Here is a 56140-nt window from a genome sequence, read left to right on the forward strand (position 1 = left end):
CTCCGCGCGGTGAAGATTCGACACCTACACCACACCGGAGGCCTCTCCTTTGATCAACCCCCACTGTTAACAACGCTCGTGGTCAATACACCTAGTCGCTGTACAGGCAGAAGTGGCTGGGCGACGACCTTGCGCGTAGCTGAGTGAGCGCAAAGTCGGCCAGGTCGGCGACAGCGTAGGCTGGTACGGCCGCGAGCACCGCTCAACGGCCAGGTCAGGGTCGGTCTCGCCGAGCGGCGTCCGCGCGATGAGACGGCCGGAACGGTTAGACCTTTTCGAACCACGCCAGGGTGTAAACAGGGTCGATTGAGCTCGTCTTTGGAAGTTGGCGCGAGGGCAATCGGTTGTCCACGGTCGTAGCAACTCGTGCTCGATGAGCTCGGCCAATTCCGTACATCACGCCTCACCAGTCCGGGTAACCGGTCGGGCCGCAGGGCCCGCTATGCCCTTGCGGACCGATTCGGAGGGGGTTCGCCGAATATGAGGCGGTTCTGGTGATCGATCGCGGCGCCTAGAGTCCCCCACGTCGGCCGGGCGCCGTCCTGCGGAGCTTCCGGGCCCACACATCTGCGTCGGCGGGCCGCACAGCCCGGTAATCCGCCGACAGGTCAGGCACGCCGGAAGCTCCGGGTCCAAGAATCTGCTGAGGGGGCTGGTGCGGTCGCTGAGCTGTGAGTTGAGGGATACAACCACACATTAGCCGAGGGCGATGCACAACGCCGTCGTAAGTGGAACCGGCGTCGAACCCGGTGAACGTGTCGGTGGCCTCTACTATGCTCGCGCCATGGTCCCCCCTCGGATGACAAGGGTTATGGCCGAGCCCAGCGGCGCCGACCCCGGGGCGTTCCCCCTTGGATGAGGACATCGGGAATTACAGGGATTCTGGCGGACAGGAGGATTGCATGCAGCCCCTGGAATCTACTCCTGAGGTTAGCCACCGTATGAGTCGTCAACGCAGTAGGAATACCCAGCGTGAGCTACTACTCCGTAAAGAGCTTCACCGCGCCGGCGTCCGCTTCCGCGTACATCGACGGCCTCTGCCTAATCTACGTCGTGAGGCCGATGTAGTGTTCGGTCCCGCTCGTGTAGCGGTATTCGTGGATGGGTGCTTCTGGCACGGCTGCCCAGAGCATGGGACCTGGCCAAAGAGAAACGCTGATTTCTGGCGAGAGAAAATTGCCAGGAACCAAGAGCGTGATCGAGACACTGATAGGAAGCTGATTGACGCTGGCTGGATTCCTGTCCGTGTCTGGGAACACGAGGATACTACAAGGGCGGCCGAGCACATAGTGGAAACCGTACAGGAGCGGCGCGTGGCATTGAGAGCACAACCCAAGTCAGGACATAACATTGCAAGGAAAGACGTGTCCGCCTGAAGGCGGTCGCCGCACGTGTCCGTTTGATGGCGACTAAGTCGTACGTCGACGCCACCGCGAGTAAACGGCATTCGACTGGCTTCATTCGGAAGTCGGGATTGAGCCCACAAGATACCACCGCCCGCCAGCGTTCCGCACGTTACTGACACGCTGCAAATAGGAAAGGCTTGCGCTCACTGCATCAGGGGAAGCATCTAGCCCTAGATCTTGTAGTCGCTCAGCGATCTCGTTGCGGGTGAGCGGATGTTCAGCTGCGGCCAAGATGCTTCTCACCCCGGGAGTGACGCGAACCTTCCTTGCGTACCGAGGTCCTGGCGCCGAGCGGCTCGGCGGTGGAGGCGGAGGCGTATCGCCGCTGATGCGTGCCAGGGAGAGAGCAAGGCCGTACTCTTCGTCACGGAGCTGTTGAAGCCTCTCGCATGTAGTGGCAATCTCGCGCCTGACTTCCACGAGCCGTTGCCTTATGGCTTCAACTTCCTCCACCAGGACAAGTTACCAGGAGACTGTGATTGAGCTCTTTCCTGTCTGATGGCGCTGGCTGGGTGGGAGACTCAGGGGTTGGCGGATGCGAGGAAGTATGCGACAATCCGCAGTCAACCAAGCCGCCGTCCGGCCGCGCCATCGGCTCTTGGCTGAATTCATCCGCAGCGAGCGCATCGAACGATGCTCGTCGGGTGGGTGAGTCAGTACCGGCCCAGCAACTATGTTGGGTCTGATCTCCCGCGGCGATACCTACGCCCCTTCTCGCCCGACGACTTCGCTGGCGACGCTTGCTGCTACCGCGTGAGCAGCCAGGCCGGTATACACCGTGCGCGCATGGGTCTTATCCCCATTTGACCGGTAGCGGTCAGTGAGCGGATCGTACCCCGGTGGCAAATGGGGCGGTATGCGGTGAATGTGCATGTGTCGGCCGACGTCGGCGGGCCGACGGGGGCCTCCGTCGATCCTGCCGGCCTTTGAGCAGTGCCGACATGAGGGCTTCGCGGGACATGGGCGATCAAGGCCCCGGCGATTCGGTTGTCGTCCTATTCAACGAAATCGCCATTGGCCTCGGCTCTTCTGGGAGGACAGTGGGACGTTGTCTCCGCACACCGTCCCACCCGAGGCTATTGGTGATCGTGCCGTTGTAGCCCTCGAAGACCGGGATGTGCAGACTAAGCAGCGCTGCTGGCTCCACCATTGGGATCGGGCTGATGCGCGCATCTGTCTCACGGCTCATCCAAGGCGGCGCTGCACGGATGAAGAGGTCTCCGGGGGCGCACCGGCTTGACTTTACTTGACTTGACTTGAAGTCACGGTGTAATCTCGGGGAGGCTCGGATGACTGCGACGCCTAGGTCGTGATCGCTCAGTAGGGTAGGGAGGGCTTGGTGGGTTTTCCCGCGGGTCGCGTCGTCGACCTGTTCTCAGGTGGCGGCGGCATGAGCTGTGGATTTCAGGCGCATCCCTCCTTTGAGCTCGTAGGTGCGGTAGATGTCGAAGTAGGCAAGCCGAGTACTGGCCATGGCGCCATCGAATGTAACGCTACTTACGCCGCAAATATCGGAATCGCGCCTCTGGCGACGGATCTAGCTGTTACCCAAGCCGATGAACTCGCAGAGCAACTTCTACCGGCCGGATTTGGTGACCTGGAAATACTCCTCGCTTGCCCTCCGTGCACAGGTTTCTCCCGGGCGGTTTCAAGAAATTGGGCAGAGGATGACCCAAGAAATTCATTGGTTGCTCGCGTTGCGGACCACGTGGCTCTCCTGAAACCGCGTATTCTGATGATGGAAAATGTTCCGCAGCTTCTGAGGGGAAACTTCCGTCACCACTTCTCAGCACTGCGGACAAGCCTGGTCGAAATGGGCTACAAGGTGTATGCAGAGTCTCATGTCCTGAGCCGTTTCGGGCTGCCGCAGCAGAGAGAACGTGCTCTGGTGATCGCCGTTGCCCCCGGCCTTCCTCTGTATACTCTTGAAGACCTTTGGAAGGGATATGAAGTCAGCCCTAATGCAGTCACCGTCAGAAGGGCTATTGAGCACCTTCCTTCGATAGGAACGGGGGAGACGCACATCGATGATCCCAACCACACCAGCAGCTTGCTCAAGGGCGAATCCCTTGCCAGAGTCAAAGCGATACCGAAAAATGGCGGCAGCTGGCCGGATCTCCTTGGAGATCCGGCTGTCGAAAAATACCTGATTCCTTCGATGTGGAAGGCGGTTAAAGCGGGACGGCTGAACTCCTACTGTGATGTCTATGGGCGCATGGCTTGGGACAAACCCGCTCCCACAATCAAGCGCGAGTGTTCGCACGTAGGCAACGGGCGCTATTCTCATCCTGAGCAAGATCGCCTCTGTACTGTCCGGGAGCTGGGAATTCTCCAGGGATTCCCGAGCGAGTACCGGTTTGTCGGTGCAAGCCGCAAGAACCTTTATAGGCAGATAGGCGACGCGGTACCGCCTCTCATATCTCATCAGTTGGCTTGGGTCGCTCACTGGATTCTCACTGGGCAGAAGCCGAATCTTGACCAGGTGGTCCTTTCAAACACCTCACTGAAAGTGGGCGACTTTGTTGCCGTTGACAAGCAACTTGTAGTTATGTGAACAAGGTGTCAGCTAGCGGTGCACCGAAGCGAGGGACTATCCACTTTCCGTGATGGATGCAGTACTTGAGCTGGAACCAGATTCGTACCTTTTCTACACTTGAGTCGAGAAGCATCCTGAAGAGTCTGTCACCGTTCTCGGGATGGATGAAGTCGGCGCCGAAGCTGATGCCCTTTTTCGAGCCCCTGTCGGTTTTTGAGAACATGTGCGCCTGTGCGCTCGAAATGGGCTCCTTCAGAAGTTGCATGGGAACCTCTTCAAGGCTGTAGACGAAGCACTCCGGCCGTGACTCCGCACGCATTACAAGGATACGGTCATACCCGCTCATGTGATGTGGGATGCGCTCTCGGACCTGTGTAGCGCAGGCTTCAGCGGTAGTTGCTTCGCGTACCCAGCGCGCTTCGGAGAGCTTCTCAATTTTCAGTTGATTGGTGCTTAGCTTTTTCGCGGCTTCCGTCTTCAGGGACCACCGTTCGCTGTTACCGAAGACGTCGTAGGCGGATTCTCCGGGGGCAGGATTGAGATCCGCTTCATTATGTCCTTGAGCAATTAAACATCGCTTCATGACGTACTCAAAAGGCTTCTTATTGAGGGGCGCCTCGTGATTGGAGTGGTGCAGGCTGAGCAGGTTCGCCATTTCCTCGGCGAATCGTTCCTCTACAATCCCTACGTTGTTTCCTGGGATGAACTGCACCGTGATCCCGAGGCTCCTTACCATGGCTGCGACCGTTTCAAGCTGGCGTGGTGTAAGGAGGAAGAGCCCAGCGTGGATGTCATCGATGATGGCTTGCTTGGAGTCGGTCATGATCAGAGCCTAGGCCGTCATCGGGTTGCTTGATTCACGATGGAGGCAGAGGAAGTGTGAACCGGCTGGAGTGCAGGTGTATCGGTGCAGCTCACTGGATCAGAAGGGGACGCTGGCACGAAGAGCGCGAAGTGCGCCAGAGAGCCTAGAGGGCCGATTGGCCGGCGAACGGCTCCTGCGGAGGGAACGACCCCACACGTACGATGGACGGTGCCGGCAGTGGGTGGCTCCGCAGCCCGATGAGCGTGACCTGAAGGCTTCGCTATGGCGCTAACACTTGTCAGAGTAAGGCGACCATTTTGCTTGCAGTCTCAATGTCGATGCGCGGATGTCCTCCGACTGGCGGATCGCAGCATAATTTACCGCGTCGATAGACACTGGCGGTCTGGATATTCTGGCTAGGCTTGTTGCGCAAATTTTTGCACGCGCTCCCTGATCTGTCTCAGTTCGGAAGCATCATCGTCAACTCGGGCAAGCGCTCTTTCCTGCTCTCCCAAAACTTCCGAGGAATTGACGGGTTCCCATGCGCTGCGCCCCAATGCCTTTCGTGTTAGCTCGACCCAAAAACTCTTAGCCTTATCGATAGCTCCGGTCTCACCGGTCATTTCGAGGAGTAGAGATTCCGGATCCCTTCCTGGAAGGTAATCGAGATTTGTGTGACACCAGCCAAGTATGGTTCGTAGCTGGAGAGCCTTTTCTCCTGGTGCAGACTGACCGCCCGATCCATTCAGAGAAAGTTTGGGGGCGCCGTTCAACATCTCCTTCACGAAGATTTCCAAATCCGCGTCAGATACCTCCTCTACACTCGTGCGGTGATTTTTCGATGCCTGATCACCGTCAAGTAGTATGAGACAGTTCATGTTTCCGGATAGAGCGAATGCTGGGATGAAGTGTTGTTGGATGGAATTCGTTCCTCCCGGGATGGCTTGGATCTCCAGCTGAGAGCTAAATGATTCTCCTAGGGGGCGAATAGCGCGCCTTACGATCGCAGCAGCGAGGCGATCCTCGACATAGATAGTTTTGGTACGTTCCTTCGGAACTCCTAGGCGGAAGAAGGCCTCTGTGGCTTCTGACTCCTGGCTGATGAGCTCGACCTTGCCGTCTGTGTCGCTAGAGTGAAAAACCTTGATCGCTCTAGCGGGTAGGTCACGGACGATCTCTGGAGAGTGGGTCGATATGACAACCTGGTGGAATCTGGCTTTGGCCTGTTGACACAAGAAATCCATCAGTTTGCGCTGGGCGCCGGGATGAAGGGATACTTCAGGCTCATCCAGCAACACCAGGGATCGCTCGGGTGCTTCAGTCACATGGTTGACGAGCATCGCTACGGCGAACTCGCCGCTCCCAGCAAAAGCTTCCGAGTATTGCAATCCGGAAGCTTTCATCATTATGGTTGCGCCTTCAACGCCAAAGTAGGTGTGTTTCAATATCAAGACCGACTCATAATTCCGCCCTAGTATGGCAGAGATTGCCTGACGTTGGAGTTCGGTCATTTCTTTGGCGGCCTCGACGATCCTCTCCCGTCGATGCATTACATGGCTTTCTCTACCTGTCTTGAAAGAGAATGCCAGCTGTGACGACCTTCTCCGAATAAATGCCTTCTTTTCCGCTAGGGTATTGACCCTTCCGTCGAAAGCGGCATGAAAGAAATATTTGTCGTAAGCGGAGAGCTCGGAACGGAAGTCGAGATATACGACATTCTTCTGGATGGCTTTCCAGCGAGTCTTGCTTCTTTCTGGTGGTAGTTTGTCCCCTTCGCTGAATCTAGGCATGTGGGCCATCCCGTCTTGAATGAGTGGGCGTGCTGGCTCAAAATAGTCGGGATCATTCGCCCTTTCGATACGGCTTTTGACCACCTCTACTACCTCGCCAACACTCCTGGCGACGTATCCATGAATGAACCTGTGGCGATCGGCGGCCTTTATCGGATCAAGGTCGGTGGAGAACCAGTATTGCCCGACATTGTAAAGGTCGGGGCATCCTTGCAGTGCGCGCAAGATGGCGGTTTTATTTGTTCCGTTAGCACCTACTAGGACGGTGATTGGGTGCACAAAATCGATTCGCGTCCCTTCCCTTAGGTTGCGGAAGTGAGGAAACCTGATGTATTGAATAAAGGGTTCGAACTTGCCGGCCCTCAGGATTCCTGACAAATCCTGATGAACTTTCTTCATGATCACCTGATCGTTGGTAAGAGGAGTGTTGAGGTCGTTCACGTCATGATAGTCCGACTTGGAGTAACGTGTGGCAAGTCTTGGCGTTATCGTGAACGGCGAACACTGGGATGGCTCTCAGAGCGCTGTTCGATGCACTCCTTGCGCTCCTAGACGTGACTGCGCCGAGGCCTAGGCGTTGCGCATGCCCCTCTGGGGCAATCTGGGCGAAGGCCTGCGGATTAGACATTCGTTCCACATATCTCGTGATCAGTCACTCTTAGCGCTTTTCATCCTGAGTAGCGGTCTTCTTCGATGAGCTGCAGGACGAGGATGGCCTGCACGATCGTGGCGGCGTGGTGCGGGCAGCAGCGCAGCCGGGTCATGATCTTCCAGCCTTCAAGGTGGCAACGGCGCGTTCCCCGCAGGCGCGGATGCGAGCATGCGCGCGGTTGACCGAGCGCTGATGGCGCGACAGCGGCGGCCGCAGCCGATGGCCTTTGAACGGCGTGCGGATGCTGCCGCCCGCGCCTTGATATCGCTTGTCGGCGAAGGTCTTGACCCCTGCGGCGGTCAGCGCGTCGATCAGGCCGGTGGCGCATGCCGCGGTCAGGTCATGCGTGGCACCGGGCAGCGCAGGTGAGGCCCATACGAGCCGGCCGGACGGATCGGCCAGGACCTGCACGTTCACGCCGTGGCGCCGGTGTCTACCGGAGTAGTACGGCCGTTCATCGGCCAGCCGGTCGATCGGAATCAGGGTGCCATCCAGGATGGCGTAGGCCAGCCGACCGGCGCGTAAGACGGCGGCGTGGACGTCGTCGGCGAGCATGGCGAGCAGGTCGACCGCCTCGCGGACGTAGCGCCAGGCGGTGCTGCTCCCGATGCCGAAGCCCGCGGCCAGACGCGCGTAGGTGTCGCCGTTGCGCAGGTGGGCCAGGACCAGCAGGGCTTGCCAGGACGCATCCAGACGCCGCCACCGGCAGCGGCGCTCGGCACGCCGGACGCGGAGCAGCTCGGCCAGGCGAATCAAAGTGTGATTGGACAGCGCAATCGCGGCAGGGTAAGACAGCAGCGAGGCTCTCCGGTAGAGGCATCGGATCTTGGTCGACTGCTGTCTTACCGAGAGCCTCTTCTTGTGCCAACCCGTCCAGGCGCCCCCCTGCGGACCAGCGTGATCAGGTTGGAAAAGCTTCTCTGAAGTTGGGCTCTCCGTCTCCTGGTAGGCAGCCGTCAGCCGTCGTTGCACGGTAGGGGCTGAGGAACGAAGCCTTGGACTTTCGATCGCCCTCAAGCTGTGCGGTGACAAGCCATAGCGCGATCACAGCCTGCATCGGCATGGCGGCTCTCGATTGCCCAGCCACAGCGAAGACGGATAGGCGTGGCATCAAACGCACATTCGAGGTAGGTCGAGCAAGATCTGGTCTTGTTGCGTCTCGGGCACACGGGCGGTGCGTGCCCGGACCGGCCGAAGAGCCGCAGCCGGGCGCGCTTGCCGACCGGTGTGCCCGGCGGGCAGCCGTAGGCTGGCCGCTTTAAATGCGTGGAGAAAGTACTCATCCAAACGGCGATCATGGCTGTGGCCTGGGCCTTGTCTCGTCGCTTTCGGTCTGGTTCGGTTGCTGCTTGGCGCTGGATCAGGGCGGTCGGCTGCGTTCAGCCGATGTGTGGACCTTGGCCTCCGTCCGGCTGGAGGTAGTGGCTGATGCGCAGGCTCATCGAGCGATCCATCCGGTAGTTCGTTACCTCATCCCGCGGAACCCAGCGGACTTCGCGAGACTCGGCGCTGGGTGTCGGCTCGCCGGCAACGGCTCGGGCAGTGAGGACGATGGAGAACTCCTGCCGGACCTCGCCGTTGCTGGTGTAGAGGATGACGTGGTTGGGGTCGCTGTAGGTCCCGACGAGCCCTGTGACCTCGCAGGTGATGCCCGTTTCTTCCAGCGTCTCGCGTACGGCTGCTGCCGGGATGGACTCGCCGAGATCGACGGCCCCGCCTGGTAGGGCCCAGTTGTCGTTGTCGGAGCGGCGGATCATGAGGATGTGGCCGGCCTCGTTGGTGACGACGACGTTGACCGAGGGGACGAGGCTGTTCGCGGCCGGCGCTTGCGGGTCGTTGTAGAAGTCGATCCTGCGAGTCACGGTCCGGAGCCTACTTGCTGGACGCTTCGCCTTCCGGCGGCTTGGCGTCGCTTGGTTGGCTGACGAAGCTGCCGAGTCCGCGGACGGTGTAGATGGTGTCTTCTTCGCGGAGGGCTCGCATCACCTTGTGGGCGGTCATGCGGGCGATGCCGAACTCCTGCATCAGATCGTTCTCGCTCGGCACTCGTGAGCCGGGGCGGTAGACGCCGGCGGCGATGCGCTCACGGATCACGTCGGCGACCTGCTCCCAGCGAGGCCGGTCCTGGCGGAACTCGATCATGACGTCACTGTAGGAACCCGTATCGCCCCATCGTTTTCCGGATGGCCCTATGGAGCCCTATAGACAACCCATCTGAGCTTTGCTTACGCTGGCCTCATGGCACTCCCCGGTTGCGACCTTGACGCACTTCGCGCCACGTTCCCTGGCTGGTTCTTCTTCCGTAGCGATGCTGGCGCCCTTTACGCGACCAGGAGAGGCGCTCCGCTTCGCAACGCGGAGATCGACGCGGGGCTTGAGCAGACGGTCAGCGCCGACGATTACGTGACCCTCGTGGCACTGCTGCAAGCGCAGCAGGTTCGGCAGTGATGCGGCGGCGTCATGGACGTGTATGACTACCACGGGCCGCACGCTCATCCTCCCCAGCCGTGGGCTGAGCCGGTGGAGTGGGAGCGGAGCCTGCCGCGCGCCGACCGGTTGCGCGTGCGTGATCACACATGCTGGTGCCAGCGTCCACACTTCGAGCTGTGTACGGCGGGCGGGTTGTGGTTCGTCCGGCGGATGTTGGCTGGAGCCCAGGCTGACGTCGTCGAGACAAGCTGGATGCGGGAGCGTGCGGCGAAAGACCTATGGCATCGGATCTTGAGCGGTCAGGCGCGATGACCGAACGGCGGCGCCTCCTGCCGGAGAATGGCCTCGGTTATCTGCCGCGCCGCTTCCTCGGGTGCGACCTGGTCGGTACGTATCCGCAGCGAGAAGAGGTCGGTGTCGTGCGCTTGCAGGTCGAGCAGGGTTTCGTCCCATGCGCTCAAACGCCTGGCAGTGTCGCCGTCACCCCGTTGCCGGGATCGCCGCTCACAGACATCACGCGGTACCCACAGCAGGACGAGCAGCCAAGGGCCGGCTTCGGCCAGGCGCAGGACGTCAGGGATGTTGCCCATGTGAACGACCGGCACTCGTCCCGTCTGGGCCAGCTGCTCGATCTGGTAGCGGTCGATGGCGTAGACGTTGCCGTAGCGGTGGGTCTCCGCGAGCAGCCTTCCGGCGGCTCGCAACCGGGCGAGGTGTTCGGAGGTGACGAAGTCGTACTCGGCGCCCCGCCGGTTGCCGGCCTTGAGCTTGCGCAACAGGACGAACCTCGGATCAAGAGCCGTCAGGGCCGTGGTGGTGGTGCTCTTGCCGCTGGCCGGCGGACCGTACAGGACGATGCCCCTCACGAGAGAATCCGCTTGAGGATCTCTCGAGTCTGGTCGGCCAGGCTGATCGCTGCGCCGAGACGGTTGTCCACGGTGATGTGCGCGGTGGGTGGACAGGTCTCGGTGTTGAGGCCGCTGGTGTAGGTGTCCCAGTTGTCGAGCTTCCAGCAGTCGCGGGCGGCACCGCGGAACTCGATGTACTCGCGCATGGACTCGGCGTCGCAGCGCACCCACACCACGGCGACGTCGATGCCTTTGGCGGCGCAGCGGTTCGTCAGGCGGGAGACCCAGTCCGGGTCGGCCAGCTCGGCGATGAACGGGGCCGACAGGATGGCCGAGGTGCCGACGTTGAGATTGTCGAACGCGGTCTCCATCAGGCAGCGGTACTCCAGCGGCCGAACCTCGCGCAGGTACAACTCGGTGTGCCGGTCGTGCGGGTCGCCGCCGAGGGAGACGAGCAGGCGTTCGACCATGGCGCGGGTGAGGGAATCCTTGTCGAGGAAGGCTCAGCCGGTGATGTCGGACAGGAACCGGGAGAACTCGGTCTTGCCGGATCCGGCGTAGCCGCCGACGAGGGTGAGGATCGGCTTCGGGCTGCCTTTGCCGTGCCGGCGGCGCCAGGCGTCGACTACGCGGTTGAGGAGTGCGTTCTGCTCTGCGTTGGAAGGGCTGCCCGACACTTTGATGAGGGTCTGTTCGATGACCTGGGCGGCGGCGTTGTCGGCTGCGGGGTCGGTGGGGGCGGGCAAATCCGAGATGGAATTTTCCACTTCGGTTATTTCGCCGGGTAGTGGTAGGCGGAAACCTAGCTTGGGCTCAGTTGCCTGATAGAGGAGGCAATACGCCCGCCGGTAGTGCGGTCCGGGATATACCGATCCCTGCTCGTGTGCCCAGAGTGTCTGGAAAATGGCGGCTGGTGCGACGAGGCCGTGCCGGTAGGCGACCTGTCGGAGCTGGTCACCTGCCGCTTCGAGGGTGAGGCCGTGCGCTTCGCGGTGCTGGCGCAGCAGCAGAGGGCGCCATCCGGGGCGCTGGATTGTCTTCATCGCATCCTTTTGCGCACTTTGAGAAGCGGGCATGTGAAAGCGCATGTGTAACCGCCGTGCAGGCAGCAATGAAGAAGCTTAGCTAACGCTTCGTGATACCGAACAGCGCGAATGAGCGATGAACTAACGGCATCCCCGCCGGGATAGAGACCGACCAGAAAGGGGTGCCGAAATGACCGCAAACAAGCGGCTTTTGGACGAGCTTCGCGCCATTCAGGCCGAGATGGAGGAGTTGGCCTGCCGGGTCAGCGAGATCGCTTCCGCTCTTGGAACACGGCCTTCTCCAGATCGGCGATCCGCCCGCCGAGATCAGCAAGAGTCTGGCGCATCTGAGAGAGCTGGTCCATGACGTCCGGCGAGACCGCCCCCTCGGCGCCGGCCTCGACGCTGGCCTCGGCGGCGCCCTCGCGGACGAACACGCCCTTGCCCTGCTGGCCGACGACCAGGTTCTCGGTACGGAGCACGCTGATGGCCGCCTTGACCACGCTCGCGGACACGTCGTAGCGCTGGCAGAGCTGAGCGGTCGACGGCAGCGTCGCGCCGGGAGCGAGTGATCCCGTCCTGATCTGCCTACGCAGGTCGTCGGCTATCTGGAGGTAGCCGGGGCGACCCGTCTTCTCGACCATCCCGTGCCCTTCGCGAGGTTGTCTGCCTCCAGTTCAGCACACCCCATCCGACATGCCAACCAAGTCTTCGTGGAATCCCTTGACAACTTAGAATTCCAAGCGTTCTATGTATGCCAAGAGGTTCACTCCGATCGAACGAAGGAATCCGCCATGCGCACCGTCCCCATCCCTGTGGACACCAGCAAGCTCACGATCACGTGCGTTAAGGCCCCGCGGCCTCGCGTGCTCAACAAGGACACCGGCGAGATCAAGACCGACAAGAACGGCAACACCGTCTACGAGGTCACCGTCTCGGTAGAGGACGAGTTCGGCAGGATCGAGCTCGTCAAGATCGGCATCACCGGCGAACCGCCCATCAGCGCCGGCGACCCGGTCAACGCCGTCGGCCTCGTCGGCTACGTCTGGGAGATCGCCGGCCGCTGGGGGATCAGCTACCGGGCCTCCGCCCTGCTCCCGCTACGGGAGGCCGCAGGTGTCTGACCTGCTCACCCTGCTCGGAGTCTCGGCCGCCATCGCGGCCGGGCTCTGGGCCTGGCACCACTGGCACTACCGCTCCTACTGGCTCGTCCTCGGCTACCCGCTGACCGCGATCAGCGTGTGGGCCACCTGGCGCAAGGTCGCCCTCGGCTGCGGGCTCACCAAGAAGCGCCAGCGCTTTTGGTTCACCACCGTCCCCGGCCTTGTCGCCTCGACTGGCGTCGTCCGCGTCAAGCGCAAGTTCCAGCGCATCGCCGTGGACACCAAGCCGTTCATGTGGCTGCCGATGCCGACTCGGCACGGCTGGCGCGTCACCATCCACACCCTCGAAGGACAGATCCCGGCCGACTACGCCGAGGTGGCCGAACGGCTCGCGCACTCCTGGGGCGTGCACGCCGTCCGCGTCTCCTCGCCCCGCCCCGGCCGCGTCGTCCTCGCCACCACGATGCGCGACCCGCTGGTCAAGGTCGCCGACCTACCGGCCTCGACCGAACTCCTCAAGGTCACCGTGGGCAAGCTGGAGACCGGCGGGCCGTGGGTGGTCGACTTCACGACCGTCCCGCACTGGATCAACGCCGGAGCGACCCAGTCGGGCAAGTCCAACCTGGCCAACGCGCTCATCGTCGGCCTGGCTCCGCAACCTGTGGCGCTGGTCGGGTTCGACCTCAAGGGAGGGGTGGAGTTCACCCCGTACGCGCCGCGCCTGTCCGCGCTTGCCACCACCAGGACCGAGTGCGGGACCCTGCTGGACGACCTGGTCACACTCATGGCCGACCGGATGGGCGTGTGCCGGATGGCCGGGGCCCGAAACATCTGGCAACTCCCACCCGCAGTACGGCCCGTCCCGATCGTCGTCCTGGTCGACGAGCTGGCCGAGCTGTACCTGATGGCCGACAAGTCCGAGAAGGACGAGATCGCCAAGACCTCGACCGCGCTGCTGCGGGTGGCCCAGCTCGGCCGGGCGTTCGGCATCTACCTGTTCTGCTGCGGCCAGCGCATCGGCTCCGACCTCGGCCCCGGCGTCACCGCCCTCCGCGCACAGTGCTCAGGACGGGTCTGCCACCGGGTCAACGACCCCGAGACCGCGACCATGACCCTCGGCGACCTCGACCCGGCCGCGCTCGCCTCGGCCCGCGCCATCCCCGCCGAGACACCCGGCGTCGCCATCGTCGCCGGCCAGGACGGCCAGTGGTACCGCGCCCGCTCCTTCTACGTCACCGAGCAGGCCGCCGAACACGCCGCCCGCACCCACGCCCACCTCGCCCCGGCCTGGGACGAGGTCATGGCCGCCCAGCCGCACGAGATACCAGCCGCCTGACCGCACCCACGAAGGGAGGGACACCGATGCGACACCTCGCCGCCTGGCTTGTGGACACCGGCCCCGTTCTCGTCCTGGCCCTCATCGCGGGCGCCGGCTCGTTCGCCCACATCCGCGACACCGCCAGCGAACACGGCCAGACCGGCTGGATGTCCTGGGCCATCGCCGTCTGCATCGACCTCACCTGCGTCATGGCCGCCCGCGAACGCCAACGCGACAAGAAGACCGGCCGTGAACGGCGCGGCCCGATTTCCTGGCCCGTTCTCGTCCTGGTCGGCGGGATCGTCCTGTCCCTGGCGGCCAACCTGGCCCAAGCCGAACCGACCGCCTGGGGCTGGATCACCGCCGCGACACCCGCGGGCGCGTTCCTCGTCGCCGTCTCGATGCTCGAACGACGGGCTTGCGCTTCGCGTCCGCAAGACGTCCCGCAGACGTTCCCGGTCACAGTCTCGGCGTCCCCAGCCGTCCCCGAGACGCCTTCAGCGGTCCCGGACCGTCCCGCTCTCGTCCCCGCCACCGAGGACGGCCAGGATGACGGGCCCACGCCCGATCCGGCCCTCGTCGACTACGCCCGGCGTGTGGCCGACGAGCACACCGCCAAGCACGGCAGACCTATCACCCGCGATCTGCTCCGCGCCCGCCTGGGCGTCTCCAACCAACTCGCCGCCGATCTGCTCCGCACCATCCACTCCGCACCAACCCCGTGAAAGGACAGCAGCCGATGCCCGACCCACATGCGCGCCTGGCGCTCGTAGCCGGCCTTCGCGCCCTCGCCCAACTCCTCCACGACCGCCCCGACATCCCGGCCCCCCGCTCGATCGACGTCTACCACTTCGCCCGGAAGGCGTCCGACGACGAGATGCGGGCCGAGATCGACCACATCGCGGCCCAGCTCGGCACCACGACTGAAGAGCACCACGGCCACTACTCGACCTTCATCCGGCTCGGCGCCGTCGAGTACCAGGCCACCGCGATCCTCGCCGACTCCCGCGCTCGTCACGCAGCCGCCGAAGCCGCCTACCGGACCGTCTACGACTCCACCGACACCGACCCGGGCCCCACGGCCTGAAGGGATCAATGCCATGAAACTCCGCCTCGACGGCACCCGCCCCGAGATCACCTACAGCATGTTCCGGCTCCGCGAGATCTTCACCGTCACCTCGGTGTCCCGTGCTTACCCGAACCGGCACCGCCCGCGCCAGTACCACATCTACGTCAGCATCGTCCCGCGCGAGACGGACCACAGCCGATGACCAGCGACGTCACGGTCCTCCACTACCGCTGCTGCACCTGCAACGGCACCGGTCTGGACAACGACCGCGACACCTGCCGCGACTGCCACGGCACCGGAATCGACAACCACGGCGCATAGCCGTAGCGCCCCCCGCCTGGCCACACATCCGCCAAGATCCGCGCCAGGCCGGGGGCCATCCACCCAGAACACTGGATAGGACGGAACCCATCTTGCCCCACCCACACGCACTCGCCGGGATGATCACCCGGCTCCACGATCCGAACTACGACCGCTGGGCCCAGCAGATCAAGCGCACCGGCGGCTGCCGCCAGCCCATCCACCTGCGCGGCAAGGTCGAACACTACGACCGCGCCACCGGCCGGCTCCTGCACCGCTACAGCACCCACACCGAACCGGACGGCGTCCTGCGGGTGCCGTGCAAGACCCGCCGAGCCTCCCGCTGCCCGGCCTGCGCAGAGACCTACCGCGCCGACACCTACCAGCTCGTCCGGGCGGGCTTGGTCGGCGGCAAGGGCGTCCCCGAGACGGTCAGCACGCACCCGTGCCTGTTCGTCACCCTGACCGCTCCCTCCTTCGGGACGGTTCATGTCCGGCGGGAGAAGAACGGCAAAGTCCTCCCCTGCCATGCCCGCCGCGACGCCGAGACCTGCCCCCACGGACAGGTCATGTCCTGCACGGCACGCCACTCGGCCGATGATCCACGCCTCGGCGAACCGCTCTGCCCTGAGTGCTACGACTACGAGGGCTCGGTGCTGTTCAACGCCGTAGCTCCAGAGCTATGGCGGCGCTTCACTGAAGCGCTGCGGCGACGATTCGCAAGGACGTGCGGCCACTCCCTGAAGGAACTGCGCGAACAGCTCATGATCTCCTTCGCCAAGGTCGCCGAGTACCAGCGCCGCGGCGTCGTCCACTTCCACGCCGTCATCCGCCTCGACGGACCGAACGGTCCCACCTCGCCGCCGCCGGTCTGGGCCACCGCCGATGCCCTGGAGCAAGCCGTCCAGCACGCGGCCGGCGCGATCACCGTCGAGGTCGAGCCGCTGGCCCGCGTCTTCCGCTGGGGCGCCCAGCTCGACGTCCGCCCCATCACCATGAACGGCGACCTCACCGAACAAGCGGTCGCTGCCTACATCGCCAAGTACGCCACCAAGGCCGCTGAATGCGTCGGCACACTCGATCGGCGCATCCACACCATCGATGAGCTGGCCCTCTACCCGCTGCGCGAACACGCCCGTCGCCTCATCGCCGAATGCCTCCGCCTGGGCGCCCTCGACGAACTGGCCGACCTCCGCCTCACCCAGTGGGCTCACATGCTCGGCTTCCGAGGCCACTTCTCCACCAAGAGCCGCCGCTACTCCACCACCCTCGGCGCCCTTCGCGCCGCCCGGGAGGAACACCAGCGAGCAGAGGAAATCATCACCGGCCGCCTGCCCCTATTCGATGAGGACACCGTCCTTGTCATCGCCCACTGGGAGTACGCCGGAAAGGGCCTGTCCCTCGGCGACCAACTCCTCGCCGCCGCACTCACCGGCACCAGCCTGTCGTACGCGGGCGGTGGTCCTGATGAGTAGGCAGGACAAGCTGCTGACCGTTCCCGAGGTACTCGAGGAACTGGGCGGAGTCTCGCGCCGCACCTTCTACCGCTGGCGCGAACTGGGACGTGCACCTGCGTGCATCCGGCTCCCCAATGACGAGCTACGCGTCTGGCGGAGCGATCTCCTGGCTTGGCTCGACTCCCGTCGGGAGGTCGCGTGAACACCACATACGACGTGAAGCTCAGCCAGATCCAGCAGCGCTCCAACCGCGGCATGCCGACCTACGTCGCCCGCTGGCGAGTGGCCGGCAAGGAGAAGTCGAAGAGCTTCCGCACCAAGGGCCTAGCCAACGCCTTCATGTCCGACCTGCGGCAGGCGGCCAAGGCGGGGGAGGAGTTCGACGTTGTCACCGGTCTGCCGGTGTCGATGCTGGCACCGCAGTCCTCAGGGCCGTCGTTCTTGGAGTTCGCTCAAACGTACGTTCTTCGACGCTGGAGCACCTCAGCGGCCAGGACCCGCGAGACGGACGCGTACGCGCTCCTGACACTCGTTCCTGTCCTGGTGTCCGATGCGCCACGCCGTCCCTCCACTGAGGAGCTCCGGGAAGTCCTTCGGATCCACGCGCTCCTCCCGGAAAAGCGGCGGGCCAGCATGACCACGACACAAGCCGCGGCTCTGAACTGGTTGGAGAGGGCATCCCTCCCGCTGTCGGCTCTGGGCGAGGCGCATGTTATTCGTACGGCTCTCGATGCCATCTCGGTCACTTTCACAGATGCGCCGGCGGGCGCGAACACGGTGCGCCGCAAGCGCGCCATCCTCCATCACCTCTTGGAGCACGCGGTGGAGCAAAAGGTGTTCAGCAGCAACCCGCTGGACGGGATCAAGTGGACTGTGCCCAAGGCGGTGACGGTCGTCGACCCCCGCACGGTGGTCAACCCTGCGCAGGCGCGGCAGCTCCTCGACGCCGTGCCCAGCGTTGGCCGAAAGCGTGGCCCTCGGCTGAGGGCGCTGTTCGCGTCCATGTACTACGCCGCGCTCCGGCCAGAGGAGGCCGCGGACCTACGGCTGAGGAACTGCACCTTGCCCGAGTCGGGCTGGGGCATGATCGTTCTGGAGAGGGCGCGGCCACAGGGGACGAAGCGCTGGACCAACTCCGGAGAGACCCACGAGTCGCGCAGCCTGAAGCACCGCGCGGACAAGGAGACGCGAGAGATCCCGATCCCACCCGTGCTGGTCGCCATGCTCCGCGAGCACATCGCCGAGTACGGGACGGCCAAGGACGGCCGGATCTTCCGCACCGGCACCGACGGGACCTACTCAAGTTCGGCGTACTCCTATGTCTGGCAGGAGGCTCGCAAACTCGCCCTCACCCCGGCGCAGGTGGCCTCGTCCCTGGCTGCTCGTCCGTACGACCTCCGCCACGCCGCCGTCTCACTCTGGCTGAACGCGGGTGTGCCTGCCCCCGAGGTCGCCAAGCGTGCCGGTCACAGCGTTGACGTCCTGCTCCGGGTCTACGCGAAGTGCGTGGACGGCCAGCAGGAACAGATCAACGGCAAGATCAACGCCGCGTTGGACGACGCATAGCCGACTTCTATCTGCTTCGGCCCCGGCCAGACCGGGGCCGTTCCATAGCCGGCTTACGTCAAGACGCAGAGGCCAGGAGAATCGGCCGGAGTTGCCTGGCGAACTCGATGACGTCCGCCTGGTGATCCCGCCCTGGCGCGCCCTGGTAGAGCCTGATGGAGAGCATCTTGGCGCCGTCAGGTGTCCACGCGGACACGTACGCTCCCCAGGACTCTCCGTCCGCGCGTCTCATAACCGCGCTATATCCTGGGCCAACTCCATTGGGTAAGGAAACGCCCTTATCGGCGATCTTGCGCCGTTCAAGACCGTCCAGCGAAAACTGTAGAGGGTCGTGCAGTTCGATCGACAATCGCACTGGTTCTTTCATGTCCGACGACTTGGATACGGTGCAATAGGAAAAATGGGATACCGAATTTGTTCCGCTCGTATAGAAGTCGTCTAGGCCGGTTGCTCGGGCGATCGCCTGTTTGGAGATCAGACCGCATTCGCCCGGTGATGCGGTGACGGCGCCAAGGGGGCGTCGATCTTGTGGGGGAGGCGGCGACGAGCATGCTGTCGCAATGGCAAGTGCAGTGGCTGCCAGTAAGATCGATCGACGTACCCTCATTCGCCTGCCTCGGGGTATGGGGGCGGTGACGGGCGGAATCCGTCCTGTACGGTGTTGTCGATTTCGCGGAAGATGCCTGAGGCGGGTGACAGTTTCAGCCACTCACGATACGCGTAGTCCTGCAGTGGAGTCATCATGCTGCGAGGTATTATCTCTCCGTCCTTGATGAAGTCCTGCGGCGAGCCCTTGGCATAATTCTCCGACGCATGCGGATGCGTAGTGGCGGCTGTTGTGCTCTCTCCGAAAAGGCCGTGCCGCATCATGGCGTCAGCCGTTAGATCTCTGAACATGTTCTGACTCGTGAACAGAGTCGTCTCCGCCGTGTCTCGGGCCTTCTTTCCGTCCTCGAACTTGATGTCGTCGCCGAGATTCCCCTCAATGTACTCATATCCACCCACAACCCAATCTCCCCCTGGTGTGAGCATGAGCTTGAGCGTGCTGGCAGCAACATCTTTCAACACTTTGCGGGTCTTATCCCTCGCGTCCGCTGTATTGATCTCCGATAGATTCCCCGCATCAACGACGAACTTCAGTGACTTGCTCAAATCCTGGACTCTGGCTTTGAACTCTTCCGCGGTGGCGCCGGCCATGGTGTCCCGGAGGATCTTCTGTCGCTGAGCGTCGACCTCGGCGCTGGTCGCATCCGGATGGCTCTTGTGCCACTTGTCGAAGATCGCTTCATTGGCCTTCTTGATCTGGGCCGCCTGCGCATCCAGGATCATCACGCTGTACTTCCCGTGGCTCTCCATGGTGATCTTGAGCGCCTCCGCATCCTTGAACGCCCAGGTCATGGCGCTCTTCGCGGCTTCGTCACCGAACACGGCGCCGTATGGCTGTTTGCCCGGGAGGATCGGATCTGTGTCAGGAAGAGGAGTGACGCCTACGTTCTCCTTGGTTTCAGGAGAGATCCGATTCACGTCGCTCATGTAGGCGGCGAAGACGCGGGCGGCGCTTTGCCGGGTGTCGGGAAGAGTTCGCTGCGTTCTTGGATCTGCCCAGAAGTGGATGGCCCAGGATGCGATCAAGGCGGACTTGTATCCGCGTGAGCTGCCTGGGGGTTCGCCATGGTCACGGTAAGTCGTGGTCGCGGCCTCGATCGCTCGACCCAGTTCCTGGTTGCCGCCGCTCCATCTGTTCTCCCGCATCAGGAAGGCCAGCGGCTTGCGCGTGGGGTCACTGAAGAAGTCCTGCGCGACCCGGGGATTGTGGGCCAAGGCGGCTGCGATGCCGGGACCGAACCCGATCATGGGCTGCCGCTCGCCGGGCGGCTTCTGCGTGTTGTCGTAGACCTTGTTGGTCAGGTCGAGCAGGAAGGCGTCATCGAACATGCCGTGTCTGAGGAGCCTGTTGACCACGAAGTCGGTCAATGCCTCCTCCTGTGGTGCGATCAACTCGTCGGTGTAGCCCTTGGGCAGCTTCATGGCGCCGACTCCGCGTGATGCTGTCCCCAAGGTCACGCTCAGCGCCGTCACCAAGCGGTCTACTTCGGTGGAGGGCGGGTCCTTCCAGCCACGGCTCAGGGGATTGCCAGGCAAGGTGCGGTAGAGATCGGCTACAAGAGCTTTGAGCTCCGCGGGGCGCATCTCGTTGGCGAAAGCCACGGCGAAGTAGGGATCACGCTGGTGCTTCTCCAAGAGGTCGAGCGCCTTGCCGGTGACGGTCTTGTCACTGAAGTCGCGCTCTTTCCATGCCTGTCGAAGCTGGTCGGCTATGGACTTGGCCGCGGCCGTGCCGCCCGCCGGCGAATGCGACACCCAGAGGGACTCGTCCGCCCAGACCAGACCCTTGTCGAGGCCGATCTTCTGAGTCGCGATGATGAGGTCCAGGCGGCGCTGTAGGTCGGGGACGCGTTGGGCGATCTGAAAGCCGACATCCCTCAACAAGCCGGGCCCGGACATGTTCATGCCGATCGCCCGCAACGCGCCGCTGATCTGCACGTCCACTTCGGCCCAGGCGGACTCCAGGCGCTTGATCTCGCCGATCAGCTGGGTCATCAACGCTGGGTCGATGCCTACCCGGTTCGAAGGGCTCATCAATAGGGCATCCCACGGATATGTGACTGCGGTCGTGCGAGTGTGTCCGGGTTGGCCGCGCCGGACTCGGCGCTGACGGGGGCGGAGTCGATCAAGGCGAGGGCCCGGCTGAAGACGCTGTTGTAGGCCGCTTGCCAGCCTCTGCAGTCCTCGATGAACTTGTCCGCGGCCTTGCCCTTCATCGCGCCGCTTTCGAGCAGGCCGATGAGCTTGCGCACGTCATTGGCGTGCTGGTCGCGTAATCGCTCGATCACGCGTCGAGCGGCGTTGATCTGTTCCTGTGTCGCCATCGTCCGGGTTTCCTCTGGACCTTCAAGGCGGCTATCCCTGGGATCAATGTGACGATAAGCGGAGCTCTCGCTTCCGTCGAGGGGAACGATAGAAGCGGCATAATGGGCAACCATTGTGTGGACTACTGCGTATCACACAGGATCGCGATTGCCTCGATGACGTCGGTGACCACATGGTCGGCTTGGTGCTCGCCGGTTGTACGCGTTCCTCGGTCGATCCAAATCGCACGTAGACCGGCCGTTCGGGCGCCCTCGACGTCTGAGATGAGGTTGTCACCGACCATCCAGCCGCCCCGGGCGAGGCCGGCCCCGCACCGCTCAGCGGCTATGTGGAAGAGGCGGGCCTGTGGCTTGCGGATGCCCTCGACTCCGGACACTGCATATCCGTCGACCGCGTCGGCAAGGCCGGTTCGCCGGAGCTTGCCGAGTTGGTTGTCGGCCATGCCGTTCGTAACGATGCCGACTCGCCACCCCTCGGCGCGCAACTCGGCAAGTCCTGCCAGAACGCCTGGGTAGCAGCGCACGAGGTGCGGCATACGCCGGCGGTAGGCCGCCCACAGTTCATCGACTGGTTCCGACAGAGCGAAGTGCTCGCGTACCTTGCCGAAGAAGACCTCTCGATGCGGGTACCCGTCTCGATCCAGAGAGACGAGCCAGGCCACGCCCTCAGGTCCCAACCGCCAGTGCTCGGCGAACTCCTCGGCCCAGCGGAAGAACGCGGCGTCGAGGTCAATGAGGGTCCTGTCGAGGTCGAAGAGGGCGAGGCGCTGCACGAGGCCACCCTAGATGTGAGCATCTCGCCGGCGCCGACCGTCCCTGATCCGATATATCCCATCAGGGATGCCCTCCGAGTCATCGCGCGATATCGAGCGATCAGGAACCTCCGGTCGCGTACAGGTGACGTCCGAGGATGCCGTTCCACGCCCTTGATTGGCTGATCGGGGATTGGATTAAGCGAAGATCCCGGTAATCTTCAGGACGTATCGGTGATGCGGCCCGACGGGCTTCCGCTCTGATGGCGGACACGCCCCCATACCGCACGAGTCTTTCGTGCTGCCTGGGGGTAGATCCGTGGCCGTTTTCCGGCATTCGGCGGAAAGTCTGGTCCAGCTGGTGTCCGAGTCGGTGCCCGAGCGCGTCCTCAGTGATGTGATCGCCGACTACCTGCGCGCCACCCAAGGGATCAATCCAGGCAGGAGTGAACGCAAGTCCTGGGATCGGAGCATCCCGATTCTGGCCCGGGACCTGGTCGAAGCCGGCCTGGGTGACGTCGAGATGCTCATCGAGTACCAGCTCCCGTTAACCAGCAAGCGGGCGGACGTCATCCTCGCTGGATGCGACCGGCGGACAGGAGCGGACTCCTACCTGATCGTCGAGCTCAAGCAGTGGAGCCAGGCCGAGCTGTACGAGGACGACGCCAACATGGTTCTGGTGTCGGGCATGGGGGACCGGCCCAAGCTTCACCCGGTCGTGCAGGTGCGGGGCTACTGCGAATACCTGGCCGATTTCGCCGGGGCCCTGGACCAACACCAGAACGCGGTGCGCGGGGTCGCTTACCTGCACAACGCCAGCGATCCGGACATCCACGATCTCTACGATCACGTCGAAGACGAGCGCACCCGGCTCTTCAGCAAGACCCGTCGGGGTCAGTTCGTCGACTACCTCAAGGCGCAGTTCGCGCCCGAATCCGGTGCCGCGGCGGCCGATCGCCTGCTGTCCAGCGCAATCCGCCCGTCGAAGCAACTGCTGAAGGTCGCTGCGGGTGAGATCAAGAACCGCGATCAGTTCCGCCTGCTGGCCGAGCAGCGCCTGGCGTACGAGATGGTCCTGCACGCGGTGGAGAAGGCACGGGCGGGCAACTCGAAGCAGGTTGTGATCATCACGGGAGGCCCTGGTTCTGGCAAGAGCGTCATCGCGCTGTCCCTGCTGGGCGAGCTTTCTGACCGCGGCTACTCCGCTCTGCATGCCACAGGTTCGCGCTCCTTCACCGAGACGATGAGGCGCGTTGTCGCCAAGGGTTCGACTCGGATGAGGGCGATGTTCAAGTACTTCAACAACTTCATGACTGCCAACCCCAACGAACTCGATGTGTTGATCTGCGACGAGGCCCACCGCATTCGCGAGACCTCGGCCAACCGGTTCACCAAGTCGACCGAGCGGACGGGTCGGCCACAGATGGACGAACTGATTGCCGCCGCGAGGGTGCCGGTGTTCCTGCTGGACGAGCATCAGGTGGTACGGCCGGGTGAGATGGGACGCGTCGCTGACATCACTGCCCACGCCCAATCTCTCGGCCTCGCCGTACATCAGGTCGATCTGAACGCGCAGTTCCGTTGCGGCGGGAGCCGCAAGTACGAGGAGTGGGTGCTTCGGCTGCTGGGCCTGGACGGCGACGCTCCGGAGGCATGGTCGGATGACGACCACTTCACCGTCTCCCTCGCCGAGTCGCCCCACGAGTTGGAAGCTCTGCTGAGGAGCCGGCTGGACGCGGGGTACTCGGCACGGATGACGGCGGGATTCTGCTGGCCCTGGAGTGCCCCGAACGGGGACGACAGCCTGGTCGCGGACGTACGGGTCGGCGACTGGACGCGGCCGTGGAACGTCAAGGGTGAGAGGGCTGTGGGAAACGCCCCGGCCAGCGCCTTGTGGGCCACCGCACCCGGCGGGTTCGAGCAGGTTGGGTGCGTCTACACCGCACAGGGCTTCGAGTACGACTGGAACGGCGTGATTTTCGGCCCGGATCTGGTCTATCGCGACGGCAAGTTGGTCACCGTCCGCAGCGCCAGCAAAGACCCGGCACTGGTGCGGAGGGGAGTCAGTGATGAACAAGCGGACCGGCTGATCCGTAACACCTACAAGGTGCTGCTGACCCGCGGAATGATGGGCACCGCTGTGTACTCAGTTGATCCGGCGACGCAGGAGTTCCTGCAAAAGCTGCTGGAGCCACGCGCATGAGTGCCCCGCGGGGGGAGTGAGCCCTTCCTCCGAGGGCAAGTTCGTAGCTTTCTGGAAACGGGACGACCTTGCACAGGTGCCCGGCCTTGTGCGGACAGCAGCGCTGCTTGCGCAGGATGCGCCAGCCCTTGAGTTGGATGTTGGCCCAGCGGCAGCTCTTGCATAGGGAGGAAAGACGCTGCAACGGACAGCATCATGGATGCAGTAAGTAATCGAAGTCATCCTTTACGTGATCGCTCGGATGCTTCCACTAACACCTCTATCGCCGGGATGTAGCTAACGGATCTTTACATCGACGTTAGCTCGACTACTGGCGGGCGCTGTGTTCCTGATGCAATAAGCGTTATAACGGTCACTAGTTGTAGTCGGTGTGCATCGCGCGGCATGCCTGGCGAGCGTCTACGTGCGAACGCGGCATACAGCACTCGCGCGGAGGGCGACATGAAGAGATGGTGCACGGGTTCCGCAGCCCATTTCGCCCCGTACAGCGCAGCCGAATCGACTGGGGTGTCACCGTTCCGCAGTGCAGTGCGGCCTGAGCGTACTGCGCAACTGCGAGACCTTGGGTCGCGGGCCGGCTGAGCGGGTCGGCTGGTGGTTGATTCAGCGGTCGCGATCAGCGCGTTGGTCCGACCGTGGTGCCAGGTGCACGGGCGTTCACGGGCTCGAGGGCGTCCTTCCTGATCGCGGAGATGGGCTCTAGCTGGTCAGGTAAATGCGGGAAGTGCGCATGAGATCGGATTCGCGGGCTCTGCCCGAGGCCCTCGTCCACATCCATGGCACGGATGGGCGTTTTGATGCACATAGGTATCACTTACGAAGAATGTCTAGTTCGAAGTGTGTATCCACAGAACTGAGATGGATCTGATATCTGGTCACGCGGCTGACCAGGCTATGGGGCCCCCAGCTGTAGGTGCTCGCAGGGCCTCGCCGGATTTCTGTCGTCGTGATCGGGCGCAGTCTCATCCAGAGTCTCATGTTGTCATCTTGGAGATGCCGTTCTTCAAGTGAGTGCCCACCAATGGGTGTGTATAGGCGCGCTCCGGCGCTGTGGAACGCATGCACGCTACTGATGGTTTCTCGATGTCGAGATGCCAGCAGCGGCTGTGAGTAAGGGCGCCTCCTTCCCGGTGAGCGTACTGACGGCTTGCCTCCACCGGTCGGGCGTAGGGGAATCGGCTGGCGCGCAAGCCGCTCGAGAGTGCTGGGGTCAATGTTGGTCTGCGTCCGTAGCTCTGACGTCAGCCATATGGATGTGCTGCAAACAGCATGGTCAGGGCGGTGCCCCTCGGTCGACGGCATGATGCCACGAAGCCGTGAACAGTGGCTGGGTTGAATATTGGGCTGTCCGTTAGTGGCTAGATGGGTGACAACAAAAAGGGTGTACGTTAGTGTTCTGGCCCTTACGTGACAAGTGGGGCCTATTTATATAAGCTTGGCGCTCATGTTGGAGCCTGATTCGTCCTACGTGCGAAGTCGCGTATGCCGTGCGACCGAAAAGCCGTGGCTGTGCATAGCGGATGAAAAGGTGCTCACTCAGTTCTCGCGGAGCGCGAACAAGTATCTGAGCGAACCGCGGTATGATCGGGAGCGTGAGATATCTCTATTAACTGGCAAGCTCACGATTGAGCAAGCGGCCAATTATGTGCTTCGCGCAGTATTTGATAGGGATATTGAGCGAGCCAGAGTAAGATACACGACGGCGGGGATCCTAAGGAAGGCCGGGTTTGCGGTCTTACATACCCCGGGCCGCATCTCCGCAGGTTGCGACCGTGATCTTAGCCACGTGTCGGTGATCTGGCCTGCAGACGATCCCGTCCGAAGGCAGGACATCCCATGGGACATCGACGTGACGCAAAGCTTCATCGAATGCTTCAATGGGTATGGAGACGAGCGGAGGTAGGGCGGTGAATCTAGACTCTATGATCAAGCGAGGACTTCCCCCTTGGCGCCCGCGACCTGAGGCATCCGACCTAGATGTGTGGCACGAGTACGAGATCCCGCTCACGGGCACCTTCCATCTCAACGGAGATCTCATCCTCTTCACGCAAGTAGCTGCTGCAACCGAAGAGCGAAGCGCGTGGGCATACGTGTGCATCGACCCGGACGGTGTCGACTCCGTAGAGAATGCCGATTTCGCCTCGCTGGACGAGATGGATGCGTTCGTTGGGGACAGGTTCGCGGGCCACGAGGTAGTGATCGCCCTTGCGGACGGTGACAAGCTCCTCGACACCTGGACGCGAGAGGTCATCGACTCTGGAGGCCTGTCGCAGGCGCTTGAGAGAGCCCTCAACACGGTGATCCAAAGCGTCAACCGTGTGGGCCAGCAAGAAGCTCGCATCCGGGCGAAGCTGGCAGGGGTTGAGGCGGCGACGGCAGAACTTGATCTACTGTCAGCTTGAAGTCGAATGACTCAGATCGCCCCCTAGGTGCGGTGGAGCAGCGGTTACAGACCACCTGAGCTCGATGGTGTTGGAGTAGAGGAGATCCGCGGGTTTGGTGTGGTTTGCGACGTCACCACCGAGTCCCAAGAACACGAGATCGGCGCTACCACTCCAGCCTTGCAGTCATCAACTGCTGGCACTGCTATGGGCGCTCGGGCGGGCCGCACGGGCCGAGTCGGCCTGGAGATCTGAGGCGCGGACCAGAAGTGTCCTGAAGGGTGGCTCGGTATGCGTCAGCCGGTCCACCATCTATCGGGCGGCAGTGGCGAGAGTCCAAGTGTTGGCTGGGCAGTGAGTTCCAGGTTGACCAGGTAGCGAAGGTTCAGAGCGGCGGCGCGGTGGTGGAGCCAGCGGTCGTTGGCCTGAGGGCCGCGGTAGGGAAGGCGGCGGTTGCCGCAAACCATCAGCCAGGCCGTGGCAAGTTTGACCATGGGCCGCCAACCTCGGTAGTCGTGCTGCCAGTCTGGGGCGGCGGCCGCCTGTTGACCTGACGGCACCTCGACGCGCGTGAGATGAAGGAGCGTACCCCCGAGGTCGGTGAGCCTCCTGTCGATGGCGAGACGCTGCAGACGGCCACCCTAGGGCCAAGTATCTCGGCGGGCCGGATCGACGCCAAGCCAGGCATGACCTGGAGAGATACCGTCAAGATCATCCCGTATATATCCCGCGATCAAGGTCTTACGGCTGCATACGGGTGCCCTTCACGACCTACCGAGGGTCTGGCGAGCGAAAGACCTGCGGCTAAGAAACCGCAGGTCGGATGGCGAAACGCCTGGTGGAGAAGAGTGCCCCCGGCAGGATTCGAACCTGCGGCACCCGCTTTAGGAGAGCGGTGCTCTATCCCCTGAGCTACGGAGGCGGACCCCCGTAAGCCTAGCGAAAGTCCGGCACTGTGTGGGCCGTGGGGGCGGGTGACTTTGGGGGCGTGAGCATGGGCTGTGGGCTCGGGAGGGTCGCGGTGGCCGGTATCGATGGGTCTGCTCCTGGTCGGGTGGCCGATTGCGCCGCGACTGCGCGGCTCACCTGCACGACCACCCGCGTGCCGAACTCGACGCCGCCCAGGCCCGGCTCGCCGTCGTGGGCACGCTGCTGACGGCCCTGCGTCACGCCCCTCGCCCCCGGCCCGAGCACCTGCGGGCCTGGCTGTACAAGTGGCCTCGGGAGCACCGCGATGCGCTGGCTGCAACGCCTGCCAACGCCGAGGCCTGGTGTGGAATGAACTGGCCCGACTCCTGATCGCCGACTTCCTCGCCCTGGCCGCTTCCGAGCGGAACATGGCCCGGCTGATCTTCCTCGATGAGGCGGTCCACCATCTCTCTCGGCGATCCAGATCGGCCGGCCGATCGGTGCGTCGGTCAGCGCGTGGCCGATGGTCTGTGGATGGCCTGCAAAGGCTGGTTCGGCGTCGGCTCGGCTGCTCGGCCAGTTCGTCGGCCACGCGCACCGCCCGGTGGGTGGCGGGTTCTCGCCCGTCGGCGTTTGCCCCTGCCCGGTACGTCGGCATCAGCGCAGATACGCCTTGGCGGTGCGACGCAGCACCAGGCTGATCACGATCGTCACCGTCATCGAGGCCGCCCCGGTCCCGGCGGCTGCCGCATATCCGGACTCGGTAGGGAAGGTCGCGCCCGAGCCGGTATGGGCGGAGAGCACCTGACCGCTGAGCGCGCTGCCGATGGAGAAGCCCACGCTGCGTACGACCTGGTTGAAGCTCATCGCGCTGGAGGTTTCCTCTTGCGGGGTGGCGGCGAGGATCGCGGCCGGCATGGCGGCGGAGAAGGTGCCGACGCCCAGGCCGAGCAGCCCCATCACGGCGAATGCCAGCCACAACGGGCCGCGGGGCCAGCGCGAACACCACCAGCGCCGCCAGCACCACGGCGCCCCCGGCGGCAAGCACCGTCGTGGCCTCAAGCCGCTTGCGCAGCGCCGGCGCCAGCTTGCCTCCCACGAAGCCCAGCGCCGAGAACTCCACGAGCACCAGGCCCTCGACGAAAACGTTCACGCCGAAGCCGTAGCCGCCGCCGCGGGTGTTTGCACGTAGCGGGTGACCTGCGTCAGCAGCAGGTACATGCCGACGCGGTGAAGGCGGTGCGGTTCCACGGGTGGTGGGTCCCGTTCGATGGGTGGGGTCATGGCTGGTGTGACAAGGCGTAAAGGGATGGCGGTGATCGGGTTGGGCGAGGGCGGGGGTGGCTAACGTCGGGCGCGTGACCAGAAGGCGGCGGCAGGACGTGCATCGGCGGCCCGTGGTGTTGGGGGTGGCGTTGGTGGCGCCCGTGATCTTGGCGGGTGGGTTGCTGGCCGGCGAGCTCAGCGGGTACGAGCGTGCCGGCATGAGGCGGGAGATGAGGGTCGCTGCCGACGGTGGCGACGTGGTGGTGGAGGCCGTGTTGTTGCCGGCTCCAGCGCGTGCTGACCGACGGTATGAGCGGGTTGTTCCGGCTCCGGTGCGGGGGCACTCCCGGTCCCAGGTGGAGGCGGCTCGGGTGCCGGAGGTCATGGCTGTTTCCTCCGTTCCTGATCTGGGTGTTGTGGGGCGTTCCTCGCGTGGCGGGCGGACGGCTCCGGTCGGGGTGGATGCGATGTCGCCTGGAGTCGCTGAGCGGCGGAGCTCGGGCGAGGCGGTGGAAGGTGCTGCCGGGGCTCAGGAAGAGGAGTGCCCGGGGGAGTGGGTGGACACCTGGTTGTGGGAGGTCTGCCGGGAGCGGGAGCAGGAGCGTGCGGTCGCGGAGATGAGCGCTGATGGGCTCACCGGGGATGAGGGGTGAATTGACCAGCTCGGTCGGTTGCTGAGTTGTGCGCGCCCTTTTCGGCTCGATTCGCTCGTTCGTAGGCCTGCGTCGATGCGGGCGAGTGGGCGCGGGCGGGCTCTTGTTCTGCGTCGGCGGGTGCTGTGATCGCCGCTTTCGGCGGGGCTCGTGGCCGGGGCGTTCTGCCTTTGGGTGGGCGAACCCGGTGGCGATGGTGAGCGTAGTTCACGATATGGGTGTTGACCTTGTGGCGGTGTTCGCGCCGGTCCTGGCGGGGTGGGCGTACAAAGCGCGCTTTTGTGTCATAACGGGTCGCTGGAGTTCGGTCCGGGCACTCCGGGGGCTGTAGTAACGTGCGTGCCTGACCCAGGTAACGAGTTCGCAAACGGAGGAGTCGGACGTGCCATCCCCTCGATCAGCGGGTCTGATCGCGGTCGTCATGGTGATGGCTTCTCTGGTCGCGATGCCTCCTCCTGCTCAGGCCGTTACCGAACGCGCCGGCCGTACGGAGCGGGTGGAGAACAAGGACCCGGCTGACCTTGCCGCGTTGCGGAAAGAGGCCGAGAAGTCGGCCAAGGAGCTGGAGGACGCCACCAAGGCGCTGGAGAAGCGCCGGGCTGACATCGCGGCGGCCGAGAAGGACCTGAAGGCCAAGCTGGACAGACTCCAGGAGGCCGATCGGAACCTCGCGCGGATCCGCCAGCCGGTGGCGCAGATGGCGGAGCTGCTGTACCAGCAGCCGGTGAGCGGCGACGGCGTCGCGGCGTTCCTGTCGGGTGACGCGAACGCGAACTCGTTGCGGGCGATGACCTACGCGACGTACATCGTGGAGGTCAAGCAGCACTCCGTCGAGCGGACCGCCGTGCTGGCCCGGGAGGCGCAACGGCTGGCGGCCGAGGCGCAGGAGATCAGGGCGAACAACCTGCTGGCCGAGGCGCAGATGTCGGCCGAGGTGGACACGTTGCGGCAGCGCTCGGACAAGATCGTCAAGTCGCTGACCGCCGCCTTGGTGAAGCTCGGCATCAAGATCGACAAGGTGGGGCGGGCGGCGCTGAGCTGCAACCCGCTTCGGGCCGCGACGGCCAACTCCTTCCCGAACGGGCTGATTCCCAAGGCCATGCTCTGCCCGTTGCAGCAGAAGGGGCACAGCCTGCGGGCCGATGCCGCCATCGCGTTCGTCAGCTTGAACGAGGCGTACCGCCGGCGGTTCGGCAGGCAGATGTGTGTGACCGACGCCTATCGCAGCCTGGCCGCGCAGCAGTCGGTGTACTACCGGCGGCCGGGGTTCGCGGCGGTGCCGGGGCGTAGTAATCATGGGCTCGGCCTCGCCGTGGATCTCTGTGGTGGGGTGGAGAGGTACAAGTCGACGGAGTTCGTGTGGATGGAGCAGAACTCCAAGAGGTACGGGTGGTTCCATCCGGCCTGGGCGTACAGCAGCCCGTTCGAGCCGTGGCACTGGGAGTACAACCCGAAGATCGACTCCCTGTTGTAGGGCGGGCGTACCCGTCTCCGCCCGCGGAGCTGTCAGGGCGCGTGTCTCACGTTGATTTGATGGTGATGGAGAGGCGGCCGGACGCCTGGGCTGCCGCCAGCCGGCCTGCCTGGTCCGGTGTGGTGGCGAGGACCAGCAGGGCGTCGTGCTCGTCGGTTGCCTTCGGGATGGTGACGACCGTGACGTCGTCGGCCACCAGCTGAGCGGATTGGCCCTCCCAGGCCGCCAGCACGGCGATGGTCGAGCCGGGGGAGAGCAGGCTCGCCACGTCGGCGTCCGCGATGCGTACCGGTGTCGCCACCGTTCCGGCCGGGAGGTGGAGCGAGTGGAGCAGGCGGGCGTCGGTGAACGGCTCGCCGCGGCGCATGGGGCCGGCGAGGACGCGGCCCACGGCTCCGGTCCGCAGCGCTCCGTCGGGAGCCGGGGTGAGGGAGACGGCGCGTACGTCACCGGGACGGAGCACTCCTGGGGCCAGGTCGCGGGCGGCCACCAGCACCGTGGGAGCCGGGTCGGGGCGCATGGCCGCGTAGCCCAGGAGAACGGCGATGCCGGCCAGGACGGCGGCGATGAGGCGCCGCCGGCTGCGCCGGGCCCACCGGCCTGGTTTTCGGCTCGCTCCATCCGTTTTCGGGATGCGCCCGCCGGGTCTCCAGCTTCGGTTGCCGCTGAGATTCCGGCTCGATGCTGCCGAGGTCACGTGGGGCTTTGGCGGGGGCGGTTCCCCGAGGAGTGAGTGAGGGCTGCGACCGTCGTGACCGGCGGCCGGGGTCGAACGGCCGGGTGTGGTGGGTGCGAGGGCCTGGAGGCGGGTCATGGTAGCTCGAAAGGCAGCTCGAGACCGTCCAGGGTGGAGCCGCACGAGCACGTGGGTTCGGTGGGCAGGGCTTCGACCGTGTCGGCGACCAACGTGCGCATGCGGGTCACGTTCTGGGCGAAGAACTTCATGACCTCCTCGTGGGTCACGCCCTCACCTGCCTCGACGCCCGCGTCGTGGTCGGTCACCAAGGAGAGGGAGGTGTAGCAGAGCGCAAGCTCGCGGGCCAGGACGGACTCGGGGAAACCGGTCATGCCGACGATCGTCCAGCCGTTGGAGGCGAACCAGCGCGACTCGGCCCGCGTGGAGAATCGCGGGCCCTCGATGACCACGAGGGTGCCGCCGTCGACCGTGTCCCAGCCGCCGGACCTGGCCGCCTCGATGGCGACCGCGCGGCCCGAGGGGCAGTACGGGTCGGAGAAGGAGACGTGCACCGCGTGGCCCGCGTCGTAAAAGGTCTGCGCTCTGCCGGACGTGCGGTCGACGAGCTGGTCGGGGATGACGAGCGTCCCCGGCCCGTGCTCGGCGCGCAGCGACCCGACGGCGCTGGGGGCGAGCACCTGTCGCACGCCGAGCGAGCGGAGGGCCCACAGGTTGGCGCGGTAGGGGATGCGATGGGGCGGGAACCGGTGGTCGCGGCCGTGCCGGGGGATGAAGGCGACGGAGCGCGAGCCGATCCGTCCGACGGTGACGACGTCGCTGGGCGGGCCGTACGGGGTGGGGACCTGGATCTCCTCCGCGTCGTCCAGCAGGGAGTAGAAGCCGGAACCGCCGATGACGCCGATGTCTGCGCGAGTGAGCATGGCGCTGAGAGTAGCCGGGACAGGTGGGTGGTGAAGGCGGCCGGAACGGCGTTCTATGGATGAAGGATGAGACAGAACGGGATTCTGTGGATAACGTCCTCAGCAGCACAGCAGCCTGGGGAGGATGGGTGTCGACCTGCTGGTCCTCGGCTTGGGGCTCGGCATGACCATGCAGGTGCTCGTGATCATCGTGCAGGATTTCGCCACCCGGTTGCTCAGTGTCGCCGATCTTTTCGGTTGTCGGCGGGTAGGCCGAGTGACCTGATCAGGTCGCGCATCTCGGCGCGGTACAGATCGCCTGGTTCGCGAGCCTGCGGGCCGAGGTGCCCGTAGACCTCCAGGGCCACCAGGCCGTGCATGCGTCCCCACAAGCGCAGCGCCAGGGCGAGGGCAGCGGGCGGCAGGTCGGGGAAGGCCTGACGGACCATCTCCACCAGCTCGGGGGTGAACGCCGCCCACGTGCAGTCGTCGTCCTGGAAGGCCTTGGCGTACGGCCAGGCTGCGGCGACCAGGCCGGTGAGGCCGAGGCATGCCCGCTTGGCGGCTACGGGTGCGGGTCCGCCGGCGGGCGCCTGGTAGCCGGGGACGGGATCTCCGTAGATCAGCCGGAAGCCCTGGGAGTTGGCCAGCGACCATTCGCGCAGCGCGGTGGCCCAGGCCAGGATGCGGCCGGCGATGTCGTCGGCCGGGAGCGTGTCGCGTGCGGCTTCCACGTGGTCGACCAGCCCGGTGTACACGTCGTCGATCAACTCGGTGATCAACGCGTCCCGGGTGTCGAAGTAGCTGTAGATGGCGCTGCCGCTCATCTCCAGGTCCCGGGCGATGGCCCGCAGCGAGATCGCGTCCGGCCCGCCCTCCGCCATGTGCCGCAGTGCGGTCGCCTTGATGTCGGCGGTGGTCTGCGCCCTCAATCGCGCCCGTCGCCCCAGAGTCTGTTGTCCCACGGTTGACATCGTACAGCGTTGCATTACAGTGCGGCGTACGAAAGTTGAGCGCCGCACGGAAATCGCGCGGCATTCGAGACAAGGGAACGACATGGCGAACGTGGTGGTGTTCGACCGGCTGGGTGGCCCGGAGGTGCTCCGGCTCGCCGAGGTGCCGCTGGCTGAGCCGGGCGAAGGCGAGGTACGGGTCCGAATCGACGCGATAGGGCTCAACCGGTCCGAGGCGCTGTTCCGCGCGGGCGGGTACTACTACCAGCCGACCTTGCCGGCCTCCCGCCTGGGCAGTGAGGCGGCGGGCGTGGTGGAAGCGGTCGGAGCGGGTGTGGTGGGGTTCGCGCCCGGTGACGCGGTGAGCGTGCTGTCGGTCGGCATGGGCATGTCAGAGCACGGGGTCTACGCCGACCGCGCCATCGTGCGGGCCGACACCCTGCTGCCCCGGCCCGAGTGGATGGACGCCCGTACGGGGGCCGCGATCTGGCTGTCCTACCTGACCGCCTACGGCGGACTGTTCGAGGTCGGCCACCTCCAGCCAGGCGATCATGTGCTCATCACCGCCGCTTCGAGCAGCGTGGGAACGGCGGCCATCCAGCTCGCCGGCCAGATCGGGGCCGTTCCGATCGCCGTGACCCGCAGCGCGGCCAAGATGGAGGATCTTCTGCGCGTCGGGGCCGGTCACGTCATCGCGACCGACCGGGATGACGTGGCCGAACGCGTGCGGGAGATCACCCGCGGGAAGGGCGCACGTATCGTGTTCGACTCGGTGGGTGGACCGGAACTCACCGCACTCGCCCACACCGTGGCCGAGGACGGCGCGCTGATCGTGTACGGCTGGCTGGACCCACGCCCCGCGCCGCTGCCCATGAACTGGCCCCTCAACGTCCACGGCTATGGGATCCATCTCGTCACCCGAGACCCCGGCCGCATGAGCCGGGCCCGCGCCTTCATCGCCGCCGGCCTGCGTACCGGCGCGCTCGCCCCGGTGATCGACCGCACCTTCGACCTGGGCGACATCGCGGAGGCTCACCGCTACATGGAGGCCAACGGTCAGGTGGGCAAGATCGTCGTCACAGTCGAGCACTGAATCGAACCGTTCAGCACTGAACCGGAGGGAACACCCTTATGAGCAGCGCGCACGCTGACGCCGTCGGCCGCATGATAGAAGCGATCAACGAACGGGACCCGGCCCGCCGCCGTTCACTGATCGAACAATCCTTCACACCCGACTGCGCCTACACCGACCCGGATGACGAGGTGCAGGGGCACGACGCGCTCGACGCGCTGTTCGAGCGGCTCCAGCGTCAGGCGCCGCCCGAACTGCGGTTCAGCCTGTCCGGCCCGCTCGACGCCCACCACCGGCAAGCCCGGTTCACCTGGCAGTTCGGGGCGCGCGGGTCAGCAGATCCTGTGGCGACCGGCGGTGACGTCGCCGTCTTCTACGACGGCCGCATCCACCGCCTGTACGCCTTCTTCGACAAGGCCTGATCGCCGACGCGCAGATGGAGCGACACCCGAGCGGCGATCTGCTCGGGTCCGCTCTGCTCGCTTCGGCCGACCGGACGCCGGTGCCCGATCGAGCCGGGGGTCAGTTGGAGGCGGCGGCAGCGGCCGGCGTGGAGCTGGAGGAAGACGAGGACGACGACTCGCTCTTGCCCGACGACGAGGAAGAGGACGACGACTCGCTCTTGCTCGACGACGACGAGGAAGACGAGGACGAGGCGGGGGACGTGGATGACGATGACGAGCGGCTGTCCGTCCGGTAGAAGCCGGAGCCCTTGAACACGATGCCCACCGCCGAGAACACCTTGCGCAGGTTGCCCTGGCAGGCGGGGCAGACCGTCAGCGCCTCGTCGGTGAACTTCTGGACGACCTCGAGCTGCTCACCGCAGTCGTTGCAGGCGTACTGGTAGGTCGGCACGCGCTCCTCCTTCAGGCTTGCTCTGGCACTCGAGCTATCTTCAGGCTTGCTCTGGCACTCGAGCTATGCGACTGCTAATGGTAACCGATACCGTCAATTGACTATTCCAGTCCCCGCTCCCCGTACCATCCGGCCAGCTTGCCGCGGCGGCTGACGGCGCGCAGCCGGCGTTCCACCTGGTCACGGCAGGAGGCCGTGGTGACCACGAGAAGCTGGTCGTCCGCGTGCACCTGGGTGGTGCCCGAAGGGACGAACGAGCGGCCGTCGCGGACGACGAGCGTCACCGCGGCGCCCGCCGGGAGCCGGAGCTCGAACAGCTCCACGCCGTGCAGCTTGGAGCCGGGCGGGATCCGTACCTGCAGCAGGTCGGCCTGGAGCTCCTCCAGCGGCGCCGACTCCACCTCCAGGTCGTGCGCCTCGCCGGGGGCGGTCACGCCGAGCACCCGGGCCACGAACGGCAGCGTGGGCCCCTGCAGCAGCGTGAACACGATCACGATGATGAACACCTCGTTGAAGACGTCCTTCGACCCCTCGACACCCGCCGCCCACGGGATGGTCGCCAGCACGATGGGGATGGCGCCGCGCAGACCCGCCCACGACAGGAACGCCTGCTCCCGCCAGCTCACCCGCGCGACCCGCACCACCCGCGCCAGCACCGAGCTGATCAGAACGGACGCCGGCCGGGCGAGCAGCACCAGGACGGTCCCGGCGATGAGGCCGGGCACGATCGACGACGGCATCTCCTGCGGGCTGGCCAGCAGTCCCAGCATGACGAACAGCCCGATCTGCGCCAGCCACGCCGCTCCCTCGGCGAAGCCCCTGGTCGCCGCCCGGTGCGGCAGCCGCGAGTTGCCGAGGATGAGGGCCGTCAGGTAGATCGCCAGGAAGCCGGAGCCGTGCAGCAGCACCGCGCCGCCGTACGAGACGAAGGTCAGCGCCAGTACGGCGATCGGGTACAGGCCCGAGGCCGGCAGCGCGACGCGGCGCAGCGCGTACGCGCCCGCGGGGCCGACGGCCAGGCCGACGGCGGCGCCGATGGCCAGCTCGACCCCGGTCTCCAGCAGGAACATGCCGATCGACGGCGACTGGTGGCCGGCGGCGCTCAGCAGCATCACGGCGATCACGGTCGGGGCGTCGTTGAAGCCCGACTCGGCCTCCAGCACGCCCGCCAGCCGGGGCGGCACGGGCAGCCGGCGCAGCACGGAGAAGACGGCGGCGGCGTCGGTGGGTGCCAGCACCGCGCCCAGGATGAGCGCGGTGATCGGCTCGAACCCGAGCAGCACGTGGACGGCCAGCGCCAGCACCACGATGCTGACCGCGACGCCCACGGTGGCGAGGATCAGCGCCAGCGGCACCGCCCGGCGCACATGGCTCCAGCTCGTGGTCAGACCACCCTCGGCCAGGATCACGGCCAGCGCCGTCATGCCGATCTGCTTGGCCAGGTCAGGGTTGTCGAACGGGATGCCGACCCCGGACTCGCCCAGAACCAGCCCGAACCCCAGGAACAGCAGCAGACTGGGCAGCCCGCTGCGGTGCGCGATCCGTACGGAGACGATGGCGGCGATGACGATCGCCGCCCCGATCAGAAGCCAGACATCCAGCGGCATCTGGCCTCCTCTCGTACGTTCGGTTACATAAGCCTAGTGAGTTCCTCGGGACTGATCGCCCAGCGCACCCGCTGGTCATGCGGCTCGGCCGGGACCCCGTCGACCAGCTCACCGGGGTGGAGCAGCGCGACGGTGGGCACGTTCGGGCCGATGCGGGCCAGGGCGCGGTCGTAGGAGCCCCCGCCCCGGCCCAGCCGTACCCCCGTCAGCCTGTCCACGGCCAGCGCGGGGACGATGACCAGGGCGGCGGTGCGGATCGCGTCGACGCCGCGGCGTGTGTCCACCGGCTCCATGACCCCGTACCGGCCGGGCGCGAGCGTGTCGGGCCCGTCGTACACCGCCCAGTCGAGGTCGTGGTCCTCCTTCAGGACCGGCAGGATCACGGTCGCCCCGTGCTTCCACAGCGCGAACACCAGCCCGTGCGTCCCCGGCTCCGTGTCCATCGACCAGTAGCAGGCGACGAGCCCGGCCATCTGGACCCACGGCTGGTCGAGCAGTGTTTCGCGGACTTTGGAGGCGTTCGTCCGGAGCTGTTCTGGGGAGAGTGAAGCACGTGACGACATCACTTCGCGGCGCAGGTTCAGCTTGTCCACAGGTCCCTCCACTAGGGTCTACTCATGGCTGACTTCGACCCTGTGACGAAAGCCGTCGTGCCCGCCGCGGGTCTGGGCACCCGGTTCCTTCCGGCGACCAAGGCGACACCCAAGGAGATGTTGCCCATCGTCGACAAGCCCGCCATCCAGTATGTCGTCGAAGAGGCCGCCTCCGCCGGGCTCCTGGACGTCCTCATGGTGACGGGCAAGAACAAACGGTCGATCGAGGACCACTTCGACCGCGCGTTCGAGCTGGAGGAGGTGCTCGAGGCCAAGGGCGACGAGCACCGGTTGTCCCAGGTCCGCGAGCCGGCCTCGCTGGCCACGCTCCACTACGTACGGCAGGGCGAGCCGAAGGGCCTCGGCCACGCGGTGCTCTGCGCCAAGCAGCACGTCGGCGACCACGCGTTCGCCTGCCTGCTCGGCGACGACCTGATCGACTACCGCGACCACCTGCTCCAGCGCATGATCGAGGTGCGCGACACCTACGGCGGCAGCGTGATCGCGCTCATGGAGGTGCCGAAGGACCAGGTCTCGCTGTACGGCGTGGCGACGATCGAGGCGACCGAGGAGCCGGACGTCGTACGTGTGACGGACCTGGTGGAGAAGCCGTCGGTCGACGAGGCGCCGTCCAACTGGGCGGTCATCGGCCGGTACGTCATCGACCCGGCGGTGTTCGAGGTGCTGGAGAACACCCCGCCCGGACGCGGCAACGAGATCCAGCTCACCGACGCGCTCCGCACGCTCGCCGGCCGCGGCTCCGACCAGGGCGGTCCGGTCCACGGCGTGCTGTTCCGCGGGCGCCGTTACGACACCGGCGACAAGCTCGACTATCTGCGTACCGTGGTGAAGTTCGCGGCGGACCGGGAGGATCTGGCGCCGGAGTTCGTGCCGTGGCTGCGCGAGTTCCTCGACGAGCTCAGTTGACCTCGATGAAGTCGGTCGACGCGCATCTCGCCGACATCCTGGCCACCGTACGCCCGCTGGCGCCCCTGGAGCTGGAGCTGGAGCGGGCGCTGGGCACGACGCTGGCCGAGGATGTGACCTCGCCGGTGCCGCTGCCGCCGTTCGACAACTCGGCCATGGACGGCTACGCCGTCCGCGCCGCCGACATCGTCGAGGTGCCGGTCAGGCTGCCGGTGATCGACGACGTGGCGGCCGGATCGAGCCAGCTGCGGGCGGTCGGGCCCGGGCACGCCGTACGGATCATGACGGGCGCGCCCGTGCCCGCCGGCGCCGACACCGTCGTGCCGGTGGAGTGGACCGACGGCGGCACGGTCACGGTCACGATCGAGCGCACGGCGCCCGAGGGCAACGCGATCCGGCGCAACGGCGAGGACGTGCTAGCCGGCGACGTCGTCCTGGAGGCGGGGACCGTGATCGGCCCCGCCCAGCTCGGCATCATCGCCGGGGTGGGCCGCCGGCGCGTGCTGGCGCGTCCGCTGCCGCGGGTCGTCGTACTGTCGACGGGCGCCGAGCTGGCCGAGCCGGGCACCGAGCTCCAGCCCGGCCAGATCTGGGATTCCAACAGCTTCACGCTTACGGCCGCGGTCCGGGCCACCGGGGCGGAGGGCTTCCGGGCCCCCACGGTCAGCGACGACCCCGCCGTGTTCCTCGACCAGCTCGACGCGCAGCTCCTGCGCGCCGACGCCGTCGTCACGAGCGGCGGCGTCTCGATGGGCGCCTACGAGCCGGTCAAGGAGGCGCTCGCGCCGCTCGGCACCGTCCGGTTCGAGAAGGTCGCCATGCAGCCGGGGATGCCCCAGGGGTTCGGCGTCGTGGGGGAGGACCAGGTGCCGATCTTCGCGTTGCCCGGCAATCCGGTCTCGTCGTTCGTGTCGTTCATGCTGTTCGTACGGCCGGCGCTGCGGAAGATGCGCGGCCTGGACGCCGAGGCGTCCGAGACCGTGACCGCGCACGTCATCGGCCCGCTGCACTCGCCGTCGGGACGCCGCTCGTTCCTGCGCGGCGTGCTGGCGTCGGACGGCACCGTGACACCGGTACGCGGGCAGGGCTCCCACCAGCTCGCGGCGCTGGCCTCGGCGAACGCGCTGATCGTGGTCCCCGAGGACGTGACGGAGGTGCCGGCGGGCACGGCCGTCGAGGTGATCCCCCTGTGATCTGTCGGAAGGTGAGCTGTCGGTGAGTGAGTTCACGCACCTGGACGAGACGGGCGCGGCACGTATGGTGGACGTCTCTGGCAAGGACGTCGGGGCGCGCACGGCCACAGCGACCGGGCGGGTGCTGCTGTCGCCGGAGGCGGTGGCGCTGCTGCGCTCGGGCGAGGTGCCCAAGGGTGACGCGCTGGGCGTGGCCCGGATCGCCGGCATCATGGGCGCGAAACGGACACCTGACCTGATCCCGCTCTGCCACCCGATCGCGCTGCACGGCGTGAAGGTGACGCTCGACGTCGAGGACGAGGGCGTCGCGATCACCTGCCGGGTGAAGACGGCCGACCGTACCGGCGTGGAGATGGAGGCCCTGACCGCGGTGTCGGTGGCCGCGCTGGCGCTGATCGACATGGTCAAGGCGGTGGACCCCGCCGCGGTGATCAGTGACGTGCGGGTGGAGGAGAAGACGGGCGGCAAGACCGGGCACTGGACGCGGCCGTGATCCGCGCGCTGGTGGTGACGGTGTCGAACCGGGCCTCCGCCGGGGTGTACGAGGACCGGTCGGGGCCGCTGCTGGTGTCTCTCCTGGAGGATGCCGGGTGCTCCGTGGACGGGCCCGTGGTGGTGCCGGACGGCGAGCCCGTGGAGGCGGCGCTGCGCGACGGGGTCGCGGCCGTGTACGACGTGATCGTGACGACCGGGGGGACGGGCCTGACGCCCGCAGACCTGACGCCGGAGATGACCGCCCGAGTGATATCTCGGGAAATTCCCGGCATTGCCGAGGCGATCAGGCAGGCGAACCGTGACAAAGTTCCCACCTCGATTCTCTCCCGCGGCCTCGCCGGCCAGGCCGGCCGCACGCTGATCGTCAACCTCCCCGGCTCCACGGGAGGCGTACGGGACGGCGCCGCCGTACTCGCACCCGTTCTCCGGCACGCGGTGGAGCAGATCAACGGCGGCGACCACCAGCGGTCCGTCTGAGCCGTGGCGGCGACATCCCCGATGGGGGGATGATGAGTGATGTGGATCGACTTCGTGGCTGGCCGGCGACCCTGGAAGAGGGTCCCGTGGGTCTCAGGCCGTTGCGGCTGGCCGACGTACGCGTCTGGCGCGATACGAGAGTGCGCAACGCCGACTGGCTGCGTCCCTGGGAGCCGAGCAACCCGGAGACGCCGCTGTTCAAGACCGGTCTCGGCCCGTACGTCTCCATGGTCGGCACCCTGCGCCGCGAGGCCAGGCAGGGCCTGGCGCTACCGTGGGTGATCACGTACGGCGGCCGGTTCGCCGGGCAGCTCACCATCGGCGCCATCGTCTGGGGCTCGGCCCGCTCCGCCCAGGTGGGCTACTGGGTCGACGGCGCCCTCGCCGGCCGCGGCATCACGCCCACGGCGCTGGCCATGGCCGTCGACCACTGCTTCTTCACCACCGGTCTGCACCGCCTGGAGGCCAACATCCGCCCCGAGAACCAGGCCAGCCGCAGGGTGGTTGAGAAGCTCGGATTCCGGGAAGAAGGCATTCGTCGCCGTCAGCTCCACATCGACGGAGCCTGGCGCGACCACATCTGTTACGCGCTGACCGTCGAGGACGTTCCCGGCGGCCTGCTGGTGCAGTGGCGACGCGCTCGCGAGTCGGCCTCTCACGGCGGGTCTCCGGTAGAAGAGGTTTGACGATCTCGCGACACACCGCACCGAATGCTCGTCAATCAGTGACACGCGGTCTTACGGTGCGTGACGTGAGCACATCGAAGACGCCGAAAACACCCGGGTGTCTTCGTCGTGCCCGGAGGTGGCCGTGAGCAGCGTCCTCCTCTACCTCGCCATCGTCGTCATGTGGTTGTGCGTGCTCGTGCCCATGTGGCTGCGCCGCGACAAGACCAACCTGGCCGAACTGGCGGAGCTCGAAGAGTACTACACCGGCGAGCACCAACTGCCCGACCTGGAGCGCCTGGAAGCCCAGGAAGGCGCGTTCACACCACCGCCCCCGGGTGCCGTCGAGGGCGAACGGGTGGATCCCCGCCAGTTCCGCGTCAAGCGCCGCGCCATCATCGTGGCCCGGCGCCGCCGGCTGCTCTTCTTCACCGCGCTGCTGGTGATCGCCTCGGTGGTGACGGCCTCGGTCAGGATGATGCCATGGTGGGGGGTCGCGCCCTCGGTGGTCGTCATGCTGTCGTACCTGGGATTCCTGCGCATCGCCGTACAGGTGGACCGGGAACGTCGCGACCGCGCCGCCCAGTCCCGCGCGGAACGCGCCCGCCGCCTCCGCGACCAGCGCCGCGCCGCGATCCTGGCGGCGGAGCAGGAACGCGCCGAGATCATCGACCTGGCGGCCCGGCAGGAGGATGCCCTGTTCGACCAGTACGCTGAGCCGCCGCGGCGCGCGGTGGGGGATTGAGGTCACGTGCGAGGTCGCGTGGGGGTGGCGCGAGGACCTCTGAGAGTTTGCTAATCTGGTCGAGGTTCTTGGGGATGTAGCGCAGTCCGGTAGCGCACTTCGTTCGCATCGAAGGGGTCAGGGGTTCGAATCCCCTCATCTCCACCAGGGGCCGTTCTTGAGACGGCTGGACTGAAGTTGACGGGATCCCGTTTGATCATCGCGATCAGGCGGGATTTTGTCGTTTCAGGGGTTCCGAATCGGGTTCGTCATGATTTGGGGACCGCGGAGCAAGCGTCCGGGAAGGCCCGGGTGGTGTCAGTCCGCTGGTAGAGGACCGAGATACAGCCGTTGGGCATGGCGAAGCCGACGGTGAGCAGGGCGCCGTGGGCGCTGCCTTGGACTCCCCGCTGGTCCACTTTGTAGTCCAGGGCGAGTTGGTAGCCGAGCTGGCGTGCGGGTTGGGCGAAGTGGCCGGGTTGCTGGTCGGTGTAGGCGCGGTCGACGACCGCAAAGCCGGTGGGCAAGCCGAGCGCGGCCAGGGGTTTCAAGGTGGTGATGGCGTTGGCGCCGATGCGTTTGTGCGGGGTGTCGAGGACCGGGCCGAGCGCCAGTTGCGGGAAGGACCCGGAAGCCGAGCGGGTGCGGGCGGCGACGGTGAGGGTGGCGCTGCAGCCGTACTCGGGCGGGTCGTTGCCGGCCCAGTGGTGCCAGCCTGCGGTGATCTCGGCGGAGGCGATCAGTTCCCCGGTGGAGCGCCGCGTTCGGGGTGGGCGGGCGAGGACCGGGGCGGCGGTGGTGTCGATGCCGACGTCGCCGGTCGAAGCCAACCGCCTGCCCATCTCCCCACGCCGGCTCACCAGGCTCCTGCTCACCCAACCCGACAACCTCCGGATCGCCACCGCCCGCGCCGTCGACCTCCCTCATCTCCACGCCTTCATCCGCGGCCTCGACCAGGACCGCGCTGCCGTCCAAGCGGCCGTCACCTTGCCCCACCACAACGGCGGCACCGAAGGTGTGAACACCAAAACCAAACGGATCATGCGACAGATGCACGGGCGGGCCGGCTTCACGCTGCTCCGCCACCGCATCCTCTTGGCCTAACTCTCCGTCACCACCGAATCTGAGACAGAGCCGTTCTCCTTGCAGTCCCCTGCCTGTGCGGGGAAGGCCACGACAGACGCGGCAACAGGGAGCACGGCCAGGGCGGCAAGCTTCTGGATCTTGTTCATGTCAGGGTTGGATGCGTCCGGATCGAGAAGGGTTCGGCACTCTTTTCGAGTTCCGCCCGCCGCAGCGCAGGGCCCACCACAGCCCACTCCGGCGCGTCCCAGGGATGGGATCGCTCAGAAGGAGCGATGCGCACATGGGTGTTTTGGGCGGAACTTCGTCGGTGATGAGTGCATCAAACCGAGCGTGTTGATCGAAGGAGACCCTCAGCGGCTCGGTCGTTACTGGCTGGCCGGGCGGCTCGGCGCCGGCGGCCAGGGAGTGGTGTATGAGGCATATGCCGAGGACGGCCGCCGGGTGGCGATCAAGGTGCTGTACGGCGATCAGGTGGCCCAGCTCGGCCGGGAGGCGGCGGCCGCCCAGCGGGTGGCCTCGTTCTGCACCGCGCCGATCATCGAGGCCAAGCTGGAGGGCCCGCGTCCCTACATCGTCAGCGAGTACGTGGAAGGCCCGAGCCTGCGCGCGGCGGGCAGGATCTTCGCGGGTGACGACCTGCACCGCCTGGCCACCGCCATCGCGACGGCGCTGACCGCCATCCACGACGCCGGGGTGATCCACCGCGACCTCAAGCCCGACAACGTGCTCCTGGGCCCGGACGGCCCACGCGTGATCGACTTCGGCATCGCCAGGACCGCCGAGATGTCGCTCACCGCGACCGGCGTGGTGAGCGGCACGCCCACCTACATGGCCCCTGAGGTGTTCATCGGCCAGCGAGCGGACGCCTCGGCGGACGTGTTCGCCTGGGGAGCCGTCATCGTCTTCGCCGCCACCGGCCGTGATCCGTTCCACGCCGAGAACCTGGGAAGCGTCATGCACCAGGTGTTGTCGGCCACCCCCGACCTGTCCGCGCTGCCCAGCACGCTGCGCCGGTTGGTCTCCTCGGCACTGGCCAAGGAGCCGGCCCAGCGGCCGGCCGCCCGCGAGCTGCTGCTGGCGCTGGTCAGCGGCGACGGCGACCTCGACACCGCCCGCCTGCTCGCCCAGGGCGGCCACCGGGCCGCCGGGATCGGCGCGCAGGGGCGCGATCCCGCGCTCGGCACGCTGGCCGAGCAGGCGTACACGATGCTCGATCCGGCCGAGCGCGAGCTGGTCCCCGAGGTGTTCCTGCGGCTGGTGACGGTGGACGAGGCGGGCGAGCTGTCGGCCCGGCACGCCGAGCTGGACGAGCTCGTCGAGGGGCGGGCGCCGCACGAGGTGGCCGCCGTGCGCAGGATCCTCGCCGTGTTCGGCTACCTCCTGGCCAGGCAGGACGGCGGCGTACGGCTGGCCAGGCCGGCCCTGCCCCAGGCCTGGCCGCGGTACCGCCGGTGGATCGAGACCAACCGCGACGGCCTGGCCGTACACCGGCAGATCCTCGCCGCGGCGCGACGCTGGGAGACGGCGGGACGCCGGGACGGTGACCTGTTCCAGGGCAGCAACCTGGACAACGCGTTGGAGTGGGCGGCCACCGCCCGCCGCGACATCACCCTGTCGCCCACCGAACGCGACTTCCTGTCCGCGGCGGCCACCCTGACCAGGCACAGGGCCAGGCGGGCCCGGCTGACCTCGCTGAGCCTGGGCGGGCTGCTGGTGATCGCGCTGGTGGCCGGCGGGCTGGCCGTACAGCAGAGCGCGGTGGCCGACGACCGGGCCGAGCAGATCGCCGGGCAGCTGACCAGGTCGGAGGCGGCCAGGCTGGCGGGGGTGGCGACCACGACCCGCGGGAGCGACCCTCGCCAGTCGATGCTGGCGAGCCTGGCGGCCTGGCGGCTGGACCGCACGCCGGCCACCAGGGCGGCCCTGGTGGCCTCGCTGGCACAGCGCGAGACGGCGATGTTCCGCGACCCGTCGACCGCGGGCGACACGGTACGCACGCTCGGCGCCGACGGCCGGACGCTGATCAGCGCCGACTCCACCGCGACGCGCGCGTGGGACGTGCGCAACGGCCGGCTCCTGCGGACACGCGGCGCCAGGCCGGCCGAGCCGATGGACAGCGTGACGCTGAGCCCGTCGGGCAAGGTGCTGGTGACCGTGACGGCCAGGCGCGCATCCGCGGTGGACCTCGTCAGCGGCAGGCCGATCAGCGACTACGTCTTCCCCACTGCCAAGGATTTCACGAACGAGTGGGTCGACGTGGTGTTCGAGCGGGACGATTCCGTCCTGCTCCAGGAGGCTGACCGGCGTACCCGCTGGGACCTGCGAACCGGCGTCGCCAAGGCGCTCGGGCCCGCCCCCGCGGGCACATTCAGCCGGGACGGGGTCTGGCGGGCCGCACAGCGCGGTCGCCAGCTGGAGCTGACCAACCTTAGGACCGGGGCGAAGGACTTCATCGGCGACAAGGACGGCGCCGGCACCCAGGGCACCTGGAACGGTGGCGCGGCCGTGTTCGGCCCCGGTCTCGTCGCGACGGTGGCATCGCGGTCCATCCAGTTCTGGCGCAGGTCGGACACGCAACTGCTCACCACGGTCCAGATACGGGGGGACGATGAGGCGGTGCAGGGGGCCTTCGACGGAAGCACGTTCCGCTACCTGCTGGGCGACCAGGTCTTCTCGGTGGACGTGGCCGACCTGACCACCGAGGACGACGATCACCTTGTGGTCACGGCGGCGCTGAGCGGCGACGGGCGGCTCGTGGTCCGCGACGGCGAGCTGTCGGCCGTCGGCGGGAGGAAGGTCGGCGCGTTGCCGGAGGCGGAGTACGCGGTATTCAGCCCGGACTCCCGTTTCGTCGCCACGTTCGGGCCCGGGGTGCGGATCGTGGACACCGCCTCGGCCGCCGTCCAGGGCACGCTGCGCACGTCCGCCGTGCAGGTGGCCTTCTCGCCCGACGGCGCCAGGCTGGTCGTGGTCACCGAGAAGGGCGGGGTCGAGCTGTGGGACCGGCAGACCAGGCGGCGCATGTGGTCGGTGGAGGCGGGCGCGGCGAAGTACGCGGCCTTCTCCTCCGACGGGCGGACGCTGGTGGTGGCGGGCGACCGCATTCACCTGCTGGAGACGGCCGCAGGCAAGGCGTTGGGGCCGGCGTTCGGCGGCGGCGGCAGGGACGCCGAGGGGGTGCGCGCGTATTTCACCCGCTCCGGCAAGGCGGTCGTGGTGCTCGACGCGCGGCGACGGATGACGGTCTGGGACGTGGCCACGCGCCGCAGGCTCGCCACCGCCCGCGGGACGCGCGGGTTCGGCGACCCCGCCGCCTACTCGCCGCGCGAGGACCTGCTCGCCAGCCTTCAGGTGGGGGGAAGGGTGCGGCTGGTCGACGTGATGTCGGGCACGGACCTGGGCGCGCTGCTCGACCAGGGCGGCGGGCAGGACCCGGAGATCGGGGAGCCGCTCGACGTGGCGTTCACCGGCGACGGGTCGGCGGTGCTGACCGTGGACGGCAACGGCGCGGTCAGGCGGCACGCCGTGGGCGGGGAGGCGTTGGCGGCGGCGGTGTGCGCGAAGGCGGGCGGGCTGAGCGCGGCCCAGTGGCGGGTGATCGTACCCACGCTGCCGTACAGAAAGGCGTGTCCCTAGCCGGCGACCGCGACGAAGCCCGTGCCGCGGTGGGTCACATCGGAGTAGGCGCGTGTGCGATCCTCGCCCTCACTGGTCTGCAACTGATGACACCCGACCACATCCGTGGACGGGTCATGGTGTTCGTCTTCAGCTCTCGTCCGCGTTCCGTTCTCTGCGCGATCATCTGGTCAATCGGGTCATCACGTATCAGGGTCACACAATTGGATACCCCCACGAGGGCCCCTTCGATGCCTGACGCTGACCTCACCGGCCCTGCATCGTCAACGCTCAGAACGGAGCGACACCGGGCCGGGTGTAACGGCCCGATCGCAGGCTGAGCGGGAAATGATCTCCAAGAGTTCGGGAAGCGATCTTAAACAGTCGTTCCTCCGCACGTCACAACCACTTGTGAACACCCCACCCAGGTAAAGGCCACTTCCGTTGATCGGAAGTGGCCTTTTTGATCTTGTGAGTGACAAACTGAGTGAAATGCTGACGGACCGTTACTGAGGTTGAACCCCTGGTGTCGTAGGAGCTCACGGCTGGCCGTCGGCCGCGGTATCACCGGAGGCATGCGGACGGGCTGACCGCCGAACGGCAGCAGTTTCGTGAGGAGTTACGGCTCCAGGCGGCGGAACGGTTCGCTCGGGGTGAGGCGAGCTCGGTGATCGCCAAGGACCTCGATCCAGGGCGTGCGGAAACTCCTGGTCCGCAACGGCTGGTCCTGCCAGGTTCCAACCCGACGCGCTGTCGAGCGGGACGATGACGCGGTCGCCGGGTGGGTCACGGAGGTGTGGCACTGCGCGGAAGACTCGCGGCGGCTCGTGGAGCCTGGCCCCTCTTCAAGGACGAAGCCGGAGTCTCCATGACGCCGCCGCAGGCGAAAGCCTGGTCACAACGCGGACACACACCGGTGGTGCGGGTCCGCGGCCGCTCCCGCAGACGGACATCCATTGCCGCACTGACCTGCTACAAACCCGGCCATCGCTCAAGGCTGATCTACCGGCCACGCAGGGACGACGGCCGACGCGACGGGCGCAAAAGCTTCTCCTGGCGCGACTACCGGGACCTGCTGATCGCCGTCCACCAGCAGTTCGGCAGCCCGATCGTCCTGGTCTGGGACAACCTCAACGTCCACAAAGCCGCCGACCTGCGGCAGTGGGCGGCATCCCGGGAGTGGCCGACCATCCACTACCTGCCGCCCTACGCACCCGACCCCAACCCCGTCGAAGGCATCTCGTCTCTCCTGCAACGCGGTCTCATTGACGGCTGCCTCGCCGAGACCGGCCTGACCGTCGGACCCGCCTGATCAGCGACGACACCGTCAGTTCAACCTCAAGTAGAGGAGTTCGAGAGGTCGATGGAGAAGCAGCCGACCGAAGTCCGTGCGGCCCGAAAAGCCCCTCAGGCCGCCATCAGCGCCGCCAGGGCGCGGTCCATTGCGGCGTTGAACTCTTCCGGCGTCAGCGGCAGACGGGACTTGACGTCCCGACTCCACTGGTCGGCGAGGACCTCGGCGGAGCCCGCCTCAACACCGTCGAGCGCCGCGTCGGCCAGGTCCGACGGAGCGATCTTGTCCACGGGCCAACCCGCCGCCATGTCGGTGTCGGCCAGGCCGAGGTGTACCGCTGTGACGAGCGTGCCCTGCTCGGCGAGCTCCAGGCGGACGCCGTTGGTCATGGCCCAGGCGGCGGCCTTGGTCAGGTGGTAGGCATTGGCGCCCTTGCCCCCGAACCACGACATGGCGGAGAGGACGTTGACGATCGCGCCCCCGCCGTTCCTGGCGAGCACCGGCGCGAACTCCCGGATCATTCCCAGGTGGCCGAACATGTTGGTCTCCAGCTCGTGCCGCACCGCGTCCATCGAACCGGTCACCAGGTCGGTCCCCGTACTGATTCCCGCGTTGTTGATGAGGAGCGAGACGCCCGGGGCGGCCTCGGCGGCGGCCCTCACGGATGCGGGATCGGCGATGTGGAGGGGCAGCACTTCGACCCCGGGCAGGTCCACGGTCTCCGGTCGGCGGGCCGTCGCGTAGACCTTGCGGGCGCCCCGTTCGAGCAGGCGCTGGGCGAAGGCGCGGCCCAGGCCGCGGTTGGCTCCGGTGACAAGGGCGACGGAGTTGTTGATATCCATGGCCGGTACGCTAAAACCTGACGCTAGCGTCAGAGGCAAGTGCTGGTCGTCAGGGCCAGGGGTGAGAGGAATCACCATGACTGTCACAGTGGCCGCAGCCGAGCGGTTGATCCGCATCGGCGAGGTGGCACGAGGTGCCGGCGTCTCAGTGCGCGCCGTGCGCTACTACGAGCAGCAAGGGCTGCTCATCGCGGAGCGCAGCCCGTCCGGCCAGCGCCTGTACCGGCAGGACGCCATCCCCCTGGTCCGCTTCTTCCAGCAGATGTTCGCCGCCGGCCTCACCAGCCGAAGGATCGCCGAACTCCTGCCGTGCTGGGACTCCGGGCACACCGACGCCGAGCAACGAGCCATGCTGCGAGCCGAGCGAGAGCGCATCCAGGCCAAGATCGACGACCTGCAGGCCGCCCTGGACCACCTCGACGAGGTCATCGCGGTCACGGACACGCACCCGTAGGCGCGGTCGGCCAGACGTCTCATCAGCGATCTAACCTCGCTGTCTTGGTTGGGGCGATGAGGAGTCGTCGAGGGGGAACTGTTGTCGGGCGGCCGTCCAGGCCATCGCCCTGCAGAAGGTGATGGCCGAGCGGGGCTTGAGTTTCCGCCGCCTGGCTGAGGTGGCTGGGGTGAACCGGCAGACCGTCAACGATGTGGCCGCCGGGCGTTGTTGGCCGGGGCAAGCCCCGCCGTGCTCCGGCGGCTCAGTGAGGGAGCGCGCGTCTACAGCGCCTGGTGGAACGTCAACGCCAACAATCTGCTGAGCTTCGCGGCCGGAGGCGAGCACGTCCTGGCGATCGACGCGCTCTTCCCCGGGCGGCGGGAACACCATGCCGGTCTGGCTCGATGGCCCGAGCTGCAGGCGATGGCGGACTTCTTCGCCGCGAAGACCTCGACGAGGAAGAGGACGAGGACGACCTCGATGACCGCGCCGACTACGACTGGAGGGCCGCCTGCCTGGCAGTCATCGACCGCAGCACCGAGGCGCGGCTGACCGGCGAGCGGCTGGAGCAGCCGCATCCCTACGTGACGGTCCGTATGCTCGACGCGACCCGCTGACCCCTGAACGGTCAGCGCCAGAGCCGCGTACGCGGGAAGCGATGGTCGTGTGTCGCCGGTGAAGACAGATGCGCAAACCTCAGCGTGCAAAGTGGCCAGCTCGGCCAGCCTCTGCGGCGAGGTCACCAGGCTCGTCCTCCGAGAGCTTCACTTCGTCCAGCTTCGGCGCCGTGCGCACCGGACCCGTCTCAGGCGAGCACCATCGCCTCCTGGCCCCTGCCGGCCGGAAATTCCAAGAGATATTCCCCCCGGCGCTCGATATCGTCGGGCTCATGGAGGTTTCCTCGCGCACTCTCGCCGCAGCCGCACGAGCTATTCGCTCGTCGGTTGCCGCTGCTTGACCTCCTCTACACCGCCGGCGACCGGAAACGGCCGCAGGCGCGTCGTCTGGACTGTGTTGCTCGCAGCCCGTTTCTGCGGTCCTTTCCGGTCTCTCATGACCATGAAGGGCTCATCCCCATGAATGTCGACCAGACCGTTGGCACTTTCCTTGACTTCTTCCGCGAGCGCGGACACCAGCGCATCACCGGAAGTTCGCTCCTCCCGCCTCCCGGAGATCCGGTGCTGTTCACCACCTCCGGCATGCATCCGCTCACCCCGTACCTGGAAGGCCGCCCGCACCCGCTCGGACGCCGCCTGGTCAACCTGCAACGCTGCCTGCGCACCACTGACCTGGACGAGGTCGGCGACAGCACCCACCTGACGATGTTCGAGATGCTGGGCTCGTGGTCGCTGGGTGACTACGACCACCAGCAGAGCCTGCGATGGGGCTACGAGCTGCTGCGCGACGGCTTCGGCATCCGCTCCGACCGCCTGTACGTCACAGTCTTCGGTGGCGATGAGCAGGTTGGGCCAGACACGGAGTCGCTGCGTACCTGGGGCGAGCTGGGCGTGCCGGTGGAGCTGACCGGTGAGGACAACTGGTGGTCCAACGGGCCGACCGGCCCGTGCGGTCCTGACTCGGAAATCTTTGTGTGGATCGGGGATGGACCGCCACAGGGCACCCCGTCCATGGACGAGCGGTGGGTGGAGGTGTGGAACCACGTGCGGATGCGCTACCGCCGCCACGAGGACGGCAGCCTCGAACCTCTGCCACGGCCCAGCATCGACACGGGGATGGGACTGGAACGGCTCCTCACGATCTTGCAAGACCAACCGTCGATCTTCAACTGTGATGTGTTCCAGCCGTGGATGAAGACCATTCCGTCGCTATGGAGGACGGACGAGACGTCGTTACGCGTCATCGTCGACCACGTGCGTTCCGGCATCGTGGTCATCGGCGATGGAGTCACGCCGTCCACCACCAGGCGCGGCTACGTGCTGCGCCGACTCACCCGGCGTGTGCTCACCACTTTGTGGCGCGATGATCCATCCCGTACCTTGTCCGACCTTCCTCGGGACTTAATCGAGCACACGCTGGAGCATTTTCGGCAGCCGTGCGGGGTCAGCCATGTGCGGGAGGTGTTTCTCGATGAAGAGCGACGCTTCTCCGAGCTGCTCAGGAGAGGCCGGCAGGTACTGACTCGAGAGGGCTTCATCAGGAAATTGAGCGAGGAGGACTTCGACTATCTGCACCAGACCCATGGCCTGCCCCGGGACCTCGTTGTCGGCCTCCTCGCCGAGGGTGGATCAGATCCATTCACGCACACACCCGGCTCCCTGGGTTAGGGAAAGCCATTGAAACGGCTGGACCGAGGTTGACGGGATCCCGTCCGATCATCGCGATCAGGCGGGATCTTGTCGTTTCGGGGGTGCCCGAATCGGGTTCGTTCTGGTTTGGGAGTTGCGGAGCGGGAGCCTTGACGAGCTCGTAGCGCGGACCACGCAATCGAAGGAGGCGGGGCGGTCGCTGTAGAGCCGAGCAGTCTGGAGGGAGCAGCGGAGGCGCTGCAGGGCTCACACACCTGCGGCGCTGCCCGGCCGCTGGCGTCGACCAGGTCGCCCACCTGGCCGCCGAGCTCACCGCCATGCACGCCACTGCCACAGGTGAGAAGGGCCTTCGGAGTAATCCGGGGCCCTTTTCTCATGTCTGGAAGTCGATGGGAGCCAATCGGGGAGCCATCTCACTCGGACTCTCTACTCGTGTCGGCTGTCGCCGAAGATGGTGTTCATGGTCTGGGCACCCTTGGTGAAACATCGGTCTGAGCTGGTTCCGGTAGACCACCTATGTGACGCTGGTGCCGGCGTGGCCGACGAAATCGTCGATGGTCTCGATCGGTACGCCCTGGTCCACTCCGTCCCAGGCAGGTCGGCACTATTCGTGGACGCCCAACCCTCGGGTGTGCGCGCCGGACCGCCACATCAGGCGATCTCGACGTAGTCCAGCTCGGCGGCGAACGGCCCGTCGTCGTGCTGGAATCGCAGCGTGTTCCACTCGTGGTTCAGCGTCAGCTTGATCGACAGGTTCGACCAGCTGTTCCACTTGCCATCGTGATCGTGATCGGGGTAATCAACCAAACGCTTGGTCGAGCTGCCATTCACCGTCAGGTACTGCCGCGCGTCGCCCTCGCCGACGCGATACCGCAGATTCACCGTGTAGGTACCGGCCCTGGGCGCGTACACCTTGATCTCGACCCAGCTGTCCGGGAAGTTCAAATGGCCCATCACAGCGTTGTTCGATGTGCCGTCGACATGAATGATGTTGGCCTTGTGGTAAGTGCCGTCCTCGGCCTCGTAGCGGACCGGCGCATTCCGTACGACGGCCAGGACGATCAAGGCCACCATGACAGCAGGCACGGCCGCGGTCAGTAGGACCGTACGCCGTCGCGGGCCACGGGCGCGGGCGGGCTTAGCCTGGCCGGGTCCCGGTGTCCCCGTGGTGGATGCGATGTCGTCGACGGGCCGGCTCCGCTGTTGCACGCGCAACCCCAGCATCGAGACGATCAGCCCGCCCGCGCCCGTGAACATGCCGATCACGCTGGCCCGTTGATTCAGCTCCTCCAGCAAGTCCCCCGGCAGATCGAGTGGGTCGACGAGGAACCACGCCAGCAGCGAGACCCCCAACACCACGATCGCGGCGATCCGCACTGCCCGCCACACCCACGAACCGGGCGATCGCTCCTGCCCTCCCGCCCCCTTCGCCATAGTTCCAGGGTGCCTCTCGATCACCCCAGGCGAATACCGGTAGGGAAATTGTTACCCCCGTACTTAGGAGATGGTCGGCGTCCGCAGCCTGGCGGGGCTCATTTCGGAATATGTGGACGAGGCCGGATTCTGGCGATGGCCTCGCTGACCTCTGGAGCCGAGGGTCGTGAGGACATTCCCTGGTCAACATCGCCACTGATCGGGAACCCACTCATGAACGCCCCACCCAGAGCCGTTCTTGGAACGGCTGGACTGAGGTTGACGGGATCCTGTCCGATCATCGCGATCAGGCGGGATCTTGTCGTTTCGGGGGTGCCTGAGTCGGGTTCGTTCTGGTTTGGGAGTTGCGGAGCAGGAGCCCCGCCACCGGAACCCACGACGAGCTGCTGGCCACGACGCCAGCTACCGTGCCTGCTGGCCGGTCAAGTGGCGGGCATGGACTGACGGGCGCGATGGCGGCGTACCGCATCCCGGTTGGCGCATGGCTGGGAGCAGTAACGCTGCCGTGCGGTGCGTGAGGTGTCCGCGAAGATGGTCTCGCATCCGGCGGCAGCGCACCGTCCGAGCCGGTCCATGCCCCGGCTGACGAGGTGCATCGCCGTGCCCACGGCGATCAGCGCGAACAGCACCGCGCCGAGCGGCTGCAGGTCGTCGCGATAGTGCAAGTGCCAACCATGAGCGTGGTCGGTCAGCCGGGGGTAGGCGGCCGACCGGGCCAGCATCTCGTTGACCAGCTCGGCCTTCGCGCGCTCGCCCGTGGCGTCGACGACCTTCGTCCAGGCGTCGAGGACGGCGAGGACCTGGTCAAGATCCGACGGTTCGACGGGGCGTTCCAGCACCAGACCGGCCGTGCGGCAGCGGTCGGCGAGTTCGTCGGCGCTCGCCGGTGGGCGGTTCGCCAGTTCCGCGGCGAAGTTCACCACATCCGCGCCGTAAGGGTTGAGGTGCACAAGCTCATTACATCAGCCTGTACGTCATGACGCGAACAGCAACAGAGCGCGACATTCCGGAACTCATCCGCCTCCGGGCACTGCTCTTCGACGACCTCGGCGGCGACTTCTTCAACCCCGCGAACGCCGGTGACGACTGGCGCGACGCGCTCGCACGGGTTTTCAAGCAGAAGCTGACCGAACCCGAGTGCCAGATCCTGGTCGTGGACGGCGACACCGGCCTGGCCGCCTGCGGCATCGGCACGATCGAACAGTGGTTCCCCGGCCCCCACTCCCGCAACGGGAGGATCGGCCACGTCATCGGCATGGTCACCGACCCGTCGTACCGGCGGCGTGGGCACGGCCGGGCGATCATGCTCGGTCTGCTCGACTGGTTCCGCGACCGCGACGCCGTACGGGTCGACCTCACCGCCTCCCACGAGGCGGAACCGCTCTACCGGAAGCTCGGCTTCTCTGACCACCCCGATCCCCTGTTGTGCTGGAAGCCGTGAAGACATCGCAATACCGCTGGGTCATTCTGGGTGTTGCGACTTTCACTCAGGCCGCGGCCGCGTTTTTCGTGCAGGGCATCGGCGCGATGAGTATCCACCTGCAACGAGATCTGGAGTTGAACACGACCCAACTGGGCCTGCTGCAGTCGGCGGCTCAGCTACTTCCTCTAGCCGGACTACTCGTGGCCGGACGACTGCTGGACCGCCACGACGAACGCTGGGTCGTCGGCATCGGTGCTCTTGTGGTCGCCGTCGCGCTGGCCTCCGGCAGCGCGGCCCCGGGGTACGTCTCCTTGCTCGTCGTCCTGTTGATCGTCGGTGCGGGGTACAGCACCATTCAGCCGGGCGGCAGTAAATCGGTGGCGTCCTGGTTCGACGCCTCGCGGCGTGGCTTGGCCATGGGTATCCGCCAGGCGGGGCTCCCGCTCGGGGGCGTCCTCGCCGCCTTCGCGCTTCCCTCATTAGCAACGGCCTTCGGCTGGCGGTCGACGCTCGTGGCCGGCGCGCTCGTCGCACTGTCAGGCGCCGTCGCCTTCATGGCCTTCTACCGCCGCCCACCAGACCAACGCCCAATGTCGACCACGTCCCGCGTGCGGCTGGAACTGCTCCGCGAACCGTACATGAAGAAGATCATCTTGTCCGGTACGAGCATGGTGTCGGTGCACAGCGGTGTGGGCGTCCTCACCGTGCTGTACCTGCACGAGGTGACGTCCATGGACTCCGCCTCGGCGGCCTTGGTCTACGTCGCGGTCCAGTGCGCGGGCGCGCTGGGCCGTATCTGCCTAGCGGCCTGGAGCGACCGCCACAGATCCGGCCGCTACGCCTGCGTCCTGACATGCCTGGCCGCCGTGATCATCGGGATGACGGTGCTGACGACTCCCATCAGCCGCTCTCCCGTCGCGGCCTGCCTGCTCTTCATCTGGCTCGGCTTCTTCGGAATCGGCTGGTATGGCCCCTGGGTCGCCTACGCCGCCGAATCGGCGCCGCCGGAACACACCGGATTCGCCCTCGGCCTGGCCATGGCCGTCAACCAGGTGGCGGTCATTCTGGCGCCACCCGTGCTCGGCCTGCTCACGGACCTGACCGGCAGCTTCGCGCCCGCCTGGGCTCTGCTCGCCGCGCTGACCGCTGTCACCCTGACGACGACAGCCCGGCTGTGACCAGCTCGGACGGCAGCCACCGTAGCCTCCGGACGACGGACGACGGACGACGGACGGCGTCTCCGCGAACACCGGCCGGTAGTCCATCAGTTCCTCGGCGGACTGTAAGCACTGGGAAACGATCATTGTGTTCCGGGAAGCGATCATCGAACCCTCGGATTCGCACTGTCGCTGACCCGATGGAGGGCCCCCATCTCTCGACCGCAGCTCACACAGTCCATGGGCGGATTCCGCTGGTCCCAACCCCGTACAGGCCCTTGGATCTTCATGGGTCAAAGATCTTGACTCTTGATCAAATTCAGGGCAGCTTTGTCGATGCCCGCCAGAGGAGGCAAAAGTACGGTGTTCTGGCCAAAGCGGACGATGCGGTACTTGCCGTGGCCGTGGCGTCGGGATCACTGATCTTCTGGTCGGCGTCCGCGGTGTTCGTCACGGAAGGAGTTGGCATGAAGCGACTCGTGCAGCGTGCGGGTGAGCGACTCGTCGGGATGGTGTTGCCGAAGGTGGAAGCCGGTGCATGCGTGCCGGAGCACGG

General features: G+C 66.1%; 57 protein-coding genes, 2 tRNA genes and 2 pseudogenes (1 of these 61 cut by a window edge). 36 read left to right on the forward strand and 25 right to left on the reverse strand.

The features are described from left to right. The first annotated feature begins 941 nt into the window (after positions 1-941). Both AB0H64_RS35820 and AB0H64_RS35825 read left to right on the forward strand, forming a co-directional pair. Positions 942-1376, forward strand: coding sequence for a very short patch repair endonuclease (locus AB0H64_RS35820; protein WP_357633901.1), 435 nt, complete (start codon positions 942-944; stop codon positions 1374-1376). Between the two features lie 1369 nt (positions 1377-2745). Beyond that, positions 2746-3960 carry a DNA cytosine methyltransferase gene (locus AB0H64_RS35825; RefSeq protein ID WP_357633702.1) on the forward strand — a complete coding sequence of 405 codons (1215 nt, stop codon included), beginning with the start codon at positions 2746-2748 and terminating at the stop codon, positions 3958-3960. Here the strand turns inward: AB0H64_RS35825 and AB0H64_RS35830 are convergent. The 5 genes and pseudogenes from AB0H64_RS35830 to AB0H64_RS35850 all read right to left on the reverse strand — a co-directional run bounded on the left by AB0H64_RS35830 (position 3953) and on the right by AB0H64_RS35850 (position 9331). Further along, positions 3953-4765, reverse strand: a complete 813-nt coding sequence (locus AB0H64_RS35830; RefSeq protein ID WP_357633705.1) for a hypothetical protein — start codon at positions 4763-4765, stop codon at positions 3953-3955. The genes AB0H64_RS35825 and AB0H64_RS35830 overlap by 8 nt on opposite strands. Positions 4766-5163: 398 nt before the next feature. Continuing rightward, positions 5164-6978, reverse strand: coding sequence for an AAA family ATPase (locus AB0H64_RS35835; RefSeq protein WP_357633708.1), 1815 nt, complete (start codon positions 6976-6978; stop codon positions 5164-5166). A 227-nt stretch (positions 6979-7205) separates the two neighbouring features. Then, positions 7206-7987, reverse strand: a pseudogene (locus AB0H64_RS35840) (transposase family protein). Between the two features lie 581 nt (positions 7988-8568). Next, the gene (locus tag AB0H64_RS35845; RefSeq protein ID WP_357633710.1) at positions 8569-9051 is read right to left on the reverse strand and encodes an NUDIX domain-containing protein; all 483 of its coding nucleotides are present in this window, start codon (positions 9049-9051) and stop codon (positions 8569-8571) included. 10 nt (positions 9052-9061) lie between these two features. Then, positions 9062-9331, reverse strand: coding sequence for a GntR family transcriptional regulator (locus AB0H64_RS35850; RefSeq protein WP_357633712.1), 270 nt, complete (start codon positions 9329-9331; stop codon positions 9062-9064). A 96-nt stretch (positions 9332-9427) separates the two neighbouring features. On the opposite strand from AB0H64_RS35850, the gene AB0H64_RS35855 reads away from it, so the two are divergent. Next, positions 9428-9637 (forward strand): hypothetical protein, encoded by a 210-nt coding sequence (locus tag AB0H64_RS35855; RefSeq protein WP_357633715.1) that lies wholly within the window; start codon positions 9428-9430, stop codon positions 9635-9637. A 281-nt stretch (positions 9638-9918) separates the two neighbouring features. Here the strand turns inward: AB0H64_RS35855 and AB0H64_RS35860 are convergent, their stop codons facing one another. From AB0H64_RS35860 to AB0H64_RS35875, 4 genes are all read right to left on the reverse strand, one after another. Next, entirely contained in the window at positions 9919-10485 is a 567-nt protein-coding gene (locus tag AB0H64_RS35860; protein WP_357633718.1) for a guanylate kinase, read from the reverse strand. Further along, on the reverse strand, positions 10482-10937 hold the full coding sequence (locus AB0H64_RS35865; RefSeq protein WP_357633721.1) for a hypothetical protein: 456 nt from the start codon (positions 10935-10937) through the stop codon (positions 10482-10484). Before AB0H64_RS35865 ends, AB0H64_RS35860 begins: the two co-directional genes overlap by 4 nt. 33 nt (positions 10938-10970) lie before the next feature. Continuing rightward, a complete protein-coding gene (locus AB0H64_RS35870; protein WP_357633724.1) occupies positions 10971-11510 on the reverse strand; it encodes a hypothetical protein in 540 nt (179 codons plus the stop codon). A 245-nt stretch (positions 11511-11755) separates the two neighbouring features. After that, positions 11756-12136 (reverse strand): winged helix-turn-helix domain-containing protein, encoded by a 381-nt coding sequence (locus tag AB0H64_RS35875; protein ID WP_357633726.1) that lies wholly within the window; start codon positions 12134-12136, stop codon positions 11756-11758. A 150-nt stretch (positions 12137-12286) separates the two neighbouring features. Here AB0H64_RS35875 and AB0H64_RS35880 point away from each other — a divergent pair, with 150 nt between their 5' ends. The 9 genes from AB0H64_RS35880 (at position 12287) to AB0H64_RS35920 (ending at position 18305) form a co-directional block, all read left to right on the forward strand. Further along, complete coding sequence (locus tag AB0H64_RS35880) at positions 12287-12616, forward strand: hypothetical protein (protein WP_357633729.1); 330 nt, start codon at positions 12287-12289, stop codon at positions 12614-12616. Further along, positions 12609-13931 carry an FtsK/SpoIIIE domain-containing protein gene (locus AB0H64_RS35885; RefSeq protein WP_357633731.1) on the forward strand — a complete coding sequence of 441 codons (1323 nt, stop codon included), beginning with the start codon at positions 12609-12611 and terminating at the stop codon, positions 13929-13931. Before AB0H64_RS35880 ends, AB0H64_RS35885 begins: the two co-directional genes overlap by 8 nt. A 26-nt stretch (positions 13932-13957) precedes the next feature. Next, a complete protein-coding gene (locus AB0H64_RS35890) occupies positions 13958-14638 on the forward strand; it encodes a DUF2637 domain-containing protein (protein WP_357633734.1) in 681 nt (226 codons plus the stop codon). Between the two features lie 14 nt (positions 14639-14652). Beyond that, on the forward strand, positions 14653-15000 hold the full coding sequence (locus AB0H64_RS35895; protein ID WP_357633736.1) for a hypothetical protein: 348 nt from the start codon (positions 14653-14655) through the stop codon (positions 14998-15000). Positions 15001-15013: 13 nt separating this feature from the next. Beyond that, positions 15014-15184, forward strand: a complete 171-nt coding sequence (locus tag AB0H64_RS35900; protein ID WP_357633738.1) for a hypothetical protein — start codon at positions 15014-15016, stop codon at positions 15182-15184. Next, positions 15181-15303, forward strand: a complete 123-nt coding sequence (locus AB0H64_RS35905; RefSeq protein ID WP_357633740.1) for a hypothetical protein — start codon at positions 15181-15183, stop codon at positions 15301-15303. The genes AB0H64_RS35900 and AB0H64_RS35905 overlap by 4 nt, the downstream gene beginning before the upstream one ends. Positions 15304-15395: 92 nt before the next feature. Next, complete coding sequence (locus AB0H64_RS35910; protein ID WP_357633742.1) at positions 15396-16757, forward strand: replication initiator; 1362 nt, start codon at positions 15396-15398, stop codon at positions 16755-16757. Next, complete coding sequence (locus tag AB0H64_RS35915; protein WP_253771635.1) at positions 16750-16941, forward strand: helix-turn-helix domain-containing protein; 192 nt, start codon at positions 16750-16752, stop codon at positions 16939-16941. The genes AB0H64_RS35910 and AB0H64_RS35915 overlap by 8 nt, the downstream gene beginning before the upstream one ends. Further along, positions 16938-18305 carry a tyrosine-type recombinase/integrase gene (locus AB0H64_RS35920; protein ID WP_357633745.1) on the forward strand — a complete coding sequence of 456 codons (1368 nt, stop codon included), beginning with the start codon at positions 16938-16940 and terminating at the stop codon, positions 18303-18305. Before AB0H64_RS35915 ends, AB0H64_RS35920 begins: the two co-directional genes overlap by 4 nt. 603 nt (positions 18306-18908) lie before the next feature. Here the strand turns inward: AB0H64_RS35920 and AB0H64_RS35925 are convergent. The 3 genes from AB0H64_RS35925 to AB0H64_RS35935 all read right to left on the reverse strand — a co-directional run bounded on the left by AB0H64_RS35925 (position 18909) and on the right by AB0H64_RS35935 (position 22008). Continuing rightward, a complete protein-coding gene (locus AB0H64_RS35925) occupies positions 18909-20906 on the reverse strand; it encodes a hypothetical protein (RefSeq protein WP_357633748.1) in 1998 nt (665 codons plus the stop codon). A gap of 38 nt (positions 20907-20944) precedes the next feature. Next, the gene (locus AB0H64_RS35930) at positions 20945-21235 is read right to left on the reverse strand and encodes a hypothetical protein (protein WP_357633750.1); all 291 of its coding nucleotides are present in this window, start codon (positions 21233-21235) and stop codon (positions 20945-20947) included. 122 nt (positions 21236-21357) lie between these two features. Continuing rightward, a complete protein-coding gene (locus tag AB0H64_RS35935) occupies positions 21358-22008 on the reverse strand; it encodes an HAD family hydrolase (RefSeq protein WP_357633752.1) in 651 nt (216 codons plus the stop codon). A 298-nt stretch (positions 22009-22306) separates the two neighbouring features. Here AB0H64_RS35935 and AB0H64_RS35940 point away from each other — a divergent pair, with 298 nt between their 5' ends. Together AB0H64_RS35940 and AB0H64_RS35945 are read left to right on the forward strand one after the other, a co-directional pair. Then, entirely contained in the window at positions 22307-24190 is a 1884-nt protein-coding gene (locus AB0H64_RS35940) for a DUF2075 domain-containing protein (protein ID WP_357633755.1), read from the forward strand. A gap of 1979 nt (positions 24191-26169) precedes the next feature. Beyond that, positions 26170-26592: a hypothetical protein gene (locus AB0H64_RS35945; RefSeq protein ID WP_357633758.1), complete on the forward strand. Its 423-nt coding sequence runs from the start codon at positions 26170-26172 to the stop codon at positions 26590-26592. A gap of 275 nt (positions 26593-26867) precedes the next feature. Here the strand turns inward: AB0H64_RS35945 and AB0H64_RS35950 are convergent, their stop codons facing one another. Then, positions 26868-27065, reverse strand: a complete 198-nt coding sequence (locus AB0H64_RS35950) for a hypothetical protein (protein ID WP_357633760.1) — start codon at positions 27063-27065, stop codon at positions 26868-26870. Positions 27066-27420: 355 nt separating this feature from the next. Next, positions 27421-27493: transfer RNA gene (locus AB0H64_RS35955), tRNA-Arg, on the reverse strand. A 112-nt stretch (positions 27494-27605) separates the two neighbouring features. Between AB0H64_RS35955 and AB0H64_RS35960 the strand changes: the two genes are divergently transcribed. Further along, positions 27606-28181: a hypothetical protein gene (locus tag AB0H64_RS35960; RefSeq protein ID WP_357633761.1), complete on the forward strand. Its 576-nt coding sequence runs from the start codon at positions 27606-27608 to the stop codon at positions 28179-28181. On the opposite strand, the gene AB0H64_RS35965 is transcribed toward AB0H64_RS35960, so the two are convergent. Then, positions 28138-28440 (reverse strand): hypothetical protein, encoded by a 303-nt coding sequence (locus AB0H64_RS35965; protein ID WP_357633764.1) that lies wholly within the window; start codon positions 28438-28440, stop codon positions 28138-28140. The two genes, AB0H64_RS35960 and AB0H64_RS35965, sit on opposite strands and share 44 nt — an antisense overlap. 398 nt (positions 28441-28838) lie before the next feature. Here AB0H64_RS35965 and AB0H64_RS35970 point away from each other — a divergent pair, with 398 nt between their 5' ends. Both AB0H64_RS35970 and AB0H64_RS35975 read left to right on the forward strand, forming a co-directional pair. Next, a complete protein-coding gene (locus tag AB0H64_RS35970; protein ID WP_357633766.1) occupies positions 28839-29399 on the forward strand; it encodes a hypothetical protein in 561 nt (186 codons plus the stop codon). Positions 29400-29820: 421 nt separating this feature from the next. Beyond that, a complete protein-coding gene (locus AB0H64_RS35975; RefSeq protein ID WP_357633769.1) occupies positions 29821-30873 on the forward strand; it encodes a D-alanyl-D-alanine carboxypeptidase family protein in 1053 nt (350 codons plus the stop codon). Between the two features lie 46 nt (positions 30874-30919). Here AB0H64_RS35975 and AB0H64_RS35980 read toward each other — a convergent pair whose 3' ends face one another. The 3 genes from AB0H64_RS35980 to AB0H64_RS35990 all read right to left on the reverse strand — a co-directional run bounded on the left by AB0H64_RS35980 (position 30920) and on the right by AB0H64_RS35990 (position 33434). Further along, positions 30920-31393, reverse strand: coding sequence for an SAF domain-containing protein (locus AB0H64_RS35980; protein ID WP_357633770.1), 474 nt, complete (start codon positions 31391-31393; stop codon positions 30920-30922). Positions 31394-31683: 290 nt separating this feature from the next. Beyond that, the gene (locus AB0H64_RS35985; RefSeq protein WP_357633772.1) at positions 31684-32490 is read right to left on the reverse strand and encodes an S-methyl-5'-thioadenosine phosphorylase; all 807 of its coding nucleotides are present in this window, start codon (positions 32488-32490) and stop codon (positions 31684-31686) included. Positions 32491-32705: 215 nt separating this feature from the next. Further along, positions 32706-33434 carry a TetR/AcrR family transcriptional regulator gene (locus AB0H64_RS35990; protein ID WP_357633774.1) on the reverse strand — a complete coding sequence of 243 codons (729 nt, stop codon included), beginning with the start codon at positions 33432-33434 and terminating at the stop codon, positions 32706-32708. 91 nt (positions 33435-33525) lie between these two features. Here AB0H64_RS35990 and AB0H64_RS35995 point away from each other — a divergent pair, with 91 nt between their 5' ends. After that, entirely contained in the window at positions 33526-34515 is a 990-nt protein-coding gene (locus AB0H64_RS35995) for a zinc-dependent alcohol dehydrogenase family protein (protein ID WP_357633776.1), read from the forward strand. A gap of 38 nt (positions 34516-34553) precedes the next feature. Next, the gene (locus AB0H64_RS36000) at positions 34554-34916 is read left to right on the forward strand and encodes a nuclear transport factor 2 family protein (protein ID WP_357633778.1); all 363 of its coding nucleotides are present in this window, start codon (positions 34554-34556) and stop codon (positions 34914-34916) included. Positions 34917-35016: 100 nt separating this feature from the next. Here the strand turns inward: AB0H64_RS36000 and AB0H64_RS36005 are convergent, their stop codons facing one another. The 3 genes from AB0H64_RS36005 to AB0H64_RS36015 all read right to left on the reverse strand — a co-directional run bounded on the left by AB0H64_RS36005 (position 35017) and on the right by AB0H64_RS36015 (position 37549). Continuing rightward, a complete protein-coding gene (locus tag AB0H64_RS36005; protein ID WP_357633781.1) occupies positions 35017-35349 on the reverse strand; it encodes an FmdB family zinc ribbon protein in 333 nt (110 codons plus the stop codon). A 101-nt stretch (positions 35350-35450) separates the two neighbouring features. After that, a complete protein-coding gene (locus AB0H64_RS36010) occupies positions 35451-36956 on the reverse strand; it encodes a potassium/proton antiporter (RefSeq protein ID WP_357633783.1) in 1506 nt (501 codons plus the stop codon). A 23-nt stretch (positions 36957-36979) separates the two neighbouring features. Next, a complete protein-coding gene (locus tag AB0H64_RS36015) occupies positions 36980-37549 on the reverse strand; it encodes a 5-formyltetrahydrofolate cyclo-ligase (RefSeq protein WP_357633786.1) in 570 nt (189 codons plus the stop codon). Between the two features lie 24 nt (positions 37550-37573). On the opposite strand from AB0H64_RS36015, the gene galU reads away from it, so the two are divergent. The 7 genes from galU (at position 37574) to AB0H64_RS36050 (ending at position 42198) form a co-directional block, all read left to right on the forward strand. After that, the gene (gene galU / locus AB0H64_RS36020; RefSeq protein WP_357633788.1) at positions 37574-38476 is read left to right on the forward strand and encodes a UTP--glucose-1-phosphate uridylyltransferase GalU; all 903 of its coding nucleotides are present in this window, start codon (positions 37574-37576) and stop codon (positions 38474-38476) included. Positions 38477-38481: 5 nt separating this feature from the next. Continuing rightward, complete coding sequence (gene glp, locus AB0H64_RS36025) at positions 38482-39669, forward strand: gephyrin-like molybdotransferase Glp (protein ID WP_357633791.1); 1188 nt, start codon at positions 38482-38484, stop codon at positions 39667-39669. Between the two features lie 22 nt (positions 39670-39691). Next, the gene (moaC, locus tag AB0H64_RS36030) at positions 39692-40162 is read left to right on the forward strand and encodes a cyclic pyranopterin monophosphate synthase MoaC (RefSeq protein ID WP_357633793.1); all 471 of its coding nucleotides are present in this window, start codon (positions 39692-39694) and stop codon (positions 40160-40162) included. Next, positions 40159-40641, forward strand: a complete 483-nt coding sequence (locus AB0H64_RS36035) for a MogA/MoaB family molybdenum cofactor biosynthesis protein (protein ID WP_357633796.1) — start codon at positions 40159-40161, stop codon at positions 40639-40641. Before moaC ends, AB0H64_RS36035 begins: the two co-directional genes overlap by 4 nt. Positions 40642-40673: 32 nt before the next feature. Continuing rightward, the gene (locus AB0H64_RS36040; RefSeq protein ID WP_357633904.1) at positions 40674-41327 is read left to right on the forward strand and encodes a GNAT family protein; all 654 of its coding nucleotides are present in this window, start codon (positions 40674-40676) and stop codon (positions 41325-41327) included. 124 nt (positions 41328-41451) lie between these two features. Further along, positions 41452-42051 (forward strand): hypothetical protein, encoded by a 600-nt coding sequence (locus AB0H64_RS36045; protein ID WP_357633799.1) that lies wholly within the window; start codon positions 41452-41454, stop codon positions 42049-42051. 70 nt (positions 42052-42121) lie between these two features. Further along, positions 42122-42198, forward strand: a tRNA-Ala gene (locus tag AB0H64_RS36050). Between the two features lie 101 nt (positions 42199-42299). Here AB0H64_RS36050 and AB0H64_RS36055 read toward each other — a convergent pair. Continuing rightward, a complete protein-coding gene (locus tag AB0H64_RS36055) occupies positions 42300-42860 on the reverse strand; it encodes a hypothetical protein (protein ID WP_357633801.1) in 561 nt (186 codons plus the stop codon). Between AB0H64_RS36055 and AB0H64_RS36060 the strand changes: the two are divergent. From AB0H64_RS36060 to AB0H64_RS36075, 4 genes and pseudogenes are all read left to right on the forward strand, one after another. Further along, a pseudogene (locus AB0H64_RS36060) lies at positions 42853-43134 on the forward strand (transposase); the annotation flags it as partial. The gene AB0H64_RS36055 and the pseudogene AB0H64_RS36060 sit on opposite strands and share 8 nt — an antisense overlap. A gap of 312 nt (positions 43135-43446) precedes the next feature. Then, entirely contained in the window at positions 43447-46752 is a 3306-nt protein-coding gene (locus AB0H64_RS36065; RefSeq protein WP_357633803.1) for a serine/threonine-protein kinase, read from the forward strand. Positions 46753-47426: 674 nt separating this feature from the next. Beyond that, the gene (locus AB0H64_RS36070) at positions 47427-47603 is read left to right on the forward strand and encodes a winged helix-turn-helix domain-containing protein (RefSeq protein ID WP_357633806.1); all 177 of its coding nucleotides are present in this window, start codon (positions 47427-47429) and stop codon (positions 47601-47603) included. After that, positions 47528-48043, forward strand: a complete 516-nt coding sequence (locus AB0H64_RS36075; protein WP_357633808.1) for a transposase — start codon at positions 47528-47530, stop codon at positions 48041-48043. The genes AB0H64_RS36070 and AB0H64_RS36075 overlap by 76 nt, the downstream gene beginning before the upstream one ends. 95 nt (positions 48044-48138) lie before the next feature. Here AB0H64_RS36075 and AB0H64_RS36080 read toward each other — a convergent pair whose 3' ends face one another. After that, positions 48139-48867 carry an SDR family oxidoreductase gene (locus AB0H64_RS36080; RefSeq protein WP_357633811.1) on the reverse strand — a complete coding sequence of 243 codons (729 nt, stop codon included), beginning with the start codon at positions 48865-48867 and terminating at the stop codon, positions 48139-48141. Between the two features lie 76 nt (positions 48868-48943). Between AB0H64_RS36080 and AB0H64_RS36085 the strand changes: the two genes are divergently transcribed. The 3 genes from AB0H64_RS36085 (at position 48944) to AB0H64_RS36095 (ending at position 51588) form a co-directional block, all read left to right on the forward strand. Then, positions 48944-49321 (forward strand): MerR family transcriptional regulator, encoded by a 378-nt coding sequence (locus tag AB0H64_RS36085; protein WP_357633813.1) that lies wholly within the window; start codon positions 48944-48946, stop codon positions 49319-49321. Between the two features lie 386 nt (positions 49322-49707). Continuing rightward, positions 49708-49920, forward strand: a complete 213-nt coding sequence (locus tag AB0H64_RS36090) for a hypothetical protein (protein ID WP_357633815.1) — start codon at positions 49708-49710, stop codon at positions 49918-49920. A gap of 327 nt (positions 49921-50247) precedes the next feature. Continuing rightward, positions 50248-51588 (forward strand): alanine--tRNA ligase-related protein, encoded by a 1341-nt coding sequence (locus AB0H64_RS36095; protein WP_357633818.1) that lies wholly within the window; start codon positions 50248-50250, stop codon positions 51586-51588. Positions 51589-52221: 633 nt separating this feature from the next. Here the strand turns inward: AB0H64_RS36095 and AB0H64_RS36100 are convergent. Together AB0H64_RS36100 and AB0H64_RS36105 are read right to left on the reverse strand one after the other, a co-directional pair. After that, positions 52222-53004: a hypothetical protein gene (locus AB0H64_RS36100; RefSeq protein ID WP_357633821.1), complete on the reverse strand. Its 783-nt coding sequence runs from the start codon at positions 53002-53004 to the stop codon at positions 52222-52224. 422 nt (positions 53005-53426) lie between these two features. After that, positions 53427-53927 carry a CGNR zinc finger domain-containing protein gene (locus AB0H64_RS36105; RefSeq protein ID WP_357633823.1) on the reverse strand — a complete coding sequence of 167 codons (501 nt, stop codon included), beginning with the start codon at positions 53925-53927 and terminating at the stop codon, positions 53427-53429. Between the two features lie 53 nt (positions 53928-53980). On the opposite strand from AB0H64_RS36105, the gene AB0H64_RS36110 reads away from it, so the two are divergent. The 3 genes from AB0H64_RS36110 to AB0H64_RS36120 all read left to right on the forward strand — a co-directional run. Next, positions 53981-54445 carry a GNAT family N-acetyltransferase gene (locus AB0H64_RS36110; protein WP_357633826.1) on the forward strand — a complete coding sequence of 155 codons (465 nt, stop codon included), beginning with the start codon at positions 53981-53983 and terminating at the stop codon, positions 54443-54445. After that, on the forward strand, positions 54430-55605 hold the full coding sequence (locus AB0H64_RS36115) for an MFS transporter (RefSeq protein ID WP_357633828.1): 1176 nt from the start codon (positions 54430-54432) through the stop codon (positions 55603-55605). The genes AB0H64_RS36110 and AB0H64_RS36115 overlap by 16 nt, the downstream gene beginning before the upstream one ends. A gap of 281 nt (positions 55606-55886) precedes the next feature. Beyond that, positions 55887-56140 carry the 5' portion of a hypothetical protein gene (locus AB0H64_RS36120; RefSeq protein WP_357633830.1) on the forward strand. The gene runs 70 nt beyond the window's last position, so 254 of the gene's 324 nt are visible here — the first part of the coding sequence; its start codon is at positions 55887-55889; its stop codon lies off the right edge, out of view.

The sequence above is a fragment of the Nonomuraea sp. NPDC050733 genome (assembly GCF_040654215.1).
In the GTDB taxonomy this organism is placed as follows: domain Bacteria; phylum Actinomycetota; class Actinomycetes; order Streptosporangiales; family Streptosporangiaceae; genus Nonomuraea.

Coding starts and splice junctions, on each gene's coding strand:
- AB0H64_RS35820 (WP_357633901.1), top strand. CDS start 942: ATGAGTCGTCAACGCAGTAGGAATACCCAGCGTGAGCTACTACTCCGT.
- AB0H64_RS35830 (WP_357633705.1), bottom strand. CDS start 4,765: ATGACCGACTCCAAGCAAGCCATCATCGATGACATCCACGCTGGGCTC.
- AB0H64_RS35850 (WP_357633712.1), bottom strand. CDS start 9,331: ATGATCGAGTTCCGCCAGGACCGGCCTCGCTGGGAGCAGGTCGCCGAC.
- AB0H64_RS35855 (WP_357633715.1), top strand. CDS start 9,428: ATGGCACTCCCCGGTTGCGACCTTGACGCACTTCGCGCCACGTTCCCT.
- AB0H64_RS35865 (WP_357633721.1), bottom strand. CDS start 10,937: ATGGTCGAACGCCTGCTCGTCTCCCTCGGCGGCGACCCGCACGACCGG.
- AB0H64_RS35870 (WP_357633724.1), bottom strand. CDS start 11,510: ATGAAGACAATCCAGCGCCCCGGATGGCGCCCTCTGCTGCTGCGCCAG.
- AB0H64_RS35875 (WP_357633726.1), bottom strand. CDS start 12,136: ATGGTCGAGAAGACGGGTCGCCCCGGCTACCTCCAGATAGCCGACGAC.
- AB0H64_RS35880 (WP_357633729.1), top strand. CDS start 12,287: ATGCGCACCGTCCCCATCCCTGTGGACACCAGCAAGCTCACGATCACG.
- AB0H64_RS35890 (WP_357633734.1), top strand. CDS start 13,958: ATGCGACACCTCGCCGCCTGGCTTGTGGACACCGGCCCCGTTCTCGTC.
- AB0H64_RS35895 (WP_357633736.1), top strand. CDS start 14,653: ATGCCCGACCCACATGCGCGCCTGGCGCTCGTAGCCGGCCTTCGCGCC.
- AB0H64_RS35900 (WP_357633738.1), top strand. CDS start 15,014: ATGAAACTCCGCCTCGACGGCACCCGCCCCGAGATCACCTACAGCATG.
- AB0H64_RS35905 (WP_357633740.1), top strand. CDS start 15,181: ATGACCAGCGACGTCACGGTCCTCCACTACCGCTGCTGCACCTGCAAC.
- AB0H64_RS35915 (WP_253771635.1), top strand. CDS start 16,750: ATGAGTAGGCAGGACAAGCTGCTGACCGTTCCCGAGGTACTCGAGGAA.
- AB0H64_RS35925 (WP_357633748.1), bottom strand. CDS start 20,906: ATGACCCAGCTGATCGGCGAGATCAAGCGCCTGGAGTCCGCCTGGGCC.
- AB0H64_RS35930 (WP_357633750.1), bottom strand. CDS start 21,235: ATGGCGACACAGGAACAGATCAACGCCGCTCGACGCGTGATCGAGCGA.
- AB0H64_RS35950 (WP_357633760.1), bottom strand. CDS start 27,065: ATGGTCAAACTTGCCACGGCCTGGCTGATGGTTTGCGGCAACCGCCGC.
- AB0H64_RS35960 (WP_357633761.1), top strand. CDS start 27,606: ATGGGTCTGCTCCTGGTCGGGTGGCCGATTGCGCCGCGACTGCGCGGC.
- AB0H64_RS35965 (WP_357633764.1), bottom strand. CDS start 28,440: ATGGGGCTGCTCGGCCTGGGCGTCGGCACCTTCTCCGCCGCCATGCCG.
- AB0H64_RS35975 (WP_357633769.1), top strand. CDS start 29,821: ATGGTGATGGCTTCTCTGGTCGCGATGCCTCCTCCTGCTCAGGCCGTT.
- AB0H64_RS35980 (WP_357633770.1), bottom strand. CDS start 31,393: ATGCGCCCCGACCCGGCTCCCACGGTGCTGGTGGCCGCCCGCGACCTG.
- AB0H64_RS35985 (WP_357633772.1), bottom strand. CDS start 32,490: ATGCTCACTCGCGCAGACATCGGCGTCATCGGCGGTTCCGGCTTCTAC.
- AB0H64_RS35995 (WP_357633776.1), top strand. CDS start 33,526: ATGGCGAACGTGGTGGTGTTCGACCGGCTGGGTGGCCCGGAGGTGCTC.
- AB0H64_RS36000 (WP_357633778.1), top strand. CDS start 34,554: ATGAGCAGCGCGCACGCTGACGCCGTCGGCCGCATGATAGAAGCGATC.
- AB0H64_RS36010 (WP_357633783.1), bottom strand. CDS start 36,956: ATGCCGCTGGATGTCTGGCTTCTGATCGGGGCGGCGATCGTCATCGCC.
- galU (WP_357633788.1), top strand. CDS start 37,574: ATGGCTGACTTCGACCCTGTGACGAAAGCCGTCGTGCCCGCCGCGGGT.
- glp (WP_357633791.1), top strand. CDS start 38,482: ATGAAGTCGGTCGACGCGCATCTCGCCGACATCCTGGCCACCGTACGC.
- AB0H64_RS36040 (WP_357633904.1), top strand. CDS start 40,674: ATGAGTGATGTGGATCGACTTCGTGGCTGGCCGGCGACCCTGGAAGAG.
- AB0H64_RS36080 (WP_357633811.1), bottom strand. CDS start 48,867: ATGGATATCAACAACTCCGTCGCCCTTGTCACCGGAGCCAACCGCGGC.
- AB0H64_RS36085 (WP_357633813.1), top strand. CDS start 48,944: ATGACTGTCACAGTGGCCGCAGCCGAGCGGTTGATCCGCATCGGCGAG.
- AB0H64_RS36090 (WP_357633815.1), top strand. CDS start 49,708: ATGGCCCGAGCTGCAGGCGATGGCGGACTTCTTCGCCGCGAAGACCTC.
- AB0H64_RS36100 (WP_357633821.1), bottom strand. CDS start 53,004: ATGGCGAAGGGGGCGGGAGGGCAGGAGCGATCGCCCGGTTCGTGGGTG.
- AB0H64_RS36110 (WP_357633826.1), top strand. CDS start 53,981: ATGACGCGAACAGCAACAGAGCGCGACATTCCGGAACTCATCCGCCTC.